Here is a 55,724-nt window from a genome sequence, read left to right as displayed (position 1 = left end):
TCGTCGACGCCCCGTTTGAGCGCGTCGAAAAGGTCGGAAACACCGATTTTTCGAATTTTGGTATGTTCCAGCGTCTCGCTGGCGCCTGCGATCACATGAAAGCTTGCCATGACCATTCCCTCCAGACCATGTCCGGTAAGGTCGCGGTTTCGCGGTGCCGTCGTTCTGCATGACTGGCCACGCAAAACCGCGACCTGCACCGGAATCAACATACTCTCTTGCCAGGGACTTGTCGCCCTTTGTCAGAAGACCTCCGGCTGTAGCTCTGGTGGTCTTTTTTCGCTATTCTCGTACAGCGGCCGCGCGCCCTTTTTGGCCGCGCAAAGGTTGAAGGTCATGGACGGAAGGACGCTTCTCATACTCGGCCTTGGCATAGTCGCCCTGCTGATCCTGGGATTCTGCGCAATACCATCGTGATGTTCGAGCAGGCCCTGGTCTGCAACGTCTTCAATGCAGCAATTACAGTTCGGCCATATCGATCCGGCGGGTTTCCTTTATGCCGTCAACCTCCGGCTGACATGAACGCTCGCGTTGCGATGTTGTCGGCAAGCAGTATGGCAAAAATCGCGAAAAGATAAAAAATCGAGAAGGCAAACAGCGCCTTTGCAGGCTTCATCTCCTTGTCGGGAACCACCAGAACCTTCCAGGCGTGCCAGATGAACCCCGCGCCCAATGCGGCCGAGGCAATTCCATAAAACCCGCTCGCGAACCCGAACGCCCAGGGCAGCACGCCGATTGGCGCCAGCAGCAGTGAATAGGCGAACATCTGTTTTCTGGTCGAGGCCTGACCGGCAACGTTCGGCATCATCGGGATGCCGGCAGCGGCGTAGTCGCCGACCTTGAACAGCGCGAGCGCCCAGAAATGCGGCGGCGTCCACAGAAAGATGATCAGAAACAGGATGACGCTTTCAGCGCTGACGGCGCCGGTTGCGGCCGCCCAGCCAATGACAGGAGGAAGGGCACCCGCCGCGCCGCCGATGACAATGTTCTGCGGCGTCGAGCGCTTCAGCCACATCGTATAGATGACGACGTAGAAGAAGATGGTGAAGGCCAGCAGCGATGCTGCAAGCCAGTCCACCAGCACGCCGAGCGTCATGACCGACAGCGCGGAAAGCACCAGGCCGAAGCCGAGAGCTTCACCCGGCGTGACGCGGCCCGACGGCACCGGCCGCTTTGACGTGCGCGACATCAGCGCGTCGATGTCCGCGTCGTACCACATGTTAAGGGCCCCGGCCGCTCCTGCTCCGATCGCGATCGCACCGATTGCAATTACGGCGATGACCGGATTCATCGCGCCAGGCGCCGCCATCAGGCCAACGAAGGCAGTGAATACGGCAAGCGCCATGACCCGGGGCTTCAAAAGCGCGAAGAAATCACCCGCCGTCGCTTCCGAGAGACGGATGCCGGTATCCTTGAGGCGGTTTTCCCTAGTCGACATCTCAGACCGATGGAAGCGCGCGGGCGAGCCAGGTCACTTCGAGAACGTTTTCAGATAGGCAATGACGTTGGCCACGTCTGCATCGTTCTTGAGGCCGGGAAACGCCATCTTGGTCCCTTTGACCATGGCCTTGGGATCGTGAAGATAGGTGGTCAGTGTTGGTTCGTCCCATTTGACGCCGGATTTGCCGGCCGCGATCATGGCATCGGAATATTTGAAATCCGGATGCGTGCCGGCGACGCGGCCGATGACGCCATGCAGCGATGGACCGATCTTGTTCTTGTCCTCGTCTGCGACGTGGCAGACCTTGCATTTGGTGAAGACCTTCTCGCCAGCCGCAGCATCCTGAGCCTGCGATGGATTGGCAACGAAGGTTGCAACAGACACGACGGCGAAAAACGCGACCAAACGCATGACTTTTCCTCCCTGATCGTCAAATGTGCCTGAGATAATCTGCGCATACCGGGGCCACCAGCAACACGCCTTGCACGGCAGAACAGATTATCGGATTCTCCCCCAAATGGAATTGCGGCACCTATGTACCACGGATTCTGGCCGGCGGGTAGAAGAGGTCGGCCGCGCAAAGGTTTAGGTCGTCTGCAGCGGCTCAAGGTACATTCGTGTTGCAGCTGCCGGCAACCTGGCTGACGGCTTCATCGAACCCCGCGAGGTCGAAATCGGCCTCCCCTCGCCCCGACAGCAACCCGAACCGCCAGGAAAGCTGGAGCCGGTTTGCGGCGCCGAGCCGTTTGATGCCGTCGGCGCCGTCGCGCATCAGCCTGCGGCCGCGCGGCCCGACCGACCAGCTTTCATCGAACTTGCCGCCCTGATCAAGCGTGACCGACACGGTGATCTTCCGGCTGGCCGAGACGGTGTCGTTCAGTTGCAGCCATTCGGTCCAGCGCGGTTCGCTGTCTGCCCGACAACCAATGGTCAGGATCGGGCTGTAGCTCAACGCGCCGCCGCCTGTGATCAGCTTGTTGGTGGCATAGAGCGATGCCGTAACGAGACCGTCCTCGGCCGTTTCGAACCGCCAATTGTCAAGCACGGTATCGGCGCGGGCAATGCCGCAGACCGAAACGAGGACCAGCGCCATTGCCGAGGCGTGTCCCACTTCGACGAACAGTCTCAAACGCGCGTCTCCGACGACCCAAGCGGCTTGCGATAGAGGATAATCATCAAAGCTTCGTATCACCACTGGCCACCACCCGCGAAGCGTTCCGGCTGTTGCAGTTTAGCAACGAAAAAGGCCGCCTCAAAGGGCGGCCTTCGTCGATTCTACGGAGCGCCGGCTTATTCAGCGTCCTTGGCGGCCTTCTTTTTCGGCGCGGCCTTCTTCTTGGGCTCTTCCGCGTCGTCGGCCTTCTTGTCGTCAGCCTTCTTCGCAGCGGCCTTCTTCGCCGGCTTCGCCTTGACGGCGGTATCGGCCTCCTCGTCGTCGGCCATCAGCTCTTCCTTGCTGACCTTGACATCGGTGACAGAGATCTGGCCGAGCAGATGGTCGACCACCTTCTCCTCGAACATCGGCGCCCGCAGCGTGTTCAACGCTTCCGGGTTGCTGCGATAGAACTCGAAGACTTCCTGCTGCTGGTTGCCCGGATAGCGGCGCACCTGCTCGAACAGGCCGCGCTGCAGCTCCTCGTCCGATACCGTGACGCCGGCCTTCTCGCCGATTTCAGCCAGCACCAGGCCAAGACGCACGCGGCGCTCGGCAAGACGCAGATATTCGGCGCGTGCCTCTTCTTCCGTCGTCTCTTCGTCGGCGAAGGTGCGGCCGGCCGCTTCCAGGTCGCGATTGACCTGGGCCCAGATGTTGTTGAACTCGGCGTCGACGAGCTTCGACGGCGCCTCGAACGAATAGGACGCGTCGAGCTGGTCGAGCAGCTGGCGCTTGACCTTCTGGCGCGTCATGGCGCCGAACTGGTTTTCGATCTGGCCACGCACGACGTCGCGCAGGCGCTCCAGCGACTCCAGGCCAAGGTTCTTGGCGGTCTCGTCGTTGATTTCCAGTTCGCCGGGCTGGGACACTTCCTTGACGGTGACGTCGAAGGTCGCTTCCTTGCCGGCAAGATGCGCCGCCTGGTAGTTTTCCGGGAAGGTTACGGTGATCTGCTTTTCGTCACCGGCCTTGGCGCCGACCAGCTGATCCTCGAAGCCCGGGATGAACTCCTTCGAGCCCAGCACCAGCGGCTGATCGGTGCCGGCGCCGCCATTGAAGGCCTCGCCGTCGATCTTGCCGACATAGTCGATGGTGACGCGGTCGCCATTGGCGGCCTTGCCGATCTTCGGCTCGTAGCTGCGTGCCGATTCGGCAACGCGCTGGACCTGCTCGTCGATCTCGGTGTCCGGCACGTCGAACACCTGGCGCGTCACCTTGATGTCGGAGAAATCCTTGATCTCGATCGCCGGAATGATCTCGTAGTTGAGGCGGAACTCGAAGTCGGCGCCGCCGGCCAGGATCTTCTCGGCCTCCTTCTCGTCCTCGGTCATGATGACCTCGGGCTGCATGGCAGCTTTTTCGCCACGCCCGGTAATGATCGTGCGGGTCGAATCATTAAGGATTTCGTTGACCACTTCGGCCATGAACGACTTGCCGTAGACCTTGCGCAGGTGCTGCACCGGCACCTTGCCGGGGCGGAAGCCGTTGATGCGGACCTTGTTCCTGGCGTCCGAAAGCCGCGCCATCAGCTTGGCTTCCATGTCACCGGCCGGCACGGTGACCTTGATCTCGCGCTTGAGACCGGAGTTGAGTGTTTCGGTGACCTGCATCGTAAAACCTTTGTTTTCACCAATGAGACTGCCACGGCCTCTGCCGCTCACAGCCTGCCGGTATAATCTTGCCGGGAATGGCTTTTGGTACGGAACCTGGCGATTTGACCGAAAATACGGCTCAAACTCTCCCAAACTGCGTTCCAAAATGTGAATAAGTTCTTGTTTTTCCTACTTCTTATCACATTTTGCAGAAGCGGATCGTCGCGTCCCGTCACATTCGACACGCCTTTTGTCACAGGCGAGGCTAATTTTCAACCATCTTCGCATTTCGGCGAACAACCAACATTTTTGGCCCTGACCCAACCTTTGGTCCTGACCCCAACACTTGTTCCCGACATTGACAGAATGATGGCTACATGGGATTGCCGGTCCATGCGGGTATGGCGGAACTGGTAGACGCACCAGATTTAGGTTCTGGCGAGCAATCGTGGGGGTTCGAGTCCCTCTACCCGCACCACCGTCCCACCCGGTAGTGGATTTAGGTTCCAGTGCCGAAAGGCGTGGGGGGTCGAGAGTCCCTTCATCCGTACCAATTCACCGGCCACGACTCCTTCCCGGCATCGGTGCCTACGCCTCGAACGCTCTCCCTGTGAACCATGCGGCCAGGTTCGCCAGTTCAGGCCCCAGCACGCGATCGTCGCCGACAGGCGGCACGATACCCCTGATGTCATCGACAAATGGCTGCAGCGCCGGCGGCGGCGCGCGTTCGGTCACGTGCAGCGCCTGCGAGGCCATCATCGCCAGCATCGCCATTGCCGCATCGACGCAGCGGCCCGCGGTCGCCTCCTTGGTCCATGCGAAGAACGCCGTGGTGGCGACGTCGTCCTGTCCGGCACCGGCCGATTCCGTTCCCGGAATGAAGGTGCGTTGCGCGGCGAGCTTGGCCTGCTCGAGATAGCCGGTGATCGCCATCGGCACATAGCCGACACTGCCGTGGCCATCGCTGTCGGCCCAATGCCGCCCGGTCATCAGAAGATCGGGCAGCAGCGACACCTTGCCGTTCAAAAGCTTGGAGGCATGACGGTCACAGAGCAGGCAGATGTCGGCCCATATCGCCGCCAGATCGTCCAGCGCCGGTGTCGCCATGGCGTTGTGATAGCCGCCGGTGCTGATGCAGCGGCCGAGCGGATGTGCGTCGTCCGGCGGGATGTAGACCGGATTGTCGGATATCGCGGCCAGCGAGACGGTAGCCGCCCGCTCGGCAGACGACAGCGCACGATGCGCCTGGCCGAGAACGCGCGGCACGATCCGATAGCTGACCGGCGCCTGATAATTGCGCCGGCCGTCTCCGGCGCCGACCAGAAATTCCCGCAACCCCTGGAGGGCCGCGGCTTCATGGTCGTCACCCCAGAGCGTGTCGAGCGCCACGTCGTAGTGTTCGAGCGGGGCGCGAAACGCTTCGATCGACAGTGCGAACACCTTGTGCGCCATGCGGATGCGGCGGCGAGCCGCGAGCGCCGCATCGGCCACCAGCGCGGCGGCGCAGGGCGAGCCGTTGATCAGCGAGCCCCGCTCCTTGACCTCCAGGTCGAAGCGCGCCGAGAGCTCGGCAAACAGTGGATAGAGCGCTAGGATCTCGCCAGCGCCGCCCTGGCCGGAGGCCGGTACCGTTGGCATCGGGCCACCGCCGAGCATCGCGGCAACGGCGAGCGCGATGCGCGGCGTGGTCGCTGCGTTGCCCTCGATGAAGTTGGTCAGCCGAGCAAGCGCGATCGCCCGGACCACCCGATCGGGCAAGGGATCGCCGAAAGACGTGGCGGCGGCGAACGCCTTGATGCGCGCATGGCGATCCCGCTCGTCAAGTTCGAGCTTGCGGCTCGCCAACTCCCCCATGGCGGTGGTTACGCCATAGATGACCGGCGGAGGGTCGGATTCGATGAGCTTGAGGAACGAGGCTCTGCATTCGGCGATGCGCTGCAAGGCCTTCCCGCCGATCGCGACCGTATCCTTCTTCCAGGCGACGCGGAAAACTGTGTCGAGGTTTATGTCTTCACGCGTCGACAGGGTGATTGGCATGCTTCTTACCGTCCAAGTGGGAGACCGCCGAGGGCTTCTGTCGACCATCCCGATCGACATCATTGGTTTAATAGAGCGGTTCCTCGAACAGCGTCTTGTCGCCGTCCACCAGCGCCTTGATCTGCGCGGTGCCGTCGCCCGCGAGGGCGAGACGGATGCCGAATGGGCGCACCCGCATGTCGTTCTGGATCGCCGTCCCCTCACCTTCCGGCAGGTAGAAGCGCTCGATGCCGTAGTCCGGGGCGATGGTCATGCCTTCGCTGCGAAGATCCCAGCCCTCCGCGAGATGGCCTGCTATGTCGGCCTCGTCGGCAGCGGCCGGCATCGGCGCCTTGCCGAACCAGGCAGCGGTCGGCTGCCAATAGCCATCGGCACCCTTCTTCAAGCGGACGACGATCGGCGTGTCGTCGCTCGAAAATTTGTCGGCCGGGACGTTGGCGATCATCTTCACCGGTATCCGCGAAATCGCGTAGCCAAGGATAATATAGTCGCCGCGCAGGAGATCGCGCGGATCGACGGGTTCGATTTTCAGCAGCACTTCCTTGCCGTTGCGCAGGATCGCCGCCCGGCCGGCGATGATCCAGCTCAAAAATCCGATCTGGACGAGCGCCAGCACCAGCGCCGAGATGATCAGCCTCTTTCCGGTCATCATGCCGTGGCTCCCTTGGTGGCTGGGCCCTTCATGCGTTTTTCGATGCGGATGATGACGATCGCAAGGATGCCGAGCAGCACCGCGGCGGCAAGGAAGAAGCCGGCGGTATCGAGCATCGATTGCAACATCACCACATAGATGATGGCGATTTCGAAGGCGAAGCCGGCATAGGCAAGCCAGCGCAACCCGCGGCTCTCCCGTCCTGCCAATACGATTGCAGCGACGATGCCCGCCAACGCAATCACCGAGGCGATGGCGAACCCGCTGTTGTAGGTGCTTTCGTCAGCCAGTTCGAACTGGACCATTGCCAGGCCGGTGAGGAAGCCGAGCAGCGCGTGCAAGGGCAAGCGGCCGCCGAGTTGCACGATGCTGTCGACCGGCTCCGGCGCAAGGACCGAGGCCGCGAACAGCAGCGCCGAGACGATGACCAGGGGGATCGCCACCTGCAGCGTGGCGTGATCCATGCCAAACAGGACTAGGTAGAACAGCAGCGACAGGATGATCAGGTGCCGCGCCGGCTGGCTGCGGGTCCAGAACGAGACGGCAAACAGCACGATCGCCATGATCACGAAGAGATGCGGAAAATCGCTGCGGTTGTAATAGTCGAAGCCTTTCAGGAACAGCCAGGCATCGGCGATGCCGACCGCAGCCACGGTCAGCGGGTTCGAACGCAGCGCGACCGCCGCCAATGCGGTGCCCGCGCCCCAGGTGACCAAGGCCGACGTCTCGTCGCCGGAGAGATGGTACATCTGGCCGATTAGTGCGATCGAGCCGCCGAAGGCCGCCGCGGCCACGATCCACAGCGCCTCGCCGATCGCCGCATGGTCGCGCGTCTTCAACAGCGCGCCGCCGACGTAGCCGCCAAGGATGACGGCAAAGAGTGCCGCGACCCGCGCCAGCCTTGGGATCGCATCCCAGTTGGCGGCGACGAAAATCAGGATGGCGGCGCCGAACAGCAAGGCAGCCATCATCGCCAGGATCGAGCCGAAGCTGAGCGATTTGCGCTCGTTTGCCTCGACGTCGCGGGTCAGGGAATCGGCGGTCGCGGCGTCGATCAGGCCGGCCTGCCGCCAGCGCGCGATATCCGACCTCACTCGTGACGAATAGCCCGCCATGCCGCTTCTCCCCCAGCTTGGTCTTTTTTTCAGCCGACCCGGTCAAACCGTTGACGCAACGGCATTTTCCGATTCGGGCTTCTTTGTGTCAGGTCCGTGAACGCGCGTTAATGCTGCATTGCACAATTTGCATTGCTGCCATGCAGCCATAGCGCTTTTAAATCGATATAGGCCCGCCTATCTATGCTTCGTACACAAACGGAATGATCCGTAAGAAAGACGAAACGAGAACTACCATGAACCTGATCCGCAACTACCGCAACTGGCGCCGCTACAGGGACACCGTGTCCGAGCTGAGCCGCCTGAGCAACCGTGAACTGACCGACCTCGGCATCAGCCGCAGCGACATTCCTTACGTCGCTCGCAAGGCGGTCTAATTCTTCGGACCGCGAATGGTCCGAACAAGTTTTGAGAAGAGAACGACAATGAACCTGATCCGCAACTATCGTAACTGGCGCGTTTATCGCGATACGGTTACCGAGCTGGGTCGCCTTTCGAACCGTCAGCTGCATGATCTCGGTATCGTCCGCGACGAAATCAAGATCGTAGCCCGCCGGGCGATCTAACCAGAATTTCGCCAGGGTCGACCTCCTCCCCGACCCTGACGGATCCGGTCAACCTTCACCTCCTCCCGAGGGTTGACCAACAAAACGGCGCCCGCCGCACCTCCTCCCGCGGCGGGCGTTGTTCCCCCCGGGGCAAAACGAATTTTGCCCCAGAGGTTTCGCCCCTTTCAAAAATGGCGAAAGAGATTTCGTCAAAGCCGACCTCCTCCCCGGCGATGACGAATACGGTCGGCCTTCACCTCCTCCCGAGGGTCGACCCCAAAAACGACACCCGCCGGACCTCCTCCCCCGGCGGGTGTTGTTGTTTTCAGGGGTTGGCTCCGCCGCAGCCGCTTGCCCTGCGCCACGCGCGGCAATTGCAATCACCGCTCCAAGCGATTATTCCGGCGCTCATGAGCAAAAATCCCATCCACATCATCGGCGGCGGCCTCGCCGGTTCTGAAGCCGCCTGGCAGGCAGCCGAGGCTGGTGTGCCCGTCATCCTGCACGAAATGCGGCCCGTTCGCGGCACCGATGCGCACAAGACCGATGGCCTGGCCGAGCTGGTCTGCTCCAATTCCTTCCGCTCCGACGACGCCGAAAACAACGCCGTCGGCCTGCTGCATGCCGAAATGCGGCTGGCCGGCTCGCTGATCATGAGCGCCGGCGACGCCAACCAGGTGCCGGCCGGCGGTGCGCTTGCCGTCGACCGCGACGGTTTCTCCGACGCTGTGACGAAAAAGCTCGAAGGCCATCCGCTGATCACCATCCAGCGCGAGGAAGTGCCGGGCTTGCCGCCGGCGGACTGGGACCAGGCGATCATCGCCACCGGTCCGCTGACCGCGCCTTCGCTTGCCCAATCGATCGCGGAGGCGACCGGCGCCGATGCACTGGCATTCTTCGACGCCATCGCGCCGATCATCCACTTCGACACGATCGACATGGATACCTGCTGGTTCCAGTCACGCTACGACAAGGTCGGACCGGGCGGCACCGGCAAGGACTACATCAATTGCCCGATGGACAAGGACCAATATCTCGCCTTCGTGGCGGCGCTGGCCGACGGCCAGAAAACCGAATTCAAGCAATGGGAAGGCACGCCCTATTTCGACGGCTGCCTGCCGATCGAGATCATGGCCGAACGCGGCGTCGAGACGCTGCGCTACGGGCCGATGAAGCCGATGGGGCTGACCAATGCGCACAATCCAACAGTCAAGGCCTATGCCGTCGTCCAGCTGCGGCAAGACAATGCGCTGGGCACGCTCTACAACATGGTCGGCTTTCAGACCAAGCTGAAGCATGCCGAGCAGGTGCGCGTGTTCCGCACCATTCCGGGCCTGGAAAACGCCGATTTCGCCCGCCTCGGCGGCCTGCACCGCAACACCTACATCAACTCGCCGACCTTGCTCGACGCCTCGCTGCAGCTGAAGTCGCGCCCCGGCCTGCGCTTCGCCGGCCAGATCACCGGCTGCGAGGGCTATGTCGAAAGTGCCGCGATCGGCCTGCTAGCCGGACGCTTCGCCGCCGCCGAGCGGCTCGGCCAGGCACCATCGCTGCCGCCGCTCACCACGGCCTTCGGCGCCTTGCTCAACCACATCACCGGCGGCCACATTGTTTCGGACGACGAACCGGGAAACCGCTCCTTCCAGCCGATGAACGTCAATTTCGGCCTGTTCCCGCCAATGGAAGCGCCGAAGTCAGAAGGCAAGCGCCTGCGCGGCAAGGACAAGACTGTCGCCAAGCGGCAGGGGATAACCGCACGTGCGCGTGCCGATTGCCGGCAGTGGCTGGGGCTGGCATCCCAAGCGGAAGCAGCCGAGTAGCCCTGCTCCTCCCTTCAGTGCTGTCGCACATCCGCGACCGTTGGCCGTGGCAAGTTGAGCATCGTGGTTGCTGCCGCGAACACCGCGTCCGCGATGTGGGCATGGCCTTCCGCGGTCGGATGGAACGGACCGCCCAGGCAAACCTCAACCAGATCGAGCAACGCCCAATCCTGCGGCGGCGGTGGCGTGCCGCTCGCCTTGGACTGCACGAAAAGGCAGATGTCGTTAATGGTGCGGAACCAGCGCTCGCGCGGCGCGTAGGCACGCGTGTCGCGAGACGCCTTGAAATCGGCATCGCGATAAGCGGAAAAAGGCTCGAATTCCGACCATTTGTCCGGTCGCGGCCCGTCCGCATGGTAGTAGGGCAGCATCAGGCTCTCGGCGGCGGCGACGCCGCTCGACAAGCTCTTTTGCGCACAGATCCCATGCTTGGCGAACGCAGCACGTTGGGCATCGACGAAATGCCAGTTTCCCGCGTGGGCAGCGTCGCGCGTCGCCGGGTAAAGCACATTGTTGGCGAAATCGCTGATGGGACGCAGCGTCGGCACGTCGATCGACAGAACCCCACCGACGTTGAAGCCTTCAAGCCTTTCACGCGGCGTGGCTTCGCCACAGAGCCTTCCGTCCTGGTTGAATTCGATCTTGGGAAACGCGGTCAGCGCGATGTTGGGCATTCCACCGTTGCTGGCGATGGGCAGCGGCGCCAGCGCCTTTCGCAAGGCGGCAAAGCGCGCCGGCAACTCCTTTGCGCGGATTCGCGCCGTGGCGACATCATGCGCCTTGGCGATCCGCGCGACAGTTCTAATGACTGACGCGCCGAGGGCGTCGGCGCGGAACCTGCTGTTGGCGTTTGCGTATGGAGGCCTTGTCTTGGTCAGCGCTTCCACGATGAGCGGTGTGAAGCCGACATCGTTTCCACCGATGGACACGATCAGCATGTCGATCGTCCGCAGGAACCGCCCCGGCTTGCAGTCGAGGAGTTTGGCGCTGCGCAATGCGCGGCCTCGCTCGTCGGTGAGCGGTGTGTCGAAAGTCACTGTACGGGTTGCATGCGTGCGCAGAAGATCATCGCGGCACAGTTCGATCATCAGTCGATCGATCTGCGGCAAGTTGCGACGCAGTTTGCCGCCCGACGAAAAATAGGAATTGTTGACTGCCTCAACCCCGGCATAGGGAAAAAGCAGCCCTTCCGTCACTTCGGCCCCTGAGCAGGCAAAGCCGAGAAATGTCACTGCGCTGTGCTTGGGATCGGCAAGAGCGACCTGCAAGGCGACGCGCAGATGATAGCTATAGGCCGAACGATGGCATTTGCGGTCGAGCCAGCCGGCCGGCGCATTCTGATAGCGGACCGGCAACGAATAGGCTGGCACCGATTTGATCGCTTGAGTGTCGGGGTCATAGACGAAGGAGATGTTGAGAAGTCTTCGTCTTGACAGCGGATCGATCTCGACCGGCGTATCGGGATTGCCTTCGCCCGACGAAAAACTGTCGCCGGTACCGGCGATGAGGCGGTCGCGAACCCAGATGGCAGGTTGCGAAAGCACCATGCCATTCGGCAAGGTCACAGACACATCGACACCGCGCGCTGCTTCCGGGATATCTGGTTCAAAGGGAATGCGTGCTTCAAAGAGCGCGGCGCAGGGCTGTTCCGCCGTCGCCGAAAGCCGGCCACGGCCGGCAATGAAAATCGGCCGCGCGGCTTGCCATCGGCAGATGCCGGCCGGCGCATCCGTCAAGCTGAAGACAACGGTGTGCCCTTGCGGGCGCACGTAGTCGCTCCGAAGTGCGGTTCCGAAACTGTCGCTGGTGCAGGACGAATGCCACTGTTCGCGGCTGTCCCAGCAGGTGGAGCGGCGAAGATTGACAGGGTTGGCCCAGCCGCGTTCGGGCCGACCCGCGCGCTTGGGATTTGGATAGAGCGTGGCGTCCTGTTTGTACCACTCACGTAGCCAGCGCGGATCGTTGAGCAGCCGTTCGAGATCGGAAACAGCCGTAGCGGTGAAGGTGCCGCCATGGGTTGTCATGACCTCGGCCATGGCTTCCCGCTGCATATCGAAATCGGTGGTTTCGGTGAAATACCGGAAAGGATGCTTGACCCGCCAGTCGATGGCTGGCGCCGCGTAAGTCAATGTTGTGGCGAGCAGAAAAAAGCAAGTGGATACAAGACGAAGCATGATCACCACCCCCAAATACTAGGATGCCAAAAATAGTGCCAAGCCATCATGCTGTCAAATTGACACCAGGTCGTAGTTTACTTCACTACTCGGCCGACTCGACACTCGCTTCCGGCAAGCCCGGCTTGCCGGCTTCGCCCGGATTCCGCCTGACATAGGCGGCTTTCAGGCTCTCCGAGGTTTCGCGCGAGCCGTCATGGCTCCAGCCCGGCGGCTTGATCAGGTAGTTCAGCCGATCGCTCAAGGTCAGCCCCGGTGCAAGGGCATCCCTGAACATGCCGATCCATTCGTGGAACGCCACTTTCAGCGGATTGAAGGTGCCAAGGTTCTTGACGATGCCGTAGCGCGGTCGGTCCTCTTCCAGCTCCTCGACGAAACTGCCGAACAGGCGATCCCAGATGATCAGCGTGCCGGCATAATTGGCGTCGAGATAACGCGGATTGGTGGCGTGGTGGACACGGTGGTGCGACGGCGTGTTGACGACCAATTCGAACCAGCCCCACATCTTGCCGATCGTCTCGGTGTGGATCCAGAACTGCCAGACCAGATTGAAGCCGAAGGTGAAGGCTATCACCGCCGGATGGAAGCCAAGCATCACCAGCGGCGCCTGCAGCACGAACATGAAGGTGAACAGGCTGGTCCAGCTTTGTCTCAGCGCCGTCGACAGATTGTAGTGCTGGCTTGAGTGGTGGTTGACGTGCTCGGCCCAAACCCAGCGCACCCTGTGCGCGATGCGGTGGTAGACATAGTAGCGCAGGTCATCGAGCAAGAAGGCGGCCAGCAACACCCAGACCGACAGGCCGAGATTGAACACGCGGAACTGCCACAGCCACAGCAGCGCCCAGTAGGACACCACGCCAAGCAGCAGCCCAGCGACGACATTGCCGGTGCCCATCATCAGGCTGGTCAACGTGTCGCGCGTCTCGAACGAGCCGTTGGCGCGGCCGCTGCGCACCAGCCAAAGCTCGATCAGGATCGCGGCAACGAAGAACGGGATGGCCAGTTGGGTGACCTGCGGAAAGTTGTAGCTGTCCATCACGTCGCCTCCCCAGCGGAATTTGAATGTCGCGGCTCAAGCGCTTTCAGCAAGCCTTGCGCATCTGTTGCGCTGGCAAAGCGAAAGCGACCGCCCTTCCAGGTGAAGTCGGCTAGCCGAAACGAGACCGTGTCTGCGTCGCCGGCAGTCAAAGCCGTGACGTCCCGAGATGTGACGATGCGGGTCAAAAAACAGTCGCCAACGCTGTGAACGATGCCAGTGCGCCCTCGCCCGAGATCCAGGAACGCCGTCCCGGCATCAGCCGTCAGGCGAACTGCCGCAGCCACCTCGTCGGGAAAATCCTCGGCGAAACGGCTCAGCGCCTGGTCCGCGCCAGCAAGCGTGGCGGTCCTGCTGCCACCGGTGAAATGTACGGAGGCGACCGACAGCGCAATGCCAAGGGCGACAATCGCGACCAGCAAAGGCAAGCTCATGGATGGGTATCTCCTCCGGCCGGTCTGTCGTCTCTGGCAACAGTTTGGCCGGGGACTCCTTAACACGATTGACGTTTACGTCAAAGTGCCGACCAGCCCTTGCTCGCGCGACGCAGCAGCAGCCAATGCCTGTGCAAAGCCGACAGCCGCGCCACGCCATCGAGCGGCGAACCACTCTCCATTTTCCTGAGATAGGCACGCGACAGGGCCAGCGGCAGAAATGCCTGATGCAACGAAACCGGCAGAGCAGACGCGCCTTGCTCGAAGGCGGAAAGATGGTCGCGCGCCAGCGCCATCATCGCTGCCACCGCGCGTTTGGCGCCAGGGCCGCCATCGCCGGCAACAAACTCTTCCGGCGACGATCCCGCCGCGGCCAGGATATCGGCCGGGACAAAACATTGCCCGCGTTTGCGGTGCAGCGGCAGCAGAAGCAGCAGGCCGGTCATCGCCTGCGCACAGCCTGCCCTACCCGCCAGCTCGGCAAACCGTGACGCCGCGACGGGATCGAGCACCATCGCCGCAAGCTGGATAAGTGCGGCTGCCGTCTCGCCGCAATAGCCTTCCAGATCGGTGCGCGACGGCATCGGATCGTCGTAGAGGTCGAAAATGCGCGCTTCGAGCATGTTGTCGAAGGCCGGTTTCGGCAGGCGGAAAGCGGAAATCGTCGCCTTCAGCGCGTCGGCAACGGGGTGGCCGATGCTTGCGCCGTCATCTTCAGCGGCAATGACATCGCGCCACCATTGCAGCCGCACTTCGCCCGGCAACGCCTCGTGGATGCGATCGCGAATGCCTGCGATCTCGGCATTGAAGGCATAGAGCGAAAACAGCGCGTCGCGCTTGTCGGCCGGCGCATAGAGCGCGGTGAGATAGCGGTCGTGATCGGCGGCGCGCACCGCATCCACGACGATTTTGGCATTCTCAGACATGTCAATCGACGGCGATGAGCGCGGCGGCCACGGCGCGGTCTTCCGCCAAAAGGACATTGTAGGTCCGCACCGCGGCACCCGTCGACATCGGATCGGACGCAATGCCCGCCGCCTTCAGCGCGGCTCGCAGTGCCGACGGCAATGGCCTGAGATCCCTGCCCATGCCGACCACCAGGATCTCGATCTTGTCGGCTTCAGCCAGCAGCCTGTCAAAATCCGCCACCGTCAGCGCCGCGGGATCAGCCGGTTCCCAGCCATGGATGCCGGATGGCAGACAGAGCAGCGAGCCGCGATGCGACATGTCGGCGAAGCGGAACCCGCCATTGCCATAGGCTTCGATCGGCGCGCGGCCGGGGAAATGCGCCTCACGGATGACGATGCCTTTGCCGGTCACCGTTTTGTCACCCCTTCGGGGCCGCGCGTCAGGTCGCGACCGCCTTGCCGCCGCCGAGCGGCTTCTCCTCATCCGAGGTCGAGGCCTGCGGCCGCAACTTGAACAGGATGAGCAGCGGCGCGGCGATGAAGATCGACGAATAGGTGCCGAACACGACGCCGAACAGCATCGCCAGCGTGAAGGAGCGGATAACCTCGCCGCCGAACAGCACCAGCGCCAGCAATGCCAAGCTGGTCGTCACCGAGGTCAGTGTCGTTCTCGACAGCGTCTCATTGATGGCATTGTTCAAGAGCTGCGGCAGCGGCATCTTCTTGTATTTTCTGAGATCCTCGCGAACGCGGTCATAGACGACGATGGTGTCGTTCAGCGAATAGCCGATGATGGTCAGGATCGCCGCCAGCGACGACTGGTTGAATTCAAGCCCGGTGATGACGAAGAAGCCAAGCGTCATGACAACGTCGTGCACGGTGGCGACGATGGCGCCGACAGCGAACTGCCATTCGAAGCGGAACCAGACATAGATCAGGATGCCGACCAGCGCGACCAGCATGGCAATCGTGCCTTGCTTGGCCAATTCTCCGGACACCGTCGGCCCCACCACTTCGACGCGGCGAAAATCATAATTGTCCTGCAGCTCGCCACGCACCTTGTCGATCACAGTCTGCTCGGCGTTTTCACCTGCATCTTGCGTGCCAACGCGGATCAGCACGTCGTTCGGTGCACCGAATTGCTGCACCTGGACCTCACCGATGTTGAGGTCCGACAGCCGGCCCCTGATGTCGGCGATGTCCGCATTGCCGCTTTTGGCCTGCACCTCTATCAGCGAACCGCCCTTGAAATCGATGCCGTAGTTGATGCCGACGGTCATGAACGTCACCACGGACAGTATCGAAAGCGCGCTCGACAGCGTGAACGTCCAGCGACGGATGCCCATGAACGGAATTTTCGTCCCAGGCTTGACGAAGGTCACCGGCGCGTGAGGCAACTCCTTCGGCCGCGCGCGTCGCAACCAGATCGAGACCAGCATCCGGGTGAAGGTGAAGGCGGTGAAGACCGTGGTCAGAATGCCGATGGCGTAGGTGATGGCAAAGCCCTTCACCGGCCCGGTGCCGAGATAGAACAACACCACGGTGGCGATCAGCGATGTGACGTTGGAATCGACGATGGTCGCCAGCGCCTTCGAGAAGCCGGTGTCGATCGCCTGGATCACCGAGCGGCCGGCGCGTCGCTCCTCGCGAATACGTTCGTAGATCAGCACGTTGGAATCGACGGCCATGCCGATGGTCAGCACGATACCGGCGATACCCGGCAAGGTCAGCGTCGCGCCGAGCAGCGACAGCAGCCCGACGATCATCGCCACGTGCACCGCCAGCGCGATGTTGGCGAGGAAGCCAAGGAAGCCGTAGGCAACGAACATGAAGGCCACGACGAGGACCGAGCCGATGATGCCGGCGACCTTGCCGGCATGGATGGAATCCTGGCCGAGCCCCGGACCAACGGTACGCTCTTCGATTACCGTCAGCGTCGCGGGCAATGCGCCGGCGCGCAGCAGCACGGCGAGGTCGTTGGCGCTCTGGGCGGTGAAATTACCCGAGATCTGGCCGGTGCCGCCGAGGATCGGCTCGCGGATCTGCGGCGCCGAAATCACCTGATTGTCGAGGATGATGGCAAACAGCTTGCCTACATTCTGTGCCGTGGCCTGGCCGAAGCGCGCCGCGCCCTTCGAATCGAAGCGGAATGAAACCACCGGCTCGTTATTCTGCGAATTGTATGTCGCCTGGGCATCGACGAGATTTTCACCCGAAACGATGACGCGGTTTTCGATCAGATAGGGAACCGGCGGATCATCCTGCGAATACAGCACCGAAGAGCCGGCAGGCGGGCGCCCATTGAGCGCGTCCTGCACCGGCATCGACTGGTCGACCATCTGGAACGTCAGCTTGGCGGTCTGGCCGAGGATTTCCTTCAGCCTTTGCGGGTCCTGAAGGCCCGGCACCTGGACAAGGATACGGTCGTCGCCCTGCCGCTGCACGATGGGTTCGGTCGTGCCGAGTTCGTTGACGCGGCGCTCGACCACCTCGATCGACTGCGTCAGGGCTGTCGATGTGCGGTATTTGATGCCGGCGTCGGTGACGTTGAACTTGAGCAGGCCGGGCCCGGAATCGTCGAGCGTCATTTCCTGGATGGAGCCGCCGGTAAACAGGCCGGCAGCGACCGGATCGGTCAGCGACTTCAGCGCTTTCTTGGCGGCATCGAGCTGGGCAGGATCGGTGATGCGGACCTGCAAGGTCCGCCCCGTTCCGGCAAGGCCGGTATAGCCGATCTTGGCGTCACGCAGCAGTGTGCGGATTTCGTCGCGCGTCGTCTCCAGCCGATCCTTGATCAGATCGTTCTGGTTCATCTCCAGCAGGATGTGCGAGCCGCCCTGCAGATCGAGGCCGAGCGTCATCTGCCGCTTCGGCACCCAGTCGGGAAGCTTGGCCAAGGTGCTGGCAGGAAACAGGTTGGGCGCGGCGAGGATCACTGTGATGGCCACGGCCACCCAGATCAGGATCATCTTGAAGCGCGAGAAATACAGCATATGGCGTCGTCCGTCAGAGCGTGTCCGCGGATCGCTCCGCCTGAAATTCGGTTATTTCTTGGCGTTCTGGTTCGCCACGGGCTCGCCCTTGACGCGCACGTCGGCGATCGTCGAACGCAGTGCGGTCACCTTGGTGCCACCGCCGAGGTCGATCTCGAGTTCGTTGTCGTCGATCACCTTGGTCACCTTGCCGACGAAGCCGCCGCCAGTGACGACCGTGTCGCCGCGACGAACCGCGGCCAGCATCTCGCCGCGCTTCTTCAGCTGCGTGCGCTGCGGCCGGATGATCAGAAAATACATGATCACGAAAATCAGGACAAACGGCAAAATGCTGATGAACATATCGGGAGAGGCGCCGCCGATGCCTTGGGCGTATGCCGGTGTCACGAACATCGAGGTACTCCTGAATTTTGAAAACAGCCGCCAACCGTCCTGTGGAGTTTGGCGGCCCCTTGAAATTTGGCCGGAATATAGTCGGTAAAGTTGTCAATGCAACTGCGTGGCCGGCCAAATCGGCTGCTTTTCCGGCCTGTTGAGCCGTGTTAGAGCATGATCGCGAACAGCACGAGCCGGTTTTCCGAAAAGATCACGCTCGAACAAAAGGTTGCAACCGGTTTCGAACCCGACGGAATCGGCACGCCCCCCACTTCAAAACGCGAAAAACAAAAGACCGACATGACCGACAGCAGCATTGACGCCCTCAACAAGAAGCTCGACAGCCTGATCGAGGCGGTTAGCCGCCTCGCCCCGCCGCCGGTGCCTGAAACGGACATCGGCGGGGCCGACTGCTTCGTCTGGCAGGCCGATCCCGGCTATCTGGAGCCGGTGCGGAAGGTCAACCGCGTCGACATCGGCCTGATCCGTGGCGTCGACCGCGTCCGCGATATCCTTGTCGACAACACCGAACGCTTCGCTGCCGGCTACGCAGCCAACAACGTGTTGTTGTGGGGCGCGCGCGGCATGGGCAAATCGTCGCTGGTCAAGGCCGTGCATGCGGAGATCAACGCCAGGGCCAAGTCCGACCTGCCGCTGAAGCTGATCGAAATCCACCGCGAGGACATCGACACGCTGCCGAAGCTGATGGGACTGCTGAAGTCAGCCCCCTTCCGCTTCATCCTGTTTTGCGACGACCTCTCCTTCGACCACGACGATACCTCCTACAAGTCGCTGAAGGCAGCGCTCGAAGGCGGCGTCGAGGGCCGCCCGGCCAACGTCATCTTCTACGCCACCTCGAACCGCCGTCATCTCTTGCCGCGCGACATGATCGACAACGAGCGCTCGACCGCCATCAACCCGTCCGAAGCGGTCGAGGAGAAGGTCTCGCTCTCAGACCGGTTCGGCCTATGGCTCGGCTTCCACAAATGTTCGCAGGACGAATATCTCGACATGATCGACGGCTATGTCCGCCATCACGATCTTTCCGTCGATCCCGAGACGTTGCGCGCCGAAGCGCTGGAATGGGCGACGACGCGTGGCAGCCGCTCGGGCCGTGTCGCCTGGCAGTTCACCCAGGACCTGGCTGGACGACTCGGCAAGCCGCTCAAGGATTAGGGTCGGAGAAAAGCGACTGAAAAAGCCCGCTCCTTGCGGAGCGGGCTGAGCCGGCGGGCCGGACTGGAGGTCAGACGGCCCGCAAAATCGCTTTCTTGTTCTATTCGAGACAGCCCGACTATTCGAGATAGCCAGAGGGGTCGACCGGGGCGGAGTTCTTGCGCACTTCGAAGTGCAGCTTCGGCGAGTCCGTCGTGCCGCTCATGCCCGACAGCGCGATTTCCTGGCCGCGCTTGACCTTCTGGCCGCGCTGCACCTCGATCGAGCTGGCATGGCCGTAGACGGTGACCAGGCCGTTCTCATGGCGCACCAGCACCGTGTTGCCGAATTCCTTGAGGCCATCGCCGGCATAGATGACGACGCCGTTCTCGGCCGCCTTGACCGGCGTTCCCGTCGGCACGGCGATGTCGACACCGTCCTTGCCGGAGCCGAAGCCGGAGATCACGCGGCCGCGCACCGGCCAGCGCATCTTGCCGATGCCGGTTGCATCCGGTGCAACCGCGTCGTCGTCTTCGGCCTGCTGGATGACCTTCGAATCTTTCTTCGGCGGCGTGTAGGACGCCAGCGTTTCCGATGGCGTCGTCTTTGCCGCGGGCTGCGTGGTCGCCGTTGTCACCGGATCGATCTTCGCCGGCTTGGCGCTGGCGACGGTCGCGGTTCCGCCGGCCGGCACCTTCAAGGTCTGGCCGATCTTGAGCAAGCCGTCCTTCATGCCGTTGGCCTGCTTCAGCGCAACGGTGCCGACACCAGTCTTCCTGGCGATCGAAGAAAGCGTGTCGCCCGACTGGACCGTGTAGGTGCCGGCAGCGCCGGTCGCCTTGGCCGCGGCCATCTGCGGCTTGGGGTCCTTGGGCTGGCTTGCGGCGGCCGAAGTATCGACCTGAGCGGCGGACTTGCCCTCTTTAAGCTTCGGCTGCTGCGGCAGGACGGCGACCTTGTCCGGCGCAGTGGCCGGCAGGTCGTGCTTGCCGTTTTTCACCGGCTTGGCGTCGGCGACTTTCGCTTCCGATTTGCTGGAGTATGCATAGGCCGGGATGACCAGCTTCTGGCCGGTCTTCAGCCCCTTGGTCGGGCTCAACCCGTTGACCTTCATGATCACGTCGGCCGGCACCTTGTAGTGCTGCGCCAGGCCGGAAATCGTTTCGCCGTCCCTGACGACGATCTCGGTTGCATGCGGCGTGCCGGCCGCAGCCACGCGCGGTGCGTCGGGCTGCGCGACCTTGAACGGCGATGCCGCCGGAGCGACGGTGCCGGTCGTGGTCCGGTCGACATGCGGCGCCGGGGCCAATGCGGTGCGTACCGGCTTTGCGGCAGGCGCGAGTGCCGGAGCCGGCTGTGCCTGGGCAACGGGCGGAGGCAGGGGCCGTGTTGAGACAGGTTCGAGACTGGAGCGGCTGACCGACTGCGTATGGCTGCCGTCGACCGGAGCGGCCTCGACATCGCCCGGATAGGCCTGCACGGCGTCCTGCTTGTTGATGATGGCGCGCTGATTGTTGGTCGACGAGGTAAAGACGTCATCGACGCTGTTGAAGCGTGAGGCCTGGGAGCTGCACCCTGCCGCAGCGCCTGCGACCATGAGTACGGCACAACCACGCATCAGGTTGCGTCCGTTTGTCTTCAAAACACTGAGTTGCATCGCACTAACCCGCACATACCCGGTACAAACTAGGCATGATTAAAGCGCGTTAATGTTACTCGTCGGTTAACCCCATAGAATCCGATGCGAATTTTCTTAAAATATTTGAGATCGCTTGCAGAGTGCCGAAGCTATGCTCAGGCCGGGCTGGCCAAGTCGACTCGCCGAACCGAATGCAGCGGTTTCCGGGCTCACAATTCGCAGGCCGGCACGGCATAGAATATCACTCTAAATGACGGCGGCGACGCTGCGCAGGATCGGCTGCAGGCGCACGAGGCCGATGTCTTCGCGTTCGAACCGGCTGCCGACCTTGGTCAGCTTGGCCAGCACCTGTTCGCCCTCTTCGGGTCCGATCGGGGCGATGACGATGCCGCCGCTCGACAGTTGGTCGAGCAGGAAGCGCGGCAGGCTGTCGAAGGCTGCCCAGGCGACGATGCGATCGAACGGCCCTTCGTTCGGCAGGCCGCCGGATCCGTCCGCCTGGCGCACGATGACATTGCCGATGCCGAGCGCCTCGAAGCGCTGCCTGGCCTGCTCGACAAGCGTCTTGTAGCGGTCGGTGGTGACGACCCGCGCCGCCAGCCGCGACATCACCGCCGCCGTGTAGCCCGAGCCGGTGCCGATCTCGAGCACGCGGTTGCCCTGCTCGATGGCGAGGGCTGAGATCACCGCCGCCTGCAGGTCGGCACCTTCGATCGCCTCGCCGCATTCGATCGGCAGCATGCGGTCCGACCAGGCGATCGGATGGAACTGGGCGCCAAGGAAACCGCGCCGCGGTGTCGCCTCGAAGGCCGCGATCAGCGCCTTCGGCACCGTCCCCCTGCCGCGCAAACGCAGCAGAAAGGCAGCAAAACCTTCGCGGTCGTCGGTTGTGAGGCCCTGGTTCATGCAAGCGCCTTGCTCAGTTGGTCACGGATTTCATGCGCGGTGAGGTCGAGCTGCAATGGCGTCACCGACACCAGCCTGTTGCGCAACGCATGGAGATCGGTGCCTCGCTTGCCTTCGACCGGCTCGCGGCCGAAACGCAGCCAGTAGTAGGGCAGGCCGCGCCCGTCGCGGCGCTCGTCGACCCACAGGCTGTGCACGAGCTTGCCTTGTGAGGTCACTACCGTGCCGGCAACTTCTTCGGGGAGGCAGTTCGGAAAATTGACGTTGAGCAGCACCCCGTCCGGCAGCGGCGTCGCCACCAGTTTCCGCAGCAATGCCGGCGCCAGCGCTTCGGTCGTCTCGTAGGGAACGACCCGATCCTCGCCGACATAGCTGTAGCCCTGGCTGAGCGCGATCGAGCGGATGCCGAGCAGCGCGCCCTCCATGGCGCCGGCGACCGTTCCCGAATAAGTGACGTCGTCGGCGATGTTGGCGCCAGAATTGATGCCGGACAGGATCAGGTCGGGGGCGCCAGGCAGGATCTTCTTGACGCCCATGATGACGCAATCGGTCGGCGTGCCGCGCACGGCAAAATGCTTCTCGCCGATCTTGCGCAGCCGCAGTGGCTCCGAGATCGAGAGCGAATGCGCATAACCGGACTGGTCCTGCTCAGGCGCCACCACCCAGACATCGTCGGACAGCGTGCGCGCAACCCGTTCGAGCGACGCCAGGCCCTCGGCATGAATGCCGTCGTCATTGGTCAGCAGGATGCGCATTATTTCGATTCGATCTTTTCCCGGCCACCCATGTAAGGCCGCAGCACTTCAGGAATGGTTACGCTGCCATCCTCATTCTGGTAGTTTTCGATGACGGCTATGAGCGCGCGGCCGACCGCGGTGCCCGAACCGTTGAGCGTATGGACGAAGCGGTTGCCCTTGCCGTCCTTGTCCTTGTAGCGGGCGTCCATGCGGCGCGCCTGGAAATCGCCGCACACCGAGCAGGACGAAATCTCGCGATAGGCATTCTGGCCGGGCAGCCAGACCTCGATGTCATAGGTCTTGCGCGCGCCAAAGCCCATGTCGCCGGTGCACAGCGTCATGGTGCGGAACGGCAGCCCGAGCCGCTTCAGCACTTCCTCGGCGCATTGCGTCATCCGCTCGTGCTCGGCGAGCGACGATTCCTGGTCGGTGATCGAAACCAGCTCGACCTTGTAGAACTGGTGCTGGCGCAGCATGCCACGCGTGTCGCGCCCGGCCGAGCCTGCTTCCGACCGGAAGCACGGCGTCAGTGCGGTATAGCGCAGCGGCAGTTTTTCATGCGCTGTGATTTCTTCGCGCACGAGATTGGTGAGAGGCACTTCGGCTGTGGGGATCAGGCCAAGCCTGCCCTCACCGTGCGGCGCGAAGAACAGATCCTCCTCGAATTTCGGTAGCTGGTTGGTGCCGAAAAGAACGTCGTCCTTGACCATCAATGGCGGGACGACTTCCTCATAGCCATGCTCGGTCGTGTGGAGGTCGAGCATGAACTGGCCGAGGGCCCGTTCCATCCGCGCCAGTCCGCTCTTCAGCACTGTGAAGCGCGAACCTGAAAGCTTCGCCGCGCGCTCGAAATCCATCATGCCGAGCGCTTCGCCGATCTCGAAATGCTCCTTCACCCAGTTCGGACGCGTCGGCAGCTTGCCGACGATATGCTTGACGACATTGTCGTGCTCGTCCTTGCCGACCGGCACATCGTCGAACGGCACGTTGGGCAACACCGCCAGAGCGTCGTTCAGCGCCTTGTCGAGCTCGCGTTCACGCGCCTCGCCATTCTGGATGAAAATCTTGATCTCGCCGACTTCGGCTTTCAGCCTTTCGGCAAGCGCCGCATCGCCCGAGCGCATGGCGTTGCCGATCTCCTTCGACGCGGCGTTGCGGCGCTCCTGCTTGGTCTGCAGCTCGGTGACGTGTTCGCGCCGCGCCTCGTCCGAGGCGATCAGCCCGTCGACCGTGGACTGCGCCTCACCGGCCGACCACGAGCGCTTCACCAGCGCCTCGACAAGGACCTTCGGGTTGTCGCGAATCCATTTGATGTCAAGCATGTTTGAACGCTCCTGGGTAGCATGTCGCCCAAAAGTGCGCAGCGGTTTTGGGACAACGACACGCTTAAAACAAAAACTGAAACGCATCGCTTTGATAGCGATGCGTTTCAGCCAGAGGGCGTAAACCGCATCGTTGATCGATGCAAGATCGGGCGTGATGAAGCCAGGGCTGCGAGCTCGCTTTAGCGCGCTTTACCGGGGATGGCGCGAGAGCCTGAAAATAGAAAACCCGCCTCTGCGGCGGGTCGCTGGCGCAAATCAGCACCATACTTAAATCAATAGCATAATTGCCGTCACAAAGCAATCGAGTCCGAGCCCGCCGCCCCCGGCGGGGGCGCCGCGTCATGGCCTATGTGGAGGACACGTCCGCCGGCTTTTCGGCCACCTCTTCGGCCGCGTCCTGCTTCTCGCGCGCCACTCGCTGCTTTTCCTGATCGCGCTCTATCAGCCGCGCAGCCCAGATGGAGACCTCGTAGAGCAGGATCGTCGGAATGGCCAAGCCGATCTGGCTCATCGGGTCGGGCGGCGTCAGCACCGCCGCGACGACGAAGGCAATGACGATCGCCCATTTGCGCTTTTCGGCCAGCGCCTTCGACGACAGCATGCCGACGCGCGTCATAAGGCTGGTCACCACCGGCAGCTGGAACACCAGGCCGAAGGAGAAGATCAGCGTCATGATCAGGCTGAGATATTCCGACACTTTCGGCAGCAGCGAGATCTGCACCTGATCGTCAGTGCCGGCCTGCTGCATGGCGAGGAAGAACCACATCACCATCGGCGTGAAGAAGAAATAGACCAGCGATGCGCCCATCAGGAACAAGACCGGCGATGCGATCAGGAACGGCAGGAAGGCGTTGCGTTCGTTCTTGTAGAGGCCGGGCGCGATGAACTTGTAGATCTGCGTGGCGATCAGCGGAAAGGCGATGACCATGCCGCCGAACATGGCGAGCTTGACCTGGGTGAAGAAGAATTCCTGCGGCGCGGTGTAGATCAGCTCGACCTTGTGCGGATCGAGCCCGGCCCACTTCGTCGCCCATTTGAACGGGACGACCAGAAGGTTGAAAAGCCTCTTGGCGAAGAAGAAGCAGACCAGGAAGGCGACGAAGAAGCCGCCCAGCGACCAGATCAGCCGCCGGCGCAGCTCGATCAGATGCTCCATCAGCGGCGCCGACGATTTCTCGATCTCGTCTCTTTCCTTGTCCGAAACGCTCACTTGGCGGCTCCAGCCGTCTTCTTGGCCGCCGGCTTCTTCGCCGCGGCAGGCTTCGGTTCAGCTTTCGTCTCAGTCTTGGTAACGATTGGCTTGGTAACGATTGGCTTGGTAACGATCGGCTTGGTCGCGACCGCCTTTGTTGCAGCGGGCTTCGTAGCCTTTTCAGGCGTTGCCGCCGCCTTGGACGCAGGTGCGGCCTTGGCGGTCGCCGCCTTTGCCGGCGCGGAAGCCATCGTGCCATTTGCCGACGCCTTGGCAGGCGCTTTCGCAGCCGCTTTTGCCGGCGCAGCCTTGGCCACTTTCTTCACCGCCGAGGCCTTCGCCGCGACAACCGGTTCGGCCGGCACTGACGCGGTCACCACCGATTCATCGGTCATTGCCGGGAAAATCGGCGCTTCTGGTGCGGCTTCCGGCCCGCTGACGCCAGGCATGGTTGTCGCGCCGTTCTTCAACGGCTCGGCCGCCTGCGGCGTCGAAGCGGCTGGCGCTGTCGGATCATCTGCCGGCTTAGGTTTCATCACGGCGTCGACGCCGGAGCGCACATCGGCCGCCGCCTGCTCGAACGGATTGAGCTGCTTCCTGATCTCGGACATCGGGCTGAGGCCCCTGAGCTCGTCGACCGACTTCTTGACGTCGTCGAGCTCGGCTTCCTTCAGCGCCTCGTTGAACTGCTTCTGGAAGTCGGCTGCCATCGCACGCAGCTTCGCCGTCGTGCGGCCGAAGGTGCGCAGCATATTGGGCAAATCCTTGGGCCCGACGACCACGATCATGACGATCGCGATGACCAGCATTTCGGTCCAGCCGACTTCAAACATGGCACTCTGTTCCGACTAGAACCTTTGGCTCAGCTCTTGCTGGCTTTTTCCTTCGCGGCCGAAACGGTCTCGTCGGCGCGGTGTTCGACGGTGCGCTTGTCTTCGGCAACGTCGTCGTCCGCCATGCCCTTCTTGAAGCTCTTGATGCCCTTGGCCATGTCACCCATCAGCTCAGGGATCTTGCCGCGGCCGAACACCAGCAGCACGATCACGAGCACGATCATCCAGTGCCAAATCGAAAATGAACCCATAGCAAATCTCTCTCGAATGTTTTCCCTGGCGATGATCTATGCGTTTTCGCGTTGGGATTCAAACACAACTGCGACAGAGTTTATGAAAGGGTGGCGGATGTCACGCATTTTCGGCGTGATGGCCCGCTACGAATCCGCGCATCCTCGACAGATTGGCCGCGATTGCCAGTCAATCTTCCGTGACGCGCGGCGTCAGCAGGCCGAGTTCCTCGAGGTCGATGTCGGTCAGCGCATCCTCGTCGTCGGCCAGCGCATCGGGATCGGCCGGCGGCTGTGGAATGGAGAAATTCGACGGCATGCGGCCCGAAAGCAGCCCTGCCCCTTTCAGTTCCTCCATGCCGGGAAGATCGCGGATTTCCTCCAACGCGAAATGGTCGAGGAAGGTCTCGGTCGTGCCATAGGTGACAGGGCGTCCCGGCGTTTTGCGTCGGCCGCGCATGCGCACCCATTCCGTTTCCAGCAGGGTGTCGAGCGTGCCTTTCGAAGTTTCGACGCCTCTGATGTCCTCGATCTCGGCGCGCGTCACCGGCTGGTGGTAGGCGATGATCGCCAGCACTTCGAGCGCCGCGCGCGACAGCTTGCGCTGCTGCACCGTGTCGCGGCTCATCAGGAAGGCCAGGTCGCCGGCGGTGCGGAACGCCCAGGCGTCGCCGACGCGCACCAGATTGACACCGCGCCGCGCATAGATCTGCTGCAGGTCGGCCATGGCCAGGGCGATGTTGATGCCATCTGGAAGCCGTGCCGCAAGCTGCTTTTCGCTGACCGGCTCAGCGCTGGCGAACACGATCGCCTCGGCCATGCGCACGGCTTCCGCCATATAGAGGCGCTCGGCCGGGTTCTGGACCTGCTCGGCTGGTTCCTGGGGAAACAACTCCCCTTCCGTTTCATCATCGACCTTGAACGGGATAACCGAAGCGTTGGCGCGCTCGCTCATGATGCCACCTCGACTGCCTTGATTGCCTGTGCGCGGCCGCGCAGGTAGATCGGCGCGAACACGTCGTCCTGCCGCATGTCCATCTTGCCTTCGCGCACCAGTTCCAGCGTGGCGGCAAACGAACTGGCGATCGCCGTGCGCCGCTCCTCGGGGCTGGTCATGTACTCGATCAGAAAACTCTCCAGCGCCGTCCAGTCGCGCACCGCGCCGACCAGCCGGGTCAGGATGTCGCGCGCGTCCTTGAGCGACCAGACACCGCGCCTGGCGATCGTCACATTGTTGATCGCCTGCTTCTGCCGCTGCTGGGCGTAGGCGGTCAAAAGATCGTAGAGCGAGGCCGAATAGGCGTTGCGCTTTTCGATGATGACCATTTCCGGCATGCCGCGCGCGAACACGTCGCGGCCAAGCCGGTTGCGGTTGACCAGACGCGCCGAGGCGTCGCGCATCGCCTCCAGCCGCTTCAGCCGGAACTGCAGCACCGCCGCCAGTTCCTCGCCGCTTTCGCCCTCGTCGCCCGGCTGCTTGGGGATGAGCAGCTTCGACTTGAGGAAGGCTAGCCACGCGGCCATCACCAGATAGTCGGCGGCAAGCTCGAGCCTGAGCGCCCTCGCCGTCTCGACAAAGGTCAGATATTGCTCGACCAGCGCCAGGATCGAGATCCGCGCCAGATCGACCTTCTGGGTGCGGGCAAGATGCAGCAGCAGATCGAGAGGACCTTCGAAGCCGGCCACGTCGACGACCAGCGACGGATCGCCGGTGACGCGGGAATCGTCGTTCTCGGCCCACAGACGGTCCATCGGTGCGGCCTTCGCGGCCTTGCTTTCCAATGTTTCCGCCACTTTCTCTCGCTTCCTTTGTCAGGCCACCGCATCGAAATAGGTGGCGAATTCTGCGCGTATCTCGGTTTCTTCAGCCGCGTCGCGTTTCTTGATATAGGTCAGCGCCCGTCTTGCGCGCTCCAGCGACTTGCCCTCAAGCCCCGTGGTGCGCGACGCGATGCCGGCCATTTCCTCGAAAACACCGTTGCAGTGAAGGACCAGATCGCAGCCCGCCGCAAGGATCGAGGCCGCCTTTGTCGGGAAATCCCCAGAAAGTGCCTTCATCGAGGTGTCGTCGCTCATCAGCAGTCCGTCGAAGCCGATTTCACGACGGATGATCTCGTCGATGACCTTGCCGGAGGTCGTCGCCGGGTTCTTGGGGTCGATGGCGCTGTAGACGACATGCGCCGTCATCGCCATGGGCAGATGGTTGAGCTCCCGGAACGGGGCGAAATCATGCCGTTGCAGATCGCTGAGCGACGCATTCACCGTCGGCAATTCGAAATGCGTGTCGGCAAGGGCGCGCCCATGGCCGGGAATATGCTTCATCACAGGCAGCACGCCGCCCGACATCAGCCCTTCTGCGGCAGCACGGCCGAGTTCGATCACCGGTCGCGGCTCCTTGCCATAGGCACGCGCGCCGATGACGTCGCTGGCGCCTTCGATCGGCACGTCGAGCACCGGCAGGCAATCCGCCGTGATGCCGTAGCGCAGCAGGTCGAAGGCATGCAGTCGCGCCATCAGCCAGGCCGCGCGGGCGCCGGCATCGTGATCGTCGCGCCACAGCGCGCCGAGTGCGCCACCGGCAGGATAATTCGGCGCCAATGGCGGCCGCAGGCGTTGCACCCGGCCGCCTTCCTGGTCGATGAACACCAGCGCGTCCGGACGCCCGATACAGTCGCGCATCTCGGCGACCAGATCGCGGATCTGCTCGGTCTCGCCGATGTTGCGCGCAAACAGGATGAAGGCCCACGGGCATTCGTTGCGATAGAAATTGATTTCTTCGCGAGTGAGCGATTTCCCGGCACAGCCGAGGATCATGGATTTTGATTCGGTCATGACGGGAGTTTAGGGCTTCGCGCGGTCAAAGGGAATCGTCCCCCGCCGCATGCGCTTGAAGACAGATCTCATCCACATGAAAAAGCCGGCGCGGTCTGAGACCGCGCCGGCTTTGATTGGTTGACTTCAGTTGCTAGCGCGAGACGAAGCAATTGCCGCCGGCAGCCTTGTAGCTGGTGCACAGGTTGATCGCGTCGTTGCGCGACTTCGCCGGAACGCGCACACGGTAGAACGTGCCTTTGCCGGCAATCTCCGCCTTGACTATGTTGGCGGTGCGGCCGGAAAGCACGCTGCCGTAGCGGCGCTGCAGATCCTGGTAGCTGGACTGGGCGCTTTCGACCGTCGGCTGCGAAGCGATCTGCATCGACCACGAACCACCGCCGGTCGCGGTTGATCCCGGATCGATGGATGCAACCTGGTCGGGCTTGACCTCGCCGACGACATCAACCGGCTGGTCGGACGGGCGCTGCGGCGCGACCGGAACCTTGGCAGGCGTGTTTGCCGATTGGGCCTTGGCCTCGGCCTTGGGCGCCGCGGCCGGTTTGGCTGCCGGCTTGAGGGCCGGCTCGTCGTCTGCCTGGGCGGTGGCGGGCGTCACGGTGCCGGTCTGGTCCGCATCGGCCTGGGACGACGGGGTAACTTGCTGCGGCGCCGGGTCGGCCGGCTCAGCGGCTGCCACTTGCGGTGCCGCAGGCGCCGGATCCTCACGCGGCACCAACGAACCGTCTGACTTGACCACCATGGTCCTCACCTTGCGCGGCGCAACCGCGACGACATCGGCGTTGGTGCCCTTGTCGGCCTCCTGCAGCACCTGCGCGATGCGATCTTCGGATTTCGGTGCCGGCGCCGCGGTATCGGCCGGCGCCGCGCTGGCGGCCGGCGCGGCATTGGCGACCGGCGCGGCGTTGCCGTCGTCCGCTCCAGTTGCCGCGGCGTTCTGGTCAGCGGAAAGATCGATCGCGCGGGCGGGATCCTTGGCCTGCACATCCACCGGCTCTTCGACGTTGGTGACCAGTTTATCCTGGACAGGCTCGGCGGGCTTGGTCCCCTTGACCACCGCGTCGTAAACCTTGTTGTCCTGGTTCGGCACCACTGTGCCGCCCGGATTTTCCGGCTTGACCTTGATCGGCGCGTTGTCGGCCTTGACGATCACCGGTGCATCGCTGCCGCCCTTGCCGCCGAAAGACAGCGCAAAGGCACCGAGGCCGCCAGCAACCGCCACCGCGCCGACAACAGCTGCAACGAACAGGCCACGTCGGCGCGAGGGCCTCGCAGCCTCCCGCTCGCCGAGACCCGGAACAGCCATAGCCTCATCCAGTTCGGGATCGTAGTCGAGTTCGTCGACGGTGAAATCGTCCGCCTGTGAAACCGGCTGGCTGCCGGGCAGATTGTTGAGGTCGAAGCCAGCGGCATCCGCATAGCCTGCCGACGCTGTCGCGCGGGCAGGCATTTCGGCCGGCCTCGCGGCATAGGTCCGCGCTTCCGGCTGATAGGCCGGCTTGACCCCGTCATAGCCCGGCTTGACACCGTCATAGCCCGGCTTGATGGCGTCATAGGCCGACTTGGGTTCCTCATAGCCGGCATTGTGGGATTCATCGCTATAAGCGGCACTGCTTGCGGGAGCAGGAGCGACCTCCACCGAATTCATCTCGGTGAGAAGGCTGGAGAATTCCGCGTCGAGATCGTCATAGGCAGGCGTCGCCGGCTTGTCTTCCTCGAAGTGCAGTTCCGGGATGTCGAGATCGTCCGCCAGCGCCACGACACGCTCGGGCACGTCGATCGTCTCGACATCGGGCATGTCTTCGTAGTGCGAGGACTCTCGCGGTTGCGGCACGGATACAGGGGCTGCAGGGGCGACGGTCTCGACCGGCTCGCTCGAACGGTAGGATGGCACTGCGGCAACTGCCGGCGCCGCGGCCCAGGATGTTATCGAAGCGGTCGGCTGAGCGCTAAATGCCGGCTGCTGCGGAACCGGCGTCACGCGGCTCCACGAACGGGTCGGCTCCGTCGGCTCGGAGCGTTCCGCCAGCCAATCATGAGAATCGTCCTGACCGTGCCGAGAAGCGGCTGCATTGCGCGAATCCAGGCTATTGGCCAAAGCCGCGTCGAACGCATCATCGTCGAAATCGACATCGCCTTGCGCGGTGACATGCGAGCGTTGATCCTGCTCCTGCAGGTCATCGAGCTGCAGAACGTCGAGATCGGCATCGGCGACCTGGACAGCTTCAACGCGGTGCTGCTCCTCTGGCGCGTGTCCGTCGAGATCACATTCGAGGTCGGCGAGATCGGCCGGCTCCTCAATGGTCTTTGCAACTGCGGCGACAGGCGGTTGAGCGGCGACAGCCGGCTGAGCCGCGACGGGCTCCCTGGCCACCGGCATCGGGCGCGCGGTCATGGCACCCAGCAGCGCATTCAACTCGTCTTCCAGGCTTCGTTCATCCGCGATCGGCGAATCCACCGGCTCGGCCGTAACGGCGGCTGGCGCCAGCGGCTGGACCGCAGCGGCGGCAACCACGGCGACCGGCTCTTCGGCCGTTTCGGCAAACGAGTCGTCCAGGTTCAGGTCGAACCCATCGTCCAGCGAGCCTTCAGGGTCGGAAATCTCGCCCTTCGCGTCCGCGGTATCGGCAAGCACATCATGCGCTTCCGGCTCCTGGAAGGCGACCGGCTCATCACGACTGTCGAAATCCATATCGACATCAGCCATGGCGTCGTCGAAATGACCGGCAAAATCCTCGCTCGAGATTGCCTGGGCGTCACGCGCAGTCGCTTGCGCCGGCATGGCGTACTCGACAGGTTCCGAAGCCGCCGGTTCAGCAGCCGCGTCGGACTGCTCCACTGCCCAACGGTCGTCGAGCACCAGCTCGTCTTCGAGCGAGATCGCATCGTCGAATTCAGGATCGGAGGCCGGCCCAACAGCAGCAGGCTCGACTGCAGCAGGCGCGTCGGCAATGGCCGCGGCGTACCGGACTTCGTCGGCTTCGTCGTCAATCCGGAAGTCCTGATCGAGCGACGCGGCAAGCTCATCCTCAATCGGCTGGTCGTCCTCGAAGGGCGAAACGTCTTCGAGGGAACTGGCGACGGCATTGTCGAGATCAGAATCGAAAGCCGGCTCTATGGCTGGCGCGGTTTCGGCAGCGTCCAAATCGGCATGGCTGGCGACATCCGCATGGTTGGCGACCGGTGCGTGGTCGTCGAGATCCGCCATGTCCAGGTGGAAATCGTCGTCGAGCGACATCGCAAGATCGTCGGCCATCGCGCTGGCCTCGGCTGTCGGCTCATGCGCCTCGGCGACTGGAGCGGCGTCGCTGTCGTCAGCGCCGAACTCGCCCATCAGTTCCTTCTCGAGATCGATTTCGAAATCGTCCTCTTGCGCCGGCTGATCGGCGACGGGCGCTTTCGGCTGGACGGGCGCTTGCGGCTTGACCGGCTGGCGCGGGTCGAATCCCATGATCCTGGTCAGTTCCGCGAACGGATCATCATCAACGATGTCGTTGTTATCGGCTACTCTCAGCTGGGTTCTGTCTGCCATTATTGTTCCCGAACTCGCACTCATTCGGACGCCATGGACGTCGCGTAGGGTTGGCCCTTACCAGCGCAATGTGGGCAAAAGGTGACAGGTTTTTTAGTCAAACCTAACGCATTTCGGTGGGCGCGGCGGCTCCGATCAACGTCAGGCCGGACGTCAGAACGTCCGAGACAGCCTGCACCAGCCCTAGTCTGGCATGCGTCAATTGTCGGTCGTTAACCTTAACAAAACGTAAGTCTGGATTTTCCGTGCCACGGTTCCAGTGTCCGTGGAAACTAGAAGCCAGATCATAAAGGTAAAATGCCAGCCTGTGGGGCTCCAGCGCAAGTGCCGCCGACTCGATCAAACGCGGATATTCTGCAAGCTTGCGGATCAGGCCGATCTCGCCCTCGTCGGTCAGCAAGGTCACGGCGGACGCCAGGCTGTTGCGGTCGAAATTGGCCTCGCCCAGTTGCTCGCTCGCCTGCCGGAACACCGAATGGCAGCGCGCCGAGGCGTACTGCACATAGAACACCGGATTGTCCTTGGACTGCTCGGTCACCTTGGCGAAGTCGAAATCGAGCGGCGCATCGTTCTTGCGGTAGAGCATCATGAAGCGGATCGCGTCGCGGCCGACCTCCTCCACCACTTCGCGCAGCGTCACGAAATCACCCGACCGCTTCGACATGCGCACAGGTTCGCCCTCGCGAAACAGCTTCACCAATTGGCAAAGCAGCACGGTAAGCTTCACCCTATCGCCGGCAATCGCGCGCGCCAATGCCTCCAGCCGCTTGACATAACCACCATGGTCGGCGCCGAGCACATAGATCAGGTCGACGAAGCCGCGATCGATCTTGTCCTTGAGATAGGCGACGTCGGCGGCGAAATAGGTGAACGAGCCATCGGACTTGACCAGCGCCCGATCCATGTCGTCGCCGACGGCGGTCGAACGGAACAGCGTCTGCTCGCGATCCTCCCAGTCGTCGGGCTTCTCTCCCTTGGGCGGCGGCAGCTTGCCCTTGTAGATGTGACCCTTCAACGTCAGGTCGCTGATCGCCGAGCGGATCTTCTTGGCGTTGTCGGCGTGCAGCGTGCGTTCCGAGAAGAACACGTCGTGATGCACGTTGAGCATCGCCAGATCCTCGCGGATCATCGCCATCATCGCGTCGATGGTACGGTCCTTGACGATGGCCAGCGCCTCGTCATCCGGCATCTCCAGCAACGAGCGGCCAAACTCCCTGGCCAGCGCCTCGCCGACAGGAACCAGGTAATCGCCGGGATAAAGTCCTGCCGGAATCTCGCCGATATCGTCGCCGAGCGCCTCGCGATAGCGCAGCATAGCCGAACGGCCGAGCACGTCGATCTGCGAGCCGGCATCGTTGATGACGTATTCCTTGGTCACGTCGTAGCCGGCGAAGGCCATCAGGTTGGCGAGCGCATCGCCAACCACCGCGCCCCGGCAATGGCCGACATGCATCGGGCCCGTCGGATTGGCCGAGACATATTCGACATTGGTTTTCCTGCCACCACCAACCGTCGAGCGGCCATAGTTGCGGCCTTCGCCAAGCAGCGTCGTCAGATGCGCCTGCCAGAAACCGTCCCTGAGCCTGAGATTGACGAAGCCGGGCCCCGCGACCTCGGCGGCGGCAACGTCCTTGTCCCCACGCAGCGCCTGCGCCAGTCTTTCGGCCAGCGCGCGCGGATTCTGGCCGGTCGGCTTGGCCAGCACCATCGCCGCATTGGTCGCCAGGTCGCCATGGCTGGCGTCGCGCGGCGGCTCGACGGCAATGCGCGACAGGTCCGGCGAAACGCCATCATTGTCTTTTAGATCAAGCGCTTCGACGGCTTTTATGATTCGCGCGGTGAAATCGGCGAAGATGTTCATTTGGACTGGCTCTGGCGGCTTTGTGGCGAATCCGGCTCGTTGGCCGGCAAAATCGAGCCCGCCCTAGCTCAAATCCGGGGTTCGGTCAAACAAACGCCGATGTTCCTTGAGCGCGTAGGTGTCGGTCATGCCGGCCAGAAAGTCGGCGACGCTGCGCGCCTTGATGCGATCGTCGGCCCGATCGAGCCCCTCTCGCCAGCCGTCAGGCATGGCGCGCGGGTCGGCGAAATAGACGTCGAACAGGTCCCTGACGATCTGCTCGGCATCGGCGCGCACCCGCATCACCTCCGCGTGCCGATAGAGGTGCTTGTAGAGAAAGGCCTTCAGTTCTTTCTCGAACGCAGCCATTTCGGTCGAAAAAGTCACCATCGTCTCCCCGGCTGCCCTCACCGCGTCCGCGCTCTGCGGCTTGATCCGGTCCAGATTGGCAGTGGTCGAAACAATGACATCCTCGACCATGGCGGTGATCTGGCGCCGCATCAGTTCGTGGCCGGTGCGCACGTCATCGAGCGCCGGATAGCGGGCGCGCACGCCCTTGAGGATCGTTCCTGGCAGCGAGACCGTCTCCAGCATGTCCAGCGTCAGCACCCCTGCCCGCAAACCATCGTCGATGTCATGCGTGTTGTAGGCGATATCGTCGGCGATCGCCGCGCATTGCGCCTCGATGCCGGCAAACCGGTCCAGCTCGAGATCGTGCAGCTCCGAATAATCGCGGATCGCCTGCGGCACCGGCCCTTTCAGGCCCTGGCCATTGCCATCGGTCAGCGGTCCATTGTGCTTGACCAGGCCTTCCAGCGTTTCCCAGGTCAGGTTGAGCCCGTCGAATTCGGCGTAGCGCGCCTCCAGCCTCGTCACGATGCGCAGCGATTGCGCATTGTGGTCGAACCCGCCCCAGGCGGCCATCTTCTCGTTCAGCGCGTCCTCGCCGGTGTGGCCGAACGGCGTGTGGCCGAAATCATGCACCAGCGCCACGGCTTCGGCGAGATCCTCGTCGCCACGCAACGCCCGCGCCAGCGCCCGCGCGATCTGCGCCACTTCGATCGAATGGGTCAGACGTGTGCGATAGTGGTCGCCTTCATGCGCGATGAAGACCTGCGTCTTGTGTTTCAGCCGCCGGAACGCCGTAGAATGGATGATGCGGTCACGATCGCGCTGGAACGGCGTGCGGGTCGGGCTTTCGACCTCATCGAAAAGCCGCCCGCGCGACTTTGCCGGATCGCAGGCATAGGCGGCGCGTGGCCGATAACCGAATCCGATGTCGCCCAACTCGTTGGTCATGATCGATGCCGCAATTGATTGGTCTAGTTGACTTGGCCGCTCGCGCTTCATACCTATCATGTGAAACCGAAAGCAAGGTGACGCCCATGGGCGCGGATGCCAAGACTGCCATGAAAGTCGACATGACCGAGGCCGCCGCCAGGCGGATCGCCAAGATTGTCTCTGGCGAAGCTGGCAAGACGGCGCTGCGCGTTTCGGTCGAAGGCGGTGGTTGTTCCGGCTTTTCCTACAAGTTCGACCTGGTCGACACGCGCAACGACGACGACGTCGCCATCGAGAAGGATGGCGCCACGGTGTTGATCGATGATCTGTCGCTGGTCTATATGGGCGGCTCGGTGATCGACTTCGTCGACGACCTGATGGGCCAGTCGTTCCAGATCCGGAACCCGAACGCCGTCGCCTCCTGCGGCTGCGGCACGAGCTTTTCCATATAGAAATGTCCGCGATCGGTGCGGTCCGCCAGATCGCGCTGTCGGCCGGACGCGACCTCGACGTAACGCTGGCGTTCTGGCGCGATGTGCTCGGTATGGCCGCGCATGCCCGCTTCGATCCGCCGGGCATTGCCTTCATCATGGCCGGCGATGTGCGCTTGCTGTTCACCGACGGCGTACCGGCGGGAACCGTCTATCTCGACATGTCGGGCCTCGACCATTTCCATGCCGAGGCAAAAGCCGCGGGCGTCCCCTTCACCGCGCCGCCGACGCTCGTCCATAACGACACCGAAGGTCAGTTCGGTCCGGCGGGGGAAAGCGAATGGATGGCCTTTCTAAAGGACCCGGCAGGCAATACGATCGGCCTGGTCGAACGCCATCCGCCGCAAGAACCCCACTGAACAGCATCGAGACCGTCATGAAAATCGTCACCTGGAACATCAACGGCGTGCGCGCCCGCATCGGCAACCTGACCCACTGGCTGACCGAGAGCGCGCCCGACATCGTCTGCCTGCAGGAGATCAAGACGCTCGACGACCAGTTCCCGCGCGCCGAGATCGAGGCGCTTGGCTACAATGTCGAGACCCACGGCCAGAAGGGCTTCAACGGTGTCGCCATCCTGTCGAAACTGCGCTTCGACGAGGTTACCAGAGGTCTGCCCGGCGACGATGCCGACGAGCAGGCGCGTTTCATCGAAGGCGTTTTCTCGACCGACAAGGGCGCGCTGCGCATCGCCTCGCTCTATCTGCCGAACGGCAATCCGATCGATGACGATAAGAAGTTCCCCTATAAGCTGTCCTGGATGGAGCGGTTGGAGCGGTGGGCACAGGAGCGGCTGAGGCTGGAAGAGGCACTGGTTCTGGCCGGCGACTACAACGTCATTCCCGAGCCGATCGACGCCAGGTTTCCGGAGAACTGGCTGGGCGATGCGCTGTTCCAGCCGCAGACGCGGCAGGCTTTCCGCCGGTTGCTCAATCTTGGTTTCACCGAGGCGGTCCGCGCGGTCACCGACAGGCCCGACACCTACACGTTCTGGGACTATCAGGCCGGCGCCTGGCAGAAGAACAACGGCATCCGCATCGACCATCTGCTGCTGTCGCCGGAAGCCGCCAACCGGTTTTCCGCGGCCTCGATCGAAAAGCATGTGCGCGCCTGGGAAAAGCCGTCCGACCACGTGCCGGTGGCGATCGACCTCGCGCTGCAGCCGGCTTGACGGAGACCCTGTCCGGCAGGCCCTGACGCCGGGCACGCAGGCGTTTGACCTCATATAGCCACATTCCGGCGCATGATGGGGGATCATCATGGCGGCCGGGGTTCCCATGAGCATTCGAATTGTTCTTTGTCCGATCGGCTTGGCATTTGCCATGGCCGCGATCGTGCCGGCTTTCGCCGCCCCCGAATGTCTTGCCAATGGAAAATCGTATTCGGTTGGTCAGGTCGCCTGCCTGACGGTCGCCGACCAGAGCCATCTTGCCCGCTGCGACATGGTGCTCAACAACACGTCGTGGACCAAGGTCGGGGACAGCTGTCCTGAAAACACGATGGCGCCGCATCTCCATGTGACGCCGATCTCAACGCCGGCCCCCAGCATGGTGCCGACGGAACCGACCGAGAATTGATCAAAATCGAGCACCTCTGGTAAGGCCAGCGCAGGCCGCGAGACTACTGGTCCGCGCTGCCGCCCTTGGTGAGGATGTCATCGGCCAGCGAGATCGCGGTGCGGCGGTCGGCTTCGCCGGCGGTGGCAAATGCCTCTTCCTGCATGCCGCGGATCCACGGCTGGTCGGCCGGCGAAGCGCGTTCGAGCGCAGCCGTCATCATCGCCAGGCCGCGAACGATCTTGCCGCTCTGGAACAACAAATGGCCGAGCGTCGCCTGGGCGCCGGCATGGCCCTTCTCGGCGGCAAGCTGGAACCAGCGTCCGGCCTGCTTGACGCTGGCCTTCACCCCGCCCTCGCCCTTCAGGAACATCTGACCCATCTCGAACTGTGCGTTCGGATTGCGGTAGTTGGCGGCGGCGCGCATGTAATATTCCTGGGCCGCCACCTCGTTCTCGGTGACCGGGCTGCCGGGAATGCCCTTGCGCAGATAATCGCCAAGCGCCACGAGCGCGTCCGAGACATAGCTTTCCTCGGGCGAGCCGGGCTCGACATCCTGGTCGACGATCTCCGAGAAGAACTTGAACGCCTCATAGTCGTCGCGCGCCACGCCGTCGCCCTCGGCATACATGCGGGCAAGCTTCCAGGTGGCGCCGATCTGGCCGTTCTCGGCGGCGTATTTATAGGCCTCGGCGGCCTGTTCCTTGTGGCCGTTCTTGTAGGCGGAAAATCCGAATTGGAACACCGCCCATGGGCTGGATTGCGGCTTCACGCCGGTCTTGTCGTCGAACACCTTGTCGTCAAAGGCCATAGCCTGGCCCACGGCGCCAAAGGTCGCGCCAAAAGTAGCGAACACGACCAGTGCCGAAAAGACAGACGACCTCAACAACTCAGATGTCCGCATAGCAATGTGTTTCTTTCGCACCGCCCGGATGGGTGACCGCGCCATCGCGCGCCGGCCCTACCGTCTGTGCATATTTCCATATCGCGCCCGACTGATAGTCGGTCGTGCGCGCCTTCCAGGTCTTTGCCCTCGCCGCCAGTTCGCTATCGGGCAACGCCACGTCGATCGTGCCGTTCACTGCGTCGATCGAGATCACGTCGCCATTCCTGAGCAGCCCGATCGGGCCGCCCACCGCTGCCTCGGGCCCGACATGGCCGATGCAGAAACCGCGCGTCGCGCCCGAAAAGCGCCCGTCGGTGATCAGCGCAACCTTGCCGCCCATGCCCTGGCCGTAGAGGGCCGCCGTCGTCGACAGCATCTCGCGCATGCCTGGGCCGCCGCGCGGCCCCTCGTAACGGATGACGAGCACCTCGCCTTCCCTGTAATTTCGCTGCGTCACCGCTTCGAAACATTCCTCTTCCGAATCGAAGCAGCGCGCCGGGCCGGAGAACTTCAGCTCCGACATGCCTGCAACCTTCACGATCGCGCCTTCGGGGGCGAGGTTTCCCTTCAACCCCACGACACCGCCGGTTTGGGTAATGGGTGTGTTGGCCGGGCGGACCACATCCTGATGTTCATTCCAGGCAACGTGCTCCATATTTTCGGCCAAAGTGCGGCCGGTCACCGTCAGGCAGTCGCCATGCAAATAGCCGTGATCGAGCAGCGTCTTCATCAGGAGTGGAATGCCGCCGGCCTCGAACATGTCCTTGGCGACGTATTTGCCGCCGGGCTTGAGGTCGGCGATGTAGGGCGTCTTCTCGAAGATTTTCGCCACGTCGAACAGGTCGAACTTTATGCCGGCCTCGTGGGCGATCGCCGGCAGGTGAAGTGCCGCGTTGGTCGAGCCGCCGGTGGCCGAAACCACGGTCGCCGCATTCTCCAGCGCCTTCAGCGTGACGATGTCGCGCGGCCGGATATTCTTGGCGATCAGCTCCATGATCTTTTCGCCCGAGGCGAAATTGAATCGGTCTCGCATCTCGTAAGGCGCCGGCGCGCCGCAGGAATAGGGCAGCGCCAGGCCGATCGCCTCGGCGACGGTGGCCATGGTGTTGGCGGTGAACTGGGCGCCGCAGGAGCCGGCCGACGGACAGGCCGCCTGCTCGATTTCAAGCAGTTCGGAATCACCGATCGCGCCGACCGAATGCTGGCCGACCGCCTCGAACACGTCCTGCACGGTGATCTGGCGGCCGCGATAGCTGCCGGGCAGGATCGAGCCGCCATAGATGAAGATCGACGGCACGTTGAGACGCACCATGGCCATCATCATGCCGGGCAGCGACTTGTCGCAGCCGGCCAGCCCAACCAGCGCATCGTAGCAGTGGCCGCGCACGGTGAGTTCGACTGAATCGGCGATGACCTCGCGCGACACCAGCGACGACTTCATGCCCTGGTGGCCCATGGCGATGCCGTCGGTGACGGTGATGGTGCAGAATTCCCGTGGCGTGCCGTTGGCGGCCGCGACGCCCTTCTTGACCACTTGCGCCTGGCGCATCAGCGAAATGTTGCAGGGCGCCGCCTCGTTCCAGCAGGACGCGACGCCGACCAGCGGCTGCGCAATCTCGGCCGCCGACAATCCCATCGCATAGAGATAGGAACGGTGCGGTGCACGCGCCGGACCGACGGTCACATGGCGGCTCGGGAGCTTGGCCTTGGAAATAACTTTGGCGTCCATACTCTTCCTTGCCGCGGGCGGTGCGGCCTGCCCCATCGCCGAGCCTTTTGGCGCGTGTCCCGAGACAAGATCGAGGTGCGCCGGGTTTATGGCGGGAAATGGGCAATTTCCCTAGCCTGACTTTTAGCGCAGGGGTTGTTCAGAAAGTGTTGCCAAAACGTCACAATCGCACGAGGCGAAAGCGCTGCGGCTTATCTGCAACGCAGCGTGGATGCCAGGTCCCAAACGGCGCCGGCCCAAACAAAAAAGGCCGGGCAATGCCCGGCCTTTTTTCGTTTCGCTTCAGATGGTTACCACTTGACCTTCAAGGAAGTGGAGACCGCCGAAACAAGATCATTGCCAAAGTCAGCGGTGTAGTCGGTACCGTAGGTAACACCGTCACTACCGACGACCGAATGGATCGACCCGCTGGTAAGCACGCCCAGCGCGCCACCGAGACGAATTTCGATGTTCTGGGTCGGCGTGTAGGCCACGCCCCCGCTCACCGTCCAGGTGTCGGTCTGCGCGCTCAGGCCGGTGGTCGTACCACGATCCCAGGTGAGAACCGCGGCCCCACTCCACTGATCGTTGAATTTGTGGCCGATGCCACCGGAAACCGTCCAACCGTCGCGATAGAGCAAATCAAGCGAGGTGGCGCGCACCGGGCTGGTCGTCGTGCAGGCAATGAGCCCCTGGGTCGAGGTCGGGCAGAACGGAATGCTCTGCAGATCGCTCCAATTCACCCACTTGATGGATCCAAAAGCCAACCAGCCGGGAGCGATGCCTGACTGAAGCTTGAGTTCAACAGAGTCCGGAACCTGCGAAGAACCATAGACGTCAGTGACGTTGCCCAGAAGCGGATTTGCGGGATTGATAAGCCCAGGCACCTGGGTCAAATCAAGCGTTCCACTCAAATTGTCGAGCTTGACCGACGAATTGTAGACCAGGCTGGCGCGCAAGGCGATGTCCGGGATCTCATAGGCGACACCAGCACGCCATCCCCATCCATCTCCTTCGAGATCAAGGCGGCCAATGCCTGTGCCGAGAAAGGCGGGAATGGGAGCAACCAACTGTTCCTTGAAACCCGAAACATCCTCATGGAACACGCCGCCGATGAAGCGAAACTGACCTTTGCTGAGGTCCATTTTGTAAGAACAGGTCGCGCTAAAGGCTTTGCTTTCTACCTTCGTCTCGACATTGCTTTGTGCACCCGCCCAGTTCGCACCAGGATTGCTGAATGCACCGATTGGCTGGGAGTAGTCGCCCAGGCAATCGACCGGCCCCATGCCGATCTTGATGCCGCCGTAGGGCACCCAATAGCTTTCGGTGTCGCGCGCCGTGCTCGATTTGCCCAGCGCATTGAGATTGCCGTCAGATGGATCCGTATCCGTTGCATTCTTCAGGTCCCGCTGCGGCATCACATAGGTGCCGGAAAGCTCCCCTGTGACCTGCGCCGGATCGAACAGCAAGTCGATGTCGTAGCCGCCGCGCTCCAGGCCGCCAGCATGCGCCGGGTTCATCGCCGACCCGATCAAAGCCAGCGAAAAGCACCCCGCCCCCAGCAGTGCTTTATGTCGCAAAATAGTCATGAATGTCCTCCCCGAATTCGAGTGCGCCAAGCTAGAGCCAATTCAGGTTAAAGGTGCAATAACGAATTCCTGGGGCGTACATGTACATGTTCGCCAAGCGCATTTTCGACACAAAACAAGCCACTGCCGTTAGCCCAAAAAACCGCTTTCGGAGTGTGTGCCGCCCTCAAAACGCGAGAAAAATCCACCCAAAAGGCTCAAAATATATGTTTTTGGGGGTCCAGGGCCCCATTGTTACATTATGGCAACAATGGGGCCAAAACTTTCCGTTTACGTCAACATTAACCCAGCGGAATGCCTATTTTCGAGGCAAGAAGGTCTGATTTTGAAGCCGCCGAGGCGCTACGAATCTGCCCTCAACCAGCGTCGCGAACCCTCGTCAACGCCACCGAAAGCTTGTCCTGCGCGTCGCGGTACTCAGTGAGCTTTTCGCGCTCGGCATCGACGATCTCGGCCGGCGCGCTGGCGACGAATCTCTCGTTCGACAGCTTCTTGTGCAGGCGCGCGATTTCCTCGGTCACCTTGGCCAGTTCCTTCTGCAGCCGTGCCGCTTCGGCGGCGAGATCGATCAGGCTGCCAAGCGGCAGGCAGATCGTCGCCTCGTTGAGCACGATCTGCGCCGAGCCTTTTGGGGCGACATCGGCCAGCGAGATGTCGCCGACCCGCGCCAGCCGCTTGATCGCCGAGTCTTCGCGAACAAGCCGTTCGCGGGTCACCTCGTTGGCGCCGACCACGACCAGCGGCGCGATCGCCGCCGGCGGCACGTTCATCTCCGAGCGCACCGAGCGGATGCCCGAGACGAGATCGACCAGCCAGTTGATATCGGCGGCAGCCTCTGCGTCCTCGAAGTCCGGCGACGGCCACGCCGCATGGCACAGCAGCGAGGCGCGTTCCTTGCCTTCGCCAGCGGTCTGCGCCCACAGTTCCTCGGTCATGAACGGCATCATCGGATGCAAGAGCTTGTAGATCTCGTCGAGCACGAAGGCGACGCAGGCGCGGCTTTCGGCCTTGGCCGCCTCGTCCGTGCCCATGAACACCGGCTTCAGGAGTTCCAAGTACCAGTCGCAGAACAGGTTCCAGACGAACCGGTAGGCCGACCCAGCCGCCTCGTTGAAGCGGTATGAGGTGATGCCGTCGGTGATCTCGCGCGCCGCCCGTGTCAGTTCGGTGAGGATCCAGCGGTTGACCGCAAGCTTGGCATCGTTGAGCCAGAAATCGTCATTGCGCGCGACTTCGTTCATCTCGGCAAAGCGCGTCGCATTCCACAGCTTGGTGCCGAAATTGCGATAGCCGGCGATGCGCGCCGGATCGAGCTTCACGTCACGGCCTTGCGCCGCCATCACCGTCAGGGTGAAACGCAACGCGTCGGCGCCGTATTCGTCGATGAGGTCGAGCGGATCGATGACGTTGCCTTTCGACTTCGACATCTTCTGCCCGTTCTTGTCGCGCACCAGCGCATGGACGTAGACGGTGTGGAACGGCTCCTCGTCCATGAAATGCAGGCCCATCATCATCATGCGGGCGACCCAGAAGAAAATGATGTCGAAGCCGGTGACCAGCACATCGGTCTGGTAATAGGTCTTCAGCTCGGGCGTCTCGTCCGGCCAGCCCAACGTCGAGAACGGCCACAGCGCCGACGAAAACCAGGTGTCGAGCACGTCCTCGTCGCGGATCAGTATCTCGCCCGGCTTGAAGTTCTCGAGCTTGTCTTCGACCCAGGCCTTCCACGGCCCTTCCAGCGCCAGATAATATTCGATCGCCGCACCCAGCGCCTCTTCTTCGGTCTTCTCGACGAAGACGCGCCCGTCCGGCCCATACCAGGCCGGAATCTGGTGACCCCACCACAGCTGGCGCGAGATGCACCAGGGCTGGATGTTTTCCATCCAGTCGAAATAGGTCTTCTCCCAGTTCTTCGGCACGAAATTGGTACGCCCCTCGCGCACCGAGGCGATCGCTGGCTTGGCCAGTTCCGCCGCGTTGGCATACCATTGCTCGGTCAGGAACGGCTCGATCGGCACCCCGCCGCGGTCTCCATGCGGCACCGCATGGCGATGCGGTTCGACCCTTTCCAGGAAGCCGCCTTCTTCCATCAGCTCGACGACCTTCTTGCGCGCGACGAAGCGGTCGAGGCCGTTGAGTTCATCCCAGACTGCCTGCCGCTCCGGCGTCACCTCGAGACCGGCGAGGAAATCCTCATTGTCCTTGAGGCTTATCGCCGCCGCGACGGTGAGGATGTTGATCGCCGGCAGCTTGTGGCGCTTGCCAACCTCGAAATCGTTGAAGTCGTGCGCCGGCGTGATCTTGACCGCACCAGAACCCTTCTCCGGGTCGGAGTACTCATCCGCCACCACCGGGATCTTGCGGCCGACGATCGGCAGGACGATGTTCTTGCCGACCAGATGCCGGAAACGCTCGTCGTCGGGGTGCACGGCGACGGCGGTGTCGCCCAGCATCGTCTCGGGGCGCGTCGTCGCCACGGTGATGAAGGTTTTCGGATTTTCCGGATCGAAGACCTCGCCCTCGATGGGATAGCGGAAGTGCCACAGATTGCCGTTGACCTCGTGCTGCTCGACCTCGAGATCGGAGATCGCGGTGAGCAGCTTGGGATCCCAGTTCACAAGGCGCTTGTCCTTGTAGATCAGCCCTTCCTTGTAGAGCGTGACGAACACTTCCAGCACCGCCTTGGAAAGGCCCTCGTCCATGGTGAAGCGTTCGCGTGACCAGTCGGCCGAGGCGCCGAGCCGCTTCAGCTGGTTGAAGATCGCCCCGCCCGATTCGTCCTTCCACTCCCAGACCTTTTCGATGAACTGCTCGCGCGTCAGGTCCCGACGGTGGATCTGCTTTTCCATCAGCTGGCGCTCGACCACCATCTGCGTGGCGATGCCGGCATGGTCCATGCCCGGCTGCCACAGCACGTTCTTGCCGCGCATGCGCTCGAAGCGCACCAATATGTCCTGCAGCGTGTTGTTGAGCGCGTGGCCCATATGCAGCGAGCCGGTCACGTTCGGCGGCGGGATGACGATGGTGAAGGCTTCCGCCCCCTCCTCGGCCCCGGCGCCAGCGCGGAACGCGTCGGCGTCTTCCCAGACTTTGGCGATCTTCGGCTCGACGGTTTTTGCGTCGTAGGTCTTTTCAAGCATGGGAAAATGGTCCGCGCTGTCGGGAGTTTTGCTGGTCCGGTGTAAATCGGAAGGTTTTGGCCAAGTCAACCGCAGGGGCGGCCTTGAACCTCAACGTCAAATAGATACGGCCTGGATCAGGTCAAGGAGACCCACTTGCGTTCCATCGATCAGATTGGCAGGGGCCAGTTCCTCGGGGAAAGCCGTAGCGCTCGCGCCTTGACCGGCAGGTGCCGTCGCAATACGCTGCCAACGCTGCTGTAGGGCGCATCGGCTTTCGGCCGGAGGGGCATTGCCCGCCTACGCCACCTCAACCCCGCAGTGCGCCCATGCCGACCCTCGAACACCACAAGAAACAGGCCAAGCTTTATCTCAAATGGCATCGCGAGCGGTACTATCCCGTCGCCGCTGTGATTGGATGGCTCTTGCCGCGTTTTCGCGATCTCAGCGACAGCCAGATCCTCGATCACGGCTTCAAGCTTGCCGATGCCCAGGAACTCGTCGCCAGGAAGTCAGGTTTCGAGAGCTGGCAGGCGCTCAAGGAAGGCCTTCAAACCGTGACCGATCGTGCAGCACCAGACCCAGCAAAACCGCATCTCGCCTTTGCCGAGCCACAGCTCTTTGTCTGCGACATCGCAGCGGCCTGTGATTTCTACCGGCAAAAGCTCGGTTTCGAGACGCGCTTCACCTATGGCGAGCCACCCTTCTACGCCCAGATCATGCGTGATGGCGCGCGGCTCAACCTGCGCCATGTCGACAAGCCGCCGTTAGCCGCCAATTCGGCCGATGACCTGCTGGCGGCGACGATCATACTCGACAACATCAAGGCGCTGTTCCTGGAGTTTCAGGCAGCCGAGGCTCCCTTCCACCAAACATTGAGAACCGAACCGTGGGGTGCTCGCACGTTCATCGTCAGGGATCCCGACGACAACCTCATTTGCTTCGCGACCAACGCGGGCTGACCTCATCGACAAAAACGCCGCCTCACGGGCGGCGTTTCGACGGTGATGGCACTTGAGACTACTGCGCCCCGCGCGCCACGCGCTCGATCTCCTCGCGCACCAGCCGCTCGACCAGTGTCGGCAGATTGTTGTCCAGCCAATCCTGCAGCATCGGCCGCAGCATCTCTTCGGCTATCTCGTCGAATGTCTTCTTGCTGCGGCTGGCAAACGCATCGGAAAGCTCGCCAAAGGCGGCGGCAACCTGCCGGCCCGTGTGCTCGGAAACGATGGCCGGACGCGGCACGTCGCTGGCCGCCGGTCGCACCACGCCTGGATCAGCCGGCTCGGAGGCTGCTTTGACCGTCGGTTCGTCGCCAGGAGTCTCCACCGGCGGCTGGGCAACCGGCTTAAGGGCCTCGACTTTGTCCGGCACCGCTTTGGCCTGCTCGCCAACAGCGGCGATCTCGCGCCGCCAATCGGCAACGGGGGCGTCGGCGACCGGACGCACTGCCGGCGTGTCGGCCGTGACAGGCGGCGTCGGCTCGGCGGCGACCCGGGCGCTGACTTCTGCAAGTGTCATCGATGGCTTTGCCGGGGCGGGCTCGGGGCGCACCGGCGTTTCCATCCGCGCAATCACCGGCTCGGCCGCCGGCAATTGTGCCTGGACTTCCGCCAGCGTCACCGGCTTCTTGATCTCTGGGGCCTGCAGGTCGGCTCGGAATGCCTCTACGTCGGCAACTGCACCGGCGCTCGCCGCCGGCTCCAGGTCCTGGCGCAGCTCATCGGTGTCGCCCGGCTGCTTGCGGCCGCCGTCGCTGTCCTCGATGATCCTCCTGATGGAAGCCAGTATCTCTTCCATGGAAGGTTCGCGCTGTGCGCTGCTTGCCGTCGCCATCGTCACATCCGCCGCCCTTGTGACCCGTTGCAGATTTCCGCTCCGGCAAAGCCGGATCGAATCATGACGCCAGCGTAACCGACGGATCGCCGCACGAGAATCCCCAATCTGGGGACTTGTGGGATTTCAACAGATTAGACCAGATACCGAACCAGCGGGGAGTGGAGCCAAAGAGCCGGCTCAGGCAGGAGGGACCAAAAAGTCCGAGCCGAACCTCTCAGCGGCCGTCCGGCGTGCGCAGGCCGATCCATTTGTCCTTGACCGCGTTGTAGTGCTCTTCAGGTCTGTATTTCGTCACCTGCAAGCCAAGGCGGTCGACCGACAGGCGGCCAGTCGCCTGCAGGATGGCATAGCTCGCCACCACCACATCATGTTCAAAGCCGGCCTGGTTGATCTCGGCGGTGATAACCGTCGCCTGCGCGTTCAGGACATCCAGCGTGGTGCGCTGGCCGACATTGCGTTCTTCGATGACGCCGCTCAGTGCCAGCTTCGCGGCCTCGATCACTTGCTTGTTGGCCGTGAGCTGTTGCTGCGCGGCAGTGTACTCGGTCCAGGCGGCGGTGACGGCCTGGCGCACCTGGTCGCGACTGACGTCGACCTCGATGCGGGCCTGGCTGAGCGATTCCTTGTCCTGGCGCACAATCGCCGATGTACGGCCACCGGAATAGATCGGGATGCTCAGCGTGGCCCCGATGTTGGCCGAATTGGTGGTGCCGTCCTGCGACGCGAAGGCGCCCGGTACAGTGTTGCGATATGCGCTCGAAACACCCGCGCTTGCAGTCAGCTGCGGCAGCAGCGCGCCTTCGGCCGACTTCACCGAAAACGCGGCCGCGTCGACCAGATGCTGGGTGGCAAGGATGGCCGGGTGCTCGTTCGCGGCCACCTCGACGGCAGCTACGAGGCTCGACGGCAACAGCTTTGCCACCGGGGAAGCGGCTTTGAGCTTGCCCGGTTCGTCGCCGACGATCTGGCGATAGCTTGCGGCACTGGACAACGCTTGCGCACGGGCGGCACTCAACGATGCCACGGCGGCGGCCCGCGAAGCGTCGGCCTGCGCGACGTCGGTACGCGTGCCTTCACCAACCTCAAAACGCGAACGCGCCGCGCGCGCCGTCTCGGTCAGGAATTGCAGGTTCTGCTCGGTCAACACGGCGATCTGGCGGTCGCGAATCACGTTCATATACGCCTGGGCCGCGCTGAACAGCGTGTTCTCTTCGGTGTTGCGCAGGGTTTCGACAGAAGCGCGGACCTGCGCTTCGGCGGCGGCGACATTGTTCCTGGTCTGAAAACCGTCGAACAGCGTCTGATTGATCTGGACGCCAAAATTGCCGGTGGTCAGCCGCTCGCTTGAGTTCGTGCCGTTGAGATGGCTGCTGGAATAGTCGATGTCCGCCGACCCGTTGATGGTCGGGCGCCATCCCGACTTGGCGATGGCGACGCTCTCGTCGGTGACGCGGACGCCGGCGCGGGCCGAATTCAGCGAAGAATTGTACTGATAGGCCTTTGCCAGCGCACCAAGGATCGATTCCGCCGAGGCCGAGAAAGGAGAAAGCGCGGTCGCGGAAACGAGGACGGCGGCGAAAAGACTCTTGCGTATAGGCAGGACCATGTATCCCTCATTCGTTGTCCATGGGAACCACGCCACACCGGCTTCTCCTTCTTGAGCAGCCGGCGCCGCGTGTTCAATGTTCCCTGCTGCTCAGCCCCAAAGTGCCCCCAGTTTTGTGGATCAGCAACGATTTCAAACACAAGCGACCATGACAACGCCTATCCTGCAAGGCAAAATCATTCAGAATTCGAAGGCGCGAATACGTTCAAATCCCGGTAGTGGCTTAATTGCCGCATTAAATGCGCGTCTTCCGGTTACAACCCCCCCCGCTTTAAAAAAAAGCCGGGCTACGCCGGAATTGCCCTGGCCTTCGACGGCGACGAGTCGGCCGCCTTCGGCGAGCTGGTCGAGCAGCGGGGCCGGCACGTCCGCGACGCTGCCGCCGATGAAGATGACGTCATAGGGCGCCTTGGCCGCATGTCCTTCCGGCAACGCCCCCTGGACAACGGTCACATTGCCGCAGCCGAGCGATGAAAGCGTCGATCTGGCGGTCTCAGCCAGCGCCGAATCGCTTTCGAGCGCCACAACGGACTTCGCCAGCCGAGACAGGACGGCCGAGGCATAGCCGGTGCCGCAGCCGACATCGAGCGCCGAATCGGCCGGGCTGATCTCGGCCAGCTGCATGAGCTTGGCCAGCGGCGAGGCTTCCATGAGATAGCGCGCACCGTCCGCGCCGGCGGCAATACGGATGTCCTCGTCGATATAGGCGAGATCGCGCTGTTCGGCGCCGACAAAGATTTCTCTTGGCACGACAAGCATCGCATCGAGCAATGGTGCGCTGGTCACATCGGTGGTGCGGACCTGGCCGTCGACCATCTTGATGCGAAGCTCGGAGAAATCAGCGCTCATGTTCCAACCAATCCGCTTGCCGCGCCAGAACCGCGGTTCATTACGATCGGAACTTCAGGCCCCAGCGCTGCTGCGCGGGGGCCCGGGCATTGGAGGCCTCGCCCGGAATCGAACCGGGGTGCAAGGATTTGCAGTCCTCTGCGTAACCACTCCGCCACGAGGCCTCATTGCTCCCGGCGTTCCACCCGGTTCCAATAGGTTGCGGCGAAAATGCCGTCAAGCGGCCACCCGTGCATTCCGAACGGTTTCCTCTCGCCGGTTTGGGCAGCGTCCCGTCAAATCCCAGGCCCGGGCCTGACGACGATACGTTAGCTGCTTGTTAAGCATGGCTCGACGCCGGAAGAAACTCATTCAGCAGCCCATACGTTGAACATGGCGGGAGACATGCCATGCGTAGGACAACGGCAGCAAAAGGCAAGGCAGACGACATGAATGCGGCGTCCGGCCTGTCGCTGCCGCAGTGCGAAGAGCTTTTGCGCTACGCCATTGACCGCCTGTGCATCGGGAGCGCGAGCAGCCTGTTGCCGCATGACCGGGCAAAGCTCGCCTCGGCGGCTGCCATTCTCAAGCAGATCCGCGAAGCGCTCGAAGAGCACGCCGGCCGCTGAGACCGGGCGCAGTCGGCATCAATCCGGTCGGCGGCGCCGTTCCCACCAGACAACGAAGCGGCGCCGGTGGCGGCGGACCATGGCGAATTCATAGGACAGCACCAGCAATCCAAGCGGCACCATCCAGAAGCCGAGGATCGGCAGGAAACCGAGAATGCCGCCGATGGTCAGCACGATGCCGATGGTGATTCTGAGCAAGCGCGAGCGCGGCATTTTGAACTCACGCCCGAAAACCGAGATTTTCCGCGCCGGCATCTGGTTGTCTTGTGCTGTCATCGTCTCGAAAGATTAACCCTTTTGACCGTTCAGGAGCACCGTCGAATCTAAGCCGCAACCGCGCTTTCGGTTCCATATCCCCAGCAAGACGGCTAATATGAGGGCATCCGCGAACGATTGCGAGAAACGCCTGAGCGAAAAAGCCTCGGAAAAATGCGAAATGCTTCTTTGCAAAGCGGAAAAGGGTTTGCTATAGGCTGCGCCACTCACATGAGAGCCTCTGTTCCCCGGTAGCTCAGTGGTAGAGCAACCGGCTGTTAACCGGTTGGTCGCTGGTTCGAATCCGGCCCGGGGAGCCAACTTTTCCAAGCACTTAACAAAACTGCTACGACGCCGATTTTGGCAATAGGTACGGTATAGGTACGCCGAAAGCCGGTGGTGCATCTTGGACAACGCAGACAACAGGCCGAAGAAGCACCACTACATCCCTGTGTTCTATCTTAAGCGTTGGGCGGGACCGAATGGGCGCCTGTGCGAATTTAGTCGCCCCAATGACAACCGAGTGAAGCCGAGATGGACGTCGCCAGATGGAACTGGCTACGAGCGAGGCCTTTACACGCTGCGGGGATTCGAGCCGGCCCATGCGCAACAAATTGAGGAAAAGTTCTTCGGAACTACCGACTCGCAAGCCTCCCACGTGCTCTCAATCCTTGTAAACCGATGGGCCAGGCGGGATCACTTCCGATCGGTTGAGGTCAGATTGGTCTCGTTTCTTGATCTCGCTCCTGTTGAGAAACCCGGAGAATATTGCCGGACTACGAGCACAATGGGACCATACATTTGCAGCAACCGACGACGAATCAGAGGCCGAGTTCGCGAAAACACGAGAACCGGGAGACACGACGACCTTCGCAGAATTTTTGCAAAACATGCCAGTCGATCGAATCGATAGGTATCTGTTTACTGCCTTCATGCCGATGATCGACAACGTGAAGATCGGCAGGTTGATCAATCAGATGGTTTGGTCAGTCTTCACCCCGGCGAAAACTCAATTTGAATTCTTAATGTCCGATCGGCCGGTGGTCCGTACGGCGCTCAACATTCCCGAAGGATATATGGCGCTGCCCATTGGTCCCCGGAAGCTCTTCCTGGCAACCAGCAACTTGGCAGTTGCCCGCCATTTCAAGGCAATGAACCACGATCGCCTTGTTAGACAAATCAACACGCTAGTGACAGAAGGTGCGGTCAAATACGTCTATGGCAGCGGGGTTTCGCAGTCGCAATTTGTCTGTAACCGAATGGGAAAGAAAATCTCATCGTTCGCGATCATCGATCCCCGCTTCCCGTCGCCCAATGCACCTATGCCACGGATCTCGATATGAGCCCGGCCCGGCCACTCAAAAGCCCGGCACCGTAAGTCAGACTGCACCGCTCAAACGTTCCGCCGCGCATCGATCCCGGCATAGTCAGGCACGCATGTGAAAAACACCGGCCGGCGATCTCGCCCTACCGTCTGGCACCGCTCGCAGCGGAACAGCTTCACCAGATCCCAATGCATGGCGCCGTGGTCCAGCCCCAGGCGGGCGCCAAGCGCCTCCAGATCGATTCTGTGGGAATGCTGGCACATGGGATGCCCGCAATTAACGTAAAGCCGCTCGCCGCTGCTGATAGCTTCTGCGATGGTCTTTTCGGACATGGCGCGGCCTCCAGATTGGAATAGTGCCGCAGGCCGGAATATGTTCCTATGGGTGCATGTTTGGCAAGAGAAAAGGGCCGAAGCCCGGCGGCTTCGCGCTATTGAGAAGATTGGACCTTCATGCTCTGATCTCCCTCGGACGTTTTTCAAAACAAGGAGTGAGATCAATGTCCATGACCAGAGCGGTCGGACTGACTGGTGCTGCGTTGGCCGCAGTGTTGACCCTGAGCAGCGCTGAAGCTGTGGCGAAGGGAAGTCCATGTAAGGACGACCGAGCAAGGCTCTGTCCGAAGTCACATCCCCACAAGGCCGCGCCCTGCTTGAGGCAGTATCTGGATCAACTCCAACCCGCATGCAAAACCTTTGTCCTCAAGAAAAAGGCGGGTCACCATTAGACCCGCCTAAGTTTGTTGCGCTTGCGGAATAATTAGAGCCCTTGCCCGCCCTCGATAAAGCCGGGGCAATCGTATTCGGCAGCATCAGCTTCGCGGTCGTGATCCACTTCCCGCTCATGGTCGCCGCGAGCACCACCGGCCCAATGCTCCTGCGATTGCCCCGGCTCCCGCCTTGTGAAGCCGCTGCGAGGCATTACAAGGCCGCTGAGGGGATCGGTGTCCCGAGACCATGGATGCCCCTCTGGCGCCCCTAGCGTCGGCTCCTCGGTGCCATCGTCCTCTAGGTCGCAGTCATCGGCTTCCCGGTCATCGTAGGGGGGCTGCCCCGGCCGTCGTTGAAGCCGCTGACGGTCTGCGGGCCGAGTGCGCACCATCCCAGCCATGGTTCAGCGTCGGCTCCGTCCTCCAGGTCGCAATCGCTTTCCATGACGTCCAGCGCCGTGATCAGCGCCATCGACTGGTCCAGAAGCTCGTTGAGGCGCTTCTCGACTTCCTGCCGCCATGTGCGTGGGTCGATGCCGGCAGGCATGCCGTAGGGCTTGAGAGTGACGGGCGCGTTCATAGGCCGTGCTCCCGCTCAAGAAAGGCCAGCGCCGATTGCAAGGCATTCTCGCAAGTCCGGTCAATAAGCGCATCTTGCGCGAGCGTATAACGGAGCGCTTCGGCGACGCCACGGAGGCATGTTGCTGGCGGAGTGGCATGCCAGAGCCTTTCACTGGCTGGCCCGTAGGTTGCCGCGACAAGGGCTTCCTCGTTTTCCTCGGTGATATGATCCGTGGGGATCGCCATGAACTCCGCCACGTTGGCGTGGTATTCGGCGATGGTGTCGGCGAGCGGGTCAGCGTTGGAGACGGCCGGAGCCGCCGCTGTAGCGCCTCCTATGGCTGGAACAGAGGCAACTGCGCCAAGGAGCATGGTGCGGCGGGAAAAGCTTCCGAGGATCGCGTTCATGGCTGCACCTCGACTTCCCTCATGCTGCGCAGATAGGCCCTGACTGCCGCTGCATCGGAGCCGCTCCGGTGCATGTCCGCGACGTGTTCGATCATCGTGTAGAAATGCTTCTCGAAACCGTTCGGCGACGTCAGGCGGAAAGTCAGCCAGATGAGCCTCGATATCGGCCCAGCTGCGTTTTCTCGCGACGGTGGGCACCGCCAACAAGGTGGCGAGCGGCGCCGGGGTGATGGAAGCCGCCAGCGCAGCAGGAACGATCCCGACAAGCATGGCGCGTCGTGAAAATCGTCCGATGGTCATTACCTCGGCAGCGGGCATAGCTTCGCCGGCCGCCGGAACATGGGTGTTCGGCATGATATTGCTCCTTGTATTGGAACTGTTTTCAGTGCACCGTACCGATAACACTACACCGTCAGGACATCAACAAGAAATCGGTACACTGTCACGATGCTAGCTGTGCAATGCAAGATGGCCCGGTCTGCAATAGGTTGGGGAGTTCGAGACCTGGCGCGGGAAGCGTCAGTGTCGGTCGACACGATTTCACGGCTAGAACGAGGCGAAGAATTGATGCCCCGAACGATTGAAGCCATTCGCCGCGCCTTAGAAGCGGCCGGCGTCGAGTTCATCCCGGAGAATGGCGGCGGCGCTGGTGTGAGGCTGCGGAAGGGCTAGGCCCTGCCCAGACCCTTCGCGGCTTTGATTCACGGCGCCTGGAAGAGCATGTAGGTCCCTACGTCTTTGCGCGGGTAGGTCGGCTCGACCCGCCGCGGCTTCTTCGCCACCAGCCGCAGCGGGGCCAGCAGCGCCTCGTACACCTCGACCGGACGCCCGATCGCGCACATCCCCCTCTCATCCTCGGTGTCCCCGAACCGCAGGGCCGCGTTGGTCTCCTCGCACAGCAGGGCGAAGCCCGACGGCCTTAACACCCGCTTCAACTCCCCGCAAACCCGGGCCAGAGCGGTGTCGGTGTGGTGCTGTAGCACGGTGAAGGTGAGTACCAGGTCGAAGACGCCGGAGGGCACGGGCAAGGCGTCCAGGCCTTCCACGCGCTCGAAAGCAAAGGCCGGGTGCAGCCGGCGGGCGGTCTCGGCGAACTCGGGCTCGCGCTCGAATCCGACGACGCGGGCGGCGAACTCGCCCAGCACGACCGTCATGCGGCCGTAGCCCGACCCAAGCTCGCAGGCGGAGGCAAGGGGGCGGTTCACGTGAGCGCTCTGCAGCAGGGAGCGGAGGTCGGCGTGCTCCAAGTAGGTGCGCAGGGCGAAGGCGGGCAGGTCGGCGTCGACCACCAGCTCGCGCGTCCAGGGCCGGTGGGGTCGCGGGGCGGACACGGCGTGTACCTCCGATTCGGCTGAAGCCAAGCGCCCCGACAGTTCGGGCGACTTGCTCGAAGATACCACGGCTCGACTGCGAGTGGCAATCGTCGTCGGGCAGGACGCGGCGAGAGTGACTCGCCTCCACCCGGGCGATCTTTCGCCACGGTGGGCAAGCGCATCGAGGATCGCGTGACCCTGCACATTCTGACCGCCAATTACCCCTATTCGATCATCGATCCAAAGGCGAAGCCGGGCGGCGGGATGAGATTCGAGGGTGAAGTGATCTATGTCGACGAGGAGACTGCCCGTGTCACCGTGCAGGTGCTCGGGCGCGTCACGGTCGAAGCCAGTACGGTGGAACTGGTCAGGAAGTATCAGCGGCCGAAAGGCACGAAGCGGCTAACGTGACAAGGTTGACTAGAACGGCCAAGCCATCGCCAGCACGACGGCGCACGAGGCGAGGAAGGCGAGCGCCGGCATCATGCGGTGAGCGCCGGCAGGTCGGCCGGGTCTTTGGCCGGATAGAGCGTGATTTTCCGCACATACGAATTGTCGAGCACGAAGACATTGTCATCCCCGTCGTGGAACAGCGTGATCGTGTCGACGGCCGAGAATGGGGCATATGCGAACGTTTCAGTCGTCGCGGCGCCGCCATCGGTCGAGACCGCATATTCGTATTCGCCGGCCACATGTCTGGCAGAGCGATCTTGTGGACCCCGGCGAGCAGCTCGGCGCCGTTGTTGAAGAGCATGTCGGTCTGGTCCTCCAGCGTCGCCTTGGTGCCGGAAAACTCGCTGATCACATAGTCAGTCGTGACGCTCTCGCTGGCGGCATCGAGGAAGTCGATCAGGCGGCCATAGGCGTCGTAACCGAAGTCGATGTCGAACACGATCGTACAGCCTGCGGCGAGCCCAGCAACCAGGTCATCGAAAAGCGGCCCGATGGCGATCGGCCGATTGGTGGAGGCTGGCCCATAGGTGACGTACATCCCGGAGCCCGAGATGTCGGATGGATCGAAGGCGCCGCCCAGGATATCGCCGGCCGCATGTTCGGCGCCGCCGGCATAATAGTGGCCGTTGACGAAGTCTATGAACGCCGTAGCGCCATCCGGGATGG

General features: G+C 62.5%; 56 protein-coding genes, 3 tRNA genes and 1 pseudogene (1 of these 60 running past the window's edge). 17 read left to right on the top strand and 43 right to left on the bottom strand.

All coding sequences use genetic code 11. The annotated features are described in order from the left end of the window. The 5 genes from AC07FD_RS01540 to tig form a co-directional block, all read right to left on the bottom strand. Nucleotides 1–110 carry the 5' end (the start) of a DUF2189 domain-containing protein gene (locus AC07FD_RS01540; RefSeq protein ID WP_478348359.1) on the bottom strand. 703 nt of this gene lie to the left of the window's left edge, so the window shows 110 of its 813 coding nt (coding positions 1–110); it begins with the start codon at nt 108–110; its stop codon lies off the left edge, out of view. Between the two features lie 392 nt (nt 111–502). Beyond that, nucleotides 503–1,438: a heme o synthase gene (locus AC07FD_RS01535; protein ID WP_478348358.1), complete on the bottom strand. Its 936-nt coding sequence runs from the start codon at nt 1,436–1,438 to the stop codon at nt 503–505. Between the two features lie 33 nt (nt 1,439–1,471). Continuing rightward, complete coding sequence (locus AC07FD_RS01530) at nt 1,472–1,852, bottom strand: c-type cytochrome (protein WP_184873768.1); 381 nt, start codon at nt 1,850–1,852, stop codon at nt 1,472–1,474. Nucleotides 1,853–2,045: 193 nt separating this feature from the next. Continuing rightward, nucleotides 2,046–2,570: a hypothetical protein gene (locus tag AC07FD_RS01525; RefSeq protein ID WP_478348357.1), complete on the bottom strand. Its 525-nt coding sequence runs from the start codon at nt 2,568–2,570 to the stop codon at nt 2,046–2,048. A 161-nt stretch (nt 2,571–2,731) separates the two neighbouring features. Continuing rightward, on the bottom strand, nt 2,732–4,207 hold the full coding sequence (tig, locus tag AC07FD_RS01520) for a trigger factor (RefSeq protein ID WP_478348356.1): 1,476 nt from the start codon (nt 4,205–4,207) through the stop codon (nt 2,732–2,734). A 377-nt stretch (nt 4,208–4,584) separates the two neighbouring features. Between tig and AC07FD_RS01515 the strand changes: the two genes are divergently transcribed. After that, a tRNA-Leu gene (locus AC07FD_RS01515) sits at nt 4,585–4,667 on the top strand. A gap of 110 nt (nt 4,668–4,777) precedes the next feature. Here AC07FD_RS01515 and AC07FD_RS01510 read toward each other — a convergent pair. From AC07FD_RS01510 to AC07FD_RS01500, 3 genes are all read right to left on the bottom strand, one after another. Further along, entirely contained in the window at nt 4,778–6,226 is a 1,449-nt protein-coding gene (locus AC07FD_RS01510) for an aromatic amino acid lyase (RefSeq protein WP_478348355.1), read from the bottom strand. 67 nt (nt 6,227–6,293) lie between these two features. Continuing rightward, the gene (locus AC07FD_RS01505; protein ID WP_478348354.1) at nt 6,294–6,878 is read right to left on the bottom strand and encodes a GDYXXLXY domain-containing protein; all 585 of its coding nucleotides are present in this window, start codon (nt 6,876–6,878) and stop codon (nt 6,294–6,296) included. Next, nucleotides 6,875–7,993 (bottom strand): DUF2157 domain-containing protein, encoded by a 1,119-nt coding sequence (locus AC07FD_RS01500; RefSeq protein ID WP_478348353.1) that lies wholly within the window; start codon nt 7,991–7,993, stop codon nt 6,875–6,877. The genes AC07FD_RS01505 and AC07FD_RS01500 overlap by 4 nt, the downstream gene beginning before the upstream one ends. Before the next feature lie 236 nt (nt 7,994–8,229). Here AC07FD_RS01500 and AC07FD_RS01495 point away from each other — a divergent pair, with 236 nt between their 5' ends. The 3 genes from AC07FD_RS01495 to trmFO all read left to right on the top strand — a co-directional run bounded on the left by AC07FD_RS01495 (nt 8,230) and on the right by trmFO (nt 10,361). Beyond that, nucleotides 8,230–8,370: a DUF1127 domain-containing protein gene (locus AC07FD_RS01495; protein ID WP_013531315.1), complete on the top strand. Its 141-nt coding sequence runs from the start codon at nt 8,230–8,232 to the stop codon at nt 8,368–8,370. 48 nt (nt 8,371–8,418) lie between these two features. Then, entirely contained in the window at nt 8,419–8,559 is a 141-nt protein-coding gene (locus tag AC07FD_RS01490) for a DUF1127 domain-containing protein (RefSeq protein WP_477440028.1), read from the top strand. Nucleotides 8,560–8,951: 392 nt separating this feature from the next. Then, nucleotides 8,952–10,361 (top strand): methylenetetrahydrofolate--tRNA-(uracil(54)-C(5))-methyltransferase (FADH(2)-oxidizing) TrmFO, encoded by a 1,410-nt coding sequence (gene trmFO / locus AC07FD_RS01485; protein WP_478348352.1) that lies wholly within the window; start codon nt 8,952–8,954, stop codon nt 10,359–10,361. Nucleotides 10,362–10,375: 14 nt separating this feature from the next. Here trmFO and AC07FD_RS01480 read toward each other — a convergent pair whose 3' ends face one another. From AC07FD_RS01480 to AC07FD_RS01445, 8 genes are all read right to left on the bottom strand, one after another. Beyond that, a complete protein-coding gene (locus AC07FD_RS01480) occupies nt 10,376–12,535 on the bottom strand; it encodes an SGNH/GDSL hydrolase family protein (RefSeq protein ID WP_478348351.1) in 2,160 nt (719 codons plus the stop codon). A gap of 85 nt (nt 12,536–12,620) precedes the next feature. Further along, nucleotides 12,621–13,571, bottom strand: a complete 951-nt coding sequence (locus AC07FD_RS01475; protein ID WP_478348350.1) for a sterol desaturase family protein — start codon at nt 13,569–13,571, stop codon at nt 12,621–12,623. Beyond that, on the bottom strand, nt 13,571–14,005 hold the full coding sequence (locus tag AC07FD_RS01470; protein WP_478348349.1) for a hypothetical protein: 435 nt from the start codon (nt 14,003–14,005) through the stop codon (nt 13,571–13,573). Before AC07FD_RS01470 ends, AC07FD_RS01475 begins: the two co-directional genes overlap by 1 nt. 80 nt (nt 14,006–14,085) lie before the next feature. Next, nucleotides 14,086–14,931, bottom strand: coding sequence for a phytoene/squalene synthase family protein (locus tag AC07FD_RS01465; RefSeq protein WP_478348348.1), 846 nt, complete (start codon nt 14,929–14,931; stop codon nt 14,086–14,088). A 1-nt stretch (nt 14,932) separates the two neighbouring features. Beyond that, complete coding sequence (locus tag AC07FD_RS01460) at nt 14,933–15,325, bottom strand: Mth938-like domain-containing protein (RefSeq protein ID WP_095087708.1); 393 nt, start codon at nt 15,323–15,325, stop codon at nt 14,933–14,935. Between the two features lie 28 nt (nt 15,326–15,353). Next, on the bottom strand, nt 15,354–17,906 hold the full coding sequence (gene secDF / locus AC07FD_RS01455) for a protein translocase subunit SecDF (protein ID WP_478348347.1): 2,553 nt from the start codon (nt 17,904–17,906) through the stop codon (nt 15,354–15,356). 51 nt (nt 17,907–17,957) lie between these two features. Continuing rightward, on the bottom strand, nt 17,958–18,299 hold the full coding sequence (gene yajC / locus AC07FD_RS01450; protein ID WP_010909882.1) for a preprotein translocase subunit YajC: 342 nt from the start codon (nt 18,297–18,299) through the stop codon (nt 17,958–17,960). A 149-nt stretch (nt 18,300–18,448) separates the two neighbouring features. Continuing rightward, nucleotides 18,449–18,598 carry a hypothetical protein gene (locus tag AC07FD_RS01445; protein WP_478348346.1) on the bottom strand — a complete coding sequence of 50 codons (150 nt, stop codon included), beginning with the start codon at nt 18,596–18,598 and terminating at the stop codon, nt 18,449–18,451. Between AC07FD_RS01445 and AC07FD_RS01440 the strand changes: the two genes are divergently transcribed. Beyond that, a complete protein-coding gene (locus AC07FD_RS01440) occupies nt 18,582–19,457 on the top strand; it encodes an ATP-binding protein (RefSeq protein WP_477398880.1) in 876 nt (291 codons plus the stop codon). The genes AC07FD_RS01445 and AC07FD_RS01440 overlap by 17 nt on opposite strands. A 118-nt stretch (nt 19,458–19,575) precedes the next feature. Here the strand turns inward: AC07FD_RS01440 and AC07FD_RS01435 are convergent, their stop codons facing one another. The 13 genes from AC07FD_RS01435 to AC07FD_RS01375 all read right to left on the bottom strand — a co-directional run bounded on the left by AC07FD_RS01435 (nt 19,576) and on the right by AC07FD_RS01375 (nt 35,801). Continuing rightward, complete coding sequence (locus AC07FD_RS01435) at nt 19,576–21,093, bottom strand: peptidoglycan DD-metalloendopeptidase family protein (RefSeq protein WP_478348345.1); 1,518 nt, start codon at nt 21,091–21,093, stop codon at nt 19,576–19,578. Between the two features lie 228 nt (nt 21,094–21,321). Then, nucleotides 21,322–21,981 carry a protein-L-isoaspartate(D-aspartate) O-methyltransferase gene (locus AC07FD_RS01430; protein ID WP_477227415.1) on the bottom strand — a complete coding sequence of 220 codons (660 nt, stop codon included), beginning with the start codon at nt 21,979–21,981 and terminating at the stop codon, nt 21,322–21,324. Further along, nucleotides 21,978–22,736, bottom strand: coding sequence for a 5'/3'-nucleotidase SurE (gene surE / locus AC07FD_RS01425; RefSeq protein ID WP_478348344.1), 759 nt, complete (start codon nt 22,734–22,736; stop codon nt 21,978–21,980). Before surE ends, AC07FD_RS01430 begins: the two co-directional genes overlap by 4 nt. Then, nucleotides 22,736–24,040, bottom strand: a complete 1,305-nt coding sequence (serS, locus tag AC07FD_RS01420; protein WP_478348343.1) for a serine--tRNA ligase — start codon at nt 24,038–24,040, stop codon at nt 22,736–22,738. Before serS ends, surE begins: the two co-directional genes overlap by 1 nt. Nucleotides 24,041–24,389: 349 nt before the next feature. Beyond that, the gene (gene tatC / locus AC07FD_RS01415; RefSeq protein WP_478348342.1) at nt 24,390–25,253 is read right to left on the bottom strand and encodes a twin-arginine translocase subunit TatC; all 864 of its coding nucleotides are present in this window, start codon (nt 25,251–25,253) and stop codon (nt 24,390–24,392) included. Continuing rightward, nucleotides 25,250–26,068: a Sec-independent protein translocase protein TatB gene (tatB, locus tag AC07FD_RS01410; protein WP_478348341.1), complete on the bottom strand. Its 819-nt coding sequence runs from the start codon at nt 26,066–26,068 to the stop codon at nt 25,250–25,252. The genes tatC and tatB overlap by 4 nt, the downstream gene beginning before the upstream one ends. A gap of 29 nt (nt 26,069–26,097) precedes the next feature. Further along, nucleotides 26,098–26,319, bottom strand: coding sequence for a twin-arginine translocase TatA/TatE family subunit (locus tag AC07FD_RS01405; RefSeq protein ID WP_095087696.1), 222 nt, complete (start codon nt 26,317–26,319; stop codon nt 26,098–26,100). A 169-nt stretch (nt 26,320–26,488) separates the two neighbouring features. After that, nucleotides 26,489–27,253, bottom strand: a complete 765-nt coding sequence (gene scpB / locus AC07FD_RS01400) for an SMC-Scp complex subunit ScpB (RefSeq protein WP_478348340.1) — start codon at nt 27,251–27,253, stop codon at nt 26,489–26,491. After that, entirely contained in the window at nt 27,250–28,050 is an 801-nt protein-coding gene (locus AC07FD_RS01395) for a segregation and condensation protein A (protein WP_477417159.1), read from the bottom strand. The genes scpB and AC07FD_RS01395 overlap by 4 nt, the downstream gene beginning before the upstream one ends. Before the next feature lie 60 nt (nt 28,051–28,110). Beyond that, nucleotides 28,111–29,130 carry a beta-N-acetylhexosaminidase gene (gene nagZ, locus AC07FD_RS01390; RefSeq protein WP_478348339.1) on the bottom strand — a complete coding sequence of 340 codons (1,020 nt, stop codon included), beginning with the start codon at nt 29,128–29,130 and terminating at the stop codon, nt 28,111–28,113. A 133-nt stretch (nt 29,131–29,263) separates the two neighbouring features. Beyond that, on the bottom strand, nt 29,264–32,662 hold the full coding sequence (locus AC07FD_RS01385) for an SPOR domain-containing protein (protein ID WP_478348338.1): 3,399 nt from the start codon (nt 32,660–32,662) through the stop codon (nt 29,264–29,266). A 103-nt stretch (nt 32,663–32,765) separates the two neighbouring features. Further along, entirely contained in the window at nt 32,766–34,523 is a 1,758-nt protein-coding gene (gene argS, locus AC07FD_RS01380) for an arginine--tRNA ligase (RefSeq protein WP_478348337.1), read from the bottom strand. 63 nt (nt 34,524–34,586) lie between these two features. Next, a complete protein-coding gene (locus tag AC07FD_RS01375) occupies nt 34,587–35,801 on the bottom strand; it encodes a deoxyguanosinetriphosphate triphosphohydrolase (protein ID WP_478348336.1) in 1,215 nt (404 codons plus the stop codon). An 86-nt stretch (nt 35,802–35,887) separates the two neighbouring features. On the opposite strand from AC07FD_RS01375, the gene erpA reads away from it, so the two are divergent. The 4 genes from erpA (at nt 35,888) to AC07FD_RS01355 (ending at nt 37,851) form a co-directional block, all read left to right on the top strand. Further along, nucleotides 35,888–36,235 carry an iron-sulfur cluster insertion protein ErpA gene (erpA, locus tag AC07FD_RS01370; protein ID WP_027024881.1) on the top strand — a complete coding sequence of 116 codons (348 nt, stop codon included), beginning with the start codon at nt 35,888–35,890 and terminating at the stop codon, nt 36,233–36,235. Between the two features lie 2 nt (nt 36,236–36,237). Beyond that, complete coding sequence (locus AC07FD_RS01365; protein WP_478348335.1) at nt 36,238–36,633, top strand: VOC family protein; 396 nt, start codon at nt 36,238–36,240, stop codon at nt 36,631–36,633. A 17-nt stretch (nt 36,634–36,650) separates the two neighbouring features. Continuing rightward, complete coding sequence (gene xth / locus AC07FD_RS01360) at nt 36,651–37,445, top strand: exodeoxyribonuclease III (protein ID WP_095087687.1); 795 nt, start codon at nt 36,651–36,653, stop codon at nt 37,443–37,445. A gap of 88 nt (nt 37,446–37,533) precedes the next feature. Beyond that, nucleotides 37,534–37,851, top strand: coding sequence for a hypothetical protein (locus AC07FD_RS01355; protein ID WP_478348334.1), 318 nt, complete (start codon nt 37,534–37,536; stop codon nt 37,849–37,851). Between the two features lie 43 nt (nt 37,852–37,894). Here the strand turns inward: AC07FD_RS01355 and AC07FD_RS01350 are convergent, their stop codons facing one another. From AC07FD_RS01350 to AC07FD_RS01335, 4 genes are all read right to left on the bottom strand, one after another. Beyond that, nucleotides 37,895–38,734, bottom strand: a complete 840-nt coding sequence (locus tag AC07FD_RS01350; protein ID WP_095087686.1) for a tetratricopeptide repeat protein — start codon at nt 38,732–38,734, stop codon at nt 37,895–37,897. After that, the gene (gene ilvD / locus AC07FD_RS01345; RefSeq protein ID WP_478348333.1) at nt 38,721–40,445 is read right to left on the bottom strand and encodes a dihydroxy-acid dehydratase; all 1,725 of its coding nucleotides are present in this window, start codon (nt 40,443–40,445) and stop codon (nt 38,721–38,723) included. Before ilvD ends, AC07FD_RS01350 begins: the two co-directional genes overlap by 14 nt. Before the next feature lie 290 nt (nt 40,446–40,735). Continuing rightward, nucleotides 40,736–42,013: an OmpP1/FadL family transporter gene (locus tag AC07FD_RS01340; RefSeq protein WP_478348332.1), complete on the bottom strand. Its 1,278-nt coding sequence runs from the start codon at nt 42,011–42,013 to the stop codon at nt 40,736–40,738. Between the two features lie 356 nt (nt 42,014–42,369). Beyond that, nucleotides 42,370–45,153: a valine--tRNA ligase gene (locus AC07FD_RS01335; protein WP_478348331.1), complete on the bottom strand. Its 2,784-nt coding sequence runs from the start codon at nt 45,151–45,153 to the stop codon at nt 42,370–42,372. A 308-nt stretch (nt 45,154–45,461) separates the two neighbouring features. Here AC07FD_RS01335 and AC07FD_RS01330 point away from each other — a divergent pair, with 308 nt between their 5' ends. Then, nucleotides 45,462–46,094, top strand: a complete 633-nt coding sequence (locus AC07FD_RS01330; RefSeq protein ID WP_478348330.1) for a bleomycin resistance protein — start codon at nt 45,462–45,464, stop codon at nt 46,092–46,094. A gap of 58 nt (nt 46,095–46,152) precedes the next feature. Here AC07FD_RS01330 and AC07FD_RS01325 read toward each other — a convergent pair whose 3' ends face one another. The 4 genes from AC07FD_RS01325 to AC07FD_RS01310 form a co-directional block, all read right to left on the bottom strand. Beyond that, on the bottom strand, nt 46,153–46,968 hold the full coding sequence (locus AC07FD_RS01325) for a PopZ family protein (RefSeq protein ID WP_478348329.1): 816 nt from the start codon (nt 46,966–46,968) through the stop codon (nt 46,153–46,155). A 217-nt stretch (nt 46,969–47,185) separates the two neighbouring features. Next, nucleotides 47,186–48,577 carry a TolC family outer membrane protein gene (locus AC07FD_RS01320; protein WP_478348328.1) on the bottom strand — a complete coding sequence of 464 codons (1,392 nt, stop codon included), beginning with the start codon at nt 48,575–48,577 and terminating at the stop codon, nt 47,186–47,188. Between the two features lie 180 nt (nt 48,578–48,757). Next, complete coding sequence (locus tag AC07FD_RS01315) at nt 48,758–49,426, bottom strand: protein-L-isoaspartate O-methyltransferase family protein (protein ID WP_478348327.1); 669 nt, start codon at nt 49,424–49,426, stop codon at nt 48,758–48,760. A 90-nt stretch (nt 49,427–49,516) separates the two neighbouring features. Then, nucleotides 49,517–49,590: transfer RNA gene (locus AC07FD_RS01310), tRNA-Cys, on the bottom strand. Nucleotides 49,591–49,815: 225 nt separating this feature from the next. Here AC07FD_RS01310 and AC07FD_RS01305 point away from each other — a divergent pair. Beyond that, complete coding sequence (locus AC07FD_RS01305; protein ID WP_095087653.1) at nt 49,816–50,034, top strand: hypothetical protein; 219 nt, start codon at nt 49,816–49,818, stop codon at nt 50,032–50,034. Nucleotides 50,035–50,052: 18 nt separating this feature from the next. Here the strand turns inward: AC07FD_RS01305 and AC07FD_RS01300 are convergent, their stop codons facing one another. Then, entirely contained in the window at nt 50,053–50,310 is a 258-nt protein-coding gene (locus AC07FD_RS01300) for a hypothetical protein (protein WP_478348326.1), read from the bottom strand. Between the two features lie 224 nt (nt 50,311–50,534). On the opposite strand from AC07FD_RS01300, the gene AC07FD_RS01295 reads away from it, so the two are divergent. The 3 genes and pseudogenes from AC07FD_RS01295 (at nt 50,535) to AC07FD_RS01285 (ending at nt 51,632) form a co-directional block, all read left to right on the top strand. Beyond that, nucleotides 50,535–50,609, top strand: a tRNA-Asn gene (locus AC07FD_RS01295). 86 nt (nt 50,610–50,695) lie between these two features. Then, nucleotides 50,696–50,965 (top strand): annotated as a pseudogene (locus tag AC07FD_RS01290) (DUF4238 domain-containing protein); the annotation flags it as partial. 34 nt (nt 50,966–50,999) lie between these two features. Continuing rightward, nucleotides 51,000–51,632, top strand: a complete 633-nt coding sequence (locus AC07FD_RS01285; RefSeq protein WP_478348325.1) for a DUF4238 domain-containing protein — start codon at nt 51,000–51,002, stop codon at nt 51,630–51,632. A gap of 50 nt (nt 51,633–51,682) precedes the next feature. On the opposite strand, the gene AC07FD_RS01280 is transcribed toward AC07FD_RS01285, so the two are convergent. The 3 genes from AC07FD_RS01280 to AC07FD_RS01270 form a co-directional block, all read right to left on the bottom strand. Then, nucleotides 51,683–51,946 (bottom strand): hypothetical protein, encoded by a 264-nt coding sequence (locus AC07FD_RS01280; RefSeq protein WP_478348324.1) that lies wholly within the window; start codon nt 51,944–51,946, stop codon nt 51,683–51,685. Between the two features lie 675 nt (nt 51,947–52,621). After that, nucleotides 52,622–52,903: a hypothetical protein gene (locus AC07FD_RS01275; RefSeq protein ID WP_478348323.1), complete on the bottom strand. Its 282-nt coding sequence runs from the start codon at nt 52,901–52,903 to the stop codon at nt 52,622–52,624. Beyond that, on the bottom strand, nt 52,900–53,646 hold the full coding sequence (locus tag AC07FD_RS01270) for a hypothetical protein (protein ID WP_478348322.1): 747 nt from the start codon (nt 53,644–53,646) through the stop codon (nt 52,900–52,902). The genes AC07FD_RS01275 and AC07FD_RS01270 overlap by 4 nt, the downstream gene beginning before the upstream one ends. 93 nt (nt 53,647–53,739) lie before the next feature. Here AC07FD_RS01270 and AC07FD_RS01265 point away from each other — a divergent pair, with 93 nt between their 5' ends. Continuing rightward, complete coding sequence (locus AC07FD_RS01265; protein ID WP_478348321.1) at nt 53,740–53,964, top strand: helix-turn-helix domain-containing protein; 225 nt, start codon at nt 53,740–53,742, stop codon at nt 53,962–53,964. Nucleotides 53,965–53,993: 29 nt separating this feature from the next. Here the strand turns inward: AC07FD_RS01265 and AC07FD_RS01260 are convergent, their stop codons facing one another. After that, nucleotides 53,994–54,581, bottom strand: coding sequence for a class I SAM-dependent methyltransferase (locus AC07FD_RS01260; RefSeq protein ID WP_478348320.1), 588 nt, complete (start codon nt 54,579–54,581; stop codon nt 53,994–53,996). A 216-nt stretch (nt 54,582–54,797) separates the two neighbouring features. On the opposite strand from AC07FD_RS01260, the gene AC07FD_RS01255 reads away from it, so the two are divergent. Beyond that, nucleotides 54,798–55,016: a hypothetical protein gene (locus AC07FD_RS01255; protein WP_478348319.1), complete on the top strand. Its 219-nt coding sequence runs from the start codon at nt 54,798–54,800 to the stop codon at nt 55,014–55,016. 71 nt (nt 55,017–55,087) lie between these two features. Here the strand turns inward: AC07FD_RS01255 and AC07FD_RS01250 are convergent, their stop codons facing one another. Continuing rightward, nucleotides 55,088–55,297: a hypothetical protein gene (locus AC07FD_RS01250; protein WP_478348318.1), complete on the bottom strand. Its 210-nt coding sequence runs from the start codon at nt 55,295–55,297 to the stop codon at nt 55,088–55,090. A 20-nt stretch (nt 55,298–55,317) separates the two neighbouring features. Here AC07FD_RS01250 and AC07FD_RS01245 point away from each other — a divergent pair. Next, the coding region (locus AC07FD_RS01245) for a hypothetical protein (protein WP_478348317.1) at nt 55,318–55,724 on the top strand (407 nt) is incomplete at its 3' end.

The organism is Mesorhizobium waitakense, from assembly GCF_056431085.1.
Note: the sequence above shows the minus strand (reverse complement) of the source record. Positions and strands in the feature narration are given on the sequence as shown.

Coding starts and splice junctions, on each gene's coding strand:
- AC07FD_RS01535 (WP_478348358.1), bottom strand. CDS start 1,438: ATGTCGACTAGGGAAAACCGCCTCAAGGATACCGGCATCCGTCTCTCG.
- AC07FD_RS01530 (WP_184873768.1), bottom strand. CDS start 1,852: ATGCGTTTGGTCGCGTTTTTCGCCGTCGTGTCTGTTGCAACCTTCGTT.
- tig (WP_478348356.1), bottom strand. CDS start 4,207: ATGCAGGTCACCGAAACACTCAACTCCGGTCTCAAGCGCGAGATCAAG.
- AC07FD_RS01510 (WP_478348355.1), bottom strand. CDS start 6,226: ATGCCAATCACCCTGTCGACGCGTGAAGACATAAACCTCGACACAGTT.
- AC07FD_RS01505 (WP_478348354.1), bottom strand. CDS start 6,878: ATGATGACCGGAAAGAGGCTGATCATCTCGGCGCTGGTGCTGGCGCTC.
- AC07FD_RS01500 (WP_478348353.1), bottom strand. CDS start 7,993: ATGGCGGGCTATTCGTCACGAGTGAGGTCGGATATCGCGCGCTGGCGG.
- AC07FD_RS01495 (WP_013531315.1), top strand. CDS start 8,230: ATGAACCTGATCCGCAACTACCGCAACTGGCGCCGCTACAGGGACACC.
- AC07FD_RS01490 (WP_477440028.1), top strand. CDS start 8,419: ATGAACCTGATCCGCAACTATCGTAACTGGCGCGTTTATCGCGATACG.
- trmFO (WP_478348352.1), top strand. CDS start 8,952: ATGAGCAAAAATCCCATCCACATCATCGGCGGCGGCCTCGCCGGTTCT.
- AC07FD_RS01480 (WP_478348351.1), bottom strand. CDS start 12,535: ATGCTTCGTCTTGTATCCACTTGCTTTTTTCTGCTCGCCACAACATTG.
- AC07FD_RS01475 (WP_478348350.1), bottom strand. CDS start 13,571: ATGGACAGCTACAACTTTCCGCAGGTCACCCAACTGGCCATCCCGTTC.
- AC07FD_RS01470 (WP_478348349.1), bottom strand. CDS start 14,005: ATGAGCTTGCCTTTGCTGGTCGCGATTGTCGCCCTTGGCATTGCGCTG.
- AC07FD_RS01465 (WP_478348348.1), bottom strand. CDS start 14,931: ATGTCTGAGAATGCCAAAATCGTCGTGGATGCGGTGCGCGCCGCCGAT.
- secDF (WP_478348347.1), bottom strand. CDS start 17,906: ATGCTGTATTTCTCGCGCTTCAAGATGATCCTGATCTGGGTGGCCGTG.
- yajC (WP_010909882.1), bottom strand. CDS start 18,299: ATGTTCGTGACACCGGCATACGCCCAAGGCATCGGCGGCGCCTCTCCC.
- AC07FD_RS01440 (WP_477398880.1), top strand. CDS start 18,582: ATGACCGACAGCAGCATTGACGCCCTCAACAAGAAGCTCGACAGCCTG.
- AC07FD_RS01445 (WP_478348346.1), bottom strand. CDS start 18,598: ATGCTGCTGTCGGTCATGTCGGTCTTTTGTTTTTCGCGTTTTGAAGTG.
- AC07FD_RS01435 (WP_478348345.1), bottom strand. CDS start 21,093: ATGCAACTCAGTGTTTTGAAGACAAACGGACGCAACCTGATGCGTGGT.
- AC07FD_RS01430 (WP_477227415.1), bottom strand. CDS start 21,981: ATGAACCAGGGCCTCACAACCGACGACCGCGAAGGTTTTGCTGCCTTT.
- surE (WP_478348344.1), bottom strand. CDS start 22,736: ATGCGCATCCTGCTGACCAATGACGACGGCATTCATGCCGAGGGCCTG.
- serS (WP_478348343.1), bottom strand. CDS start 24,040: ATGCTTGACATCAAATGGATTCGCGACAACCCGAAGGTCCTTGTCGAG.
- tatB (WP_478348341.1), bottom strand. CDS start 26,068: ATGTTTGAAGTCGGCTGGACCGAAATGCTGGTCATCGCGATCGTCATG.
- AC07FD_RS01405 (WP_095087696.1), bottom strand. CDS start 26,319: ATGGGTTCATTTTCGATTTGGCACTGGATGATCGTGCTCGTGATCGTG.
- scpB (WP_478348340.1), bottom strand. CDS start 27,253: ATGAGCGAGCGCGCCAACGCTTCGGTTATCCCGTTCAAGGTCGATGAT.
- AC07FD_RS01395 (WP_477417159.1), bottom strand. CDS start 28,050: ATGGACCGTCTGTGGGCCGAGAACGACGATTCCCGCGTCACCGGCGAT.
- nagZ (WP_478348339.1), bottom strand. CDS start 29,130: ATGACCGAATCAAAATCCATGATCCTCGGCTGTGCCGGGAAATCGCTC.
- AC07FD_RS01385 (WP_478348338.1), bottom strand. CDS start 32,662: ATGGCAGACAGAACCCAGCTGAGAGTAGCCGATAACAACGACATCGTT.
- argS (WP_478348337.1), bottom strand. CDS start 34,523: ATGAACATCTTCGCCGATTTCACCGCGCGAATCATAAAAGCCGTCGAA.
- AC07FD_RS01375 (WP_478348336.1), bottom strand. CDS start 35,801: ATGACCAACGAGTTGGGCGACATCGGATTCGGTTATCGGCCACGCGCC.
- erpA (WP_027024881.1), top strand. CDS start 35,888: ATGGGCGCGGATGCCAAGACTGCCATGAAAGTCGACATGACCGAGGCC.
- AC07FD_RS01365 (WP_478348335.1), top strand. CDS start 36,238: ATGTCCGCGATCGGTGCGGTCCGCCAGATCGCGCTGTCGGCCGGACGC.
- xth (WP_095087687.1), top strand. CDS start 36,651: ATGAAAATCGTCACCTGGAACATCAACGGCGTGCGCGCCCGCATCGGC.
- AC07FD_RS01355 (WP_478348334.1), top strand. CDS start 37,534: ATGGCGGCCGGGGTTCCCATGAGCATTCGAATTGTTCTTTGTCCGATC.
- AC07FD_RS01350 (WP_095087686.1), bottom strand. CDS start 38,734: ATGCGGACATCTGAGTTGTTGAGGTCGTCTGTCTTTTCGGCACTGGTC.
- ilvD (WP_478348333.1), bottom strand. CDS start 40,445: ATGGACGCCAAAGTTATTTCCAAGGCCAAGCTCCCGAGCCGCCATGTG.
- AC07FD_RS01340 (WP_478348332.1), bottom strand. CDS start 42,013: ATGACTATTTTGCGACATAAAGCACTGCTGGGGGCGGGGTGCTTTTCG.
- AC07FD_RS01335 (WP_478348331.1), bottom strand. CDS start 45,153: ATGCTTGAAAAGACCTACGACGCAAAAACCGTCGAGCCGAAGATCGCC.
- AC07FD_RS01330 (WP_478348330.1), top strand. CDS start 45,462: ATGCCGACCCTCGAACACCACAAGAAACAGGCCAAGCTTTATCTCAAA.
- AC07FD_RS01325 (WP_478348329.1), bottom strand. CDS start 46,968: ATGGCGACGGCAAGCAGCGCACAGCGCGAACCTTCCATGGAAGAGATA.
- AC07FD_RS01320 (WP_478348328.1), bottom strand. CDS start 48,577: ATGGTCCTGCCTATACGCAAGAGTCTTTTCGCCGCCGTCCTCGTTTCC.
- AC07FD_RS01315 (WP_478348327.1), bottom strand. CDS start 49,426: ATGAGCGCTGATTTCTCCGAGCTTCGCATCAAGATGGTCGACGGCCAG.
- AC07FD_RS01305 (WP_095087653.1), top strand. CDS start 49,816: ATGCGTAGGACAACGGCAGCAAAAGGCAAGGCAGACGACATGAATGCG.
- AC07FD_RS01300 (WP_478348326.1), bottom strand. CDS start 50,310: ATGACAGCACAAGACAACCAGATGCCGGCGCGGAAAATCTCGGTTTTC.
- AC07FD_RS01280 (WP_478348324.1), bottom strand. CDS start 51,946: ATGTCCGAAAAGACCATCGCAGAAGCTATCAGCAGCGGCGAGCGGCTT.
- AC07FD_RS01275 (WP_478348323.1), bottom strand. CDS start 52,903: ATGAACGCGCCCGTCACTCTCAAGCCCTACGGCATGCCTGCCGGCATC.
- AC07FD_RS01270 (WP_478348322.1), bottom strand. CDS start 53,646: ATGCCGAACACCCATGTTCCGGCGGCCGGCGAAGCTATGCCCGCTGCC.
- AC07FD_RS01265 (WP_478348321.1), top strand. CDS start 53,740: ATGCTAGCTGTGCAATGCAAGATGGCCCGGTCTGCAATAGGTTGGGGA.